Origin of the sequence: Methanoculleus frigidifontis, from assembly GCF_030464345.1 — an archaeon.
In the GTDB taxonomy this organism is placed as follows: domain Archaea; phylum Halobacteriota; class Methanomicrobia; order Methanomicrobiales; family Methanoculleaceae; genus Methanoculleus_A; species Methanoculleus_A frigidifontis.
This window is the reverse complement of record NZ_VCYH01000005.1, coordinates 169,449-221,877: the sequence shown is the minus strand read 5'-3', so window position 1 is coordinate 221,877 and position 52,429 is coordinate 169,449. Positions and strand designations below refer to the sequence as shown.

General features: G+C 60.5%; 74 protein-coding genes and 2 tRNA genes (2 of these 76 only partly in view). 13 read left to right on the top strand and 63 right to left on the bottom strand.

What is annotated here, in order from left to right:
* From FGU65_RS09540 to FGU65_RS09410, 27 genes are all read right to left on the bottom strand, one after another.
* Window positions 1-85, bottom strand: the start of a protein-coding gene (locus FGU65_RS09540) for a hypothetical protein (protein WP_301664224.1). 473 nt of this gene lie to the left of the window's left edge; the window shows 85 of its 558 coding nt (coding positions 1-85); it begins with the start codon at window positions 83-85; the stop codon falls past the left edge of the window.
* 13 nt (window positions 86-98) lie between these two features.
* Window positions 99-698, bottom strand: a complete 600-nt coding sequence (locus FGU65_RS09535; protein WP_301664223.1) for a hypothetical protein — start codon at window positions 696-698, stop codon at window positions 99-101.
* Between the two features lie 10 nt (window positions 699-708).
* Window positions 709-1,080, bottom strand: coding sequence for a hypothetical protein (locus FGU65_RS09530; RefSeq protein WP_301664222.1), 372 nt, complete (start codon window positions 1,078-1,080; stop codon window positions 709-711).
* Window positions 1,081-1,539 (bottom strand): hypothetical protein, encoded by a 459-nt coding sequence (locus FGU65_RS09525; protein ID WP_301664221.1) that lies wholly within the window; start codon window positions 1,537-1,539, stop codon window positions 1,081-1,083.
* Between the two features lie 3 nt (window positions 1,540-1,542).
* Window positions 1,543-1,692 (bottom strand): hypothetical protein, encoded by a 150-nt coding sequence (locus FGU65_RS09520; RefSeq protein ID WP_301664220.1) that lies wholly within the window; start codon window positions 1,690-1,692, stop codon window positions 1,543-1,545.
* 3 nt (window positions 1,693-1,695) lie between these two features.
* Complete coding sequence (locus tag FGU65_RS09515) at window positions 1,696-1,845, bottom strand: hypothetical protein (RefSeq protein WP_301664219.1); 150 nt, start codon at window positions 1,843-1,845, stop codon at window positions 1,696-1,698.
* Between the two features lie 4 nt (window positions 1,846-1,849).
* A complete protein-coding gene (locus FGU65_RS09510; protein ID WP_301664218.1) occupies window positions 1,850-2,224 on the bottom strand; it encodes a hypothetical protein in 375 nt (124 codons plus the stop codon).
* The gene (locus FGU65_RS09505) at window positions 2,221-4,056 is read right to left on the bottom strand and encodes a hypothetical protein (protein ID WP_301664217.1); all 1,836 of its coding nucleotides are present in this window, start codon (window positions 4,054-4,056) and stop codon (window positions 2,221-2,223) included. Before FGU65_RS09505 ends, FGU65_RS09510 begins: the two co-directional genes overlap by 4 nt.
* 156 nt (window positions 4,057-4,212) lie before the next feature.
* The gene (locus FGU65_RS09500) at window positions 4,213-5,202 is read right to left on the bottom strand and encodes a hypothetical protein (RefSeq protein ID WP_301664216.1); all 990 of its coding nucleotides are present in this window, start codon (window positions 5,200-5,202) and stop codon (window positions 4,213-4,215) included.
* A gap of 147 nt (window positions 5,203-5,349) precedes the next feature.
* Entirely contained in the window at window positions 5,350-5,475 is a 126-nt protein-coding gene (locus FGU65_RS09495; protein ID WP_301664214.1) for a hypothetical protein, read from the bottom strand.
* Window positions 5,476-6,020: 545 nt separating this feature from the next.
* Complete coding sequence (locus FGU65_RS09490) at window positions 6,021-6,377, bottom strand: hypothetical protein (RefSeq protein ID WP_301664213.1); 357 nt, start codon at window positions 6,375-6,377, stop codon at window positions 6,021-6,023.
* Window positions 6,378-6,380: 3 nt separating this feature from the next.
* Window positions 6,381-7,070, bottom strand: a complete 690-nt coding sequence (locus tag FGU65_RS09485) for a helicase HerA domain-containing protein (protein ID WP_301664212.1) — start codon at window positions 7,068-7,070, stop codon at window positions 6,381-6,383.
* Window positions 7,067-7,669 carry a hypothetical protein gene (locus FGU65_RS09480; RefSeq protein WP_301664211.1) on the bottom strand — a complete coding sequence of 201 codons (603 nt, stop codon included), beginning with the start codon at window positions 7,667-7,669 and terminating at the stop codon, window positions 7,067-7,069. The genes FGU65_RS09485 and FGU65_RS09480 overlap by 4 nt, the downstream gene beginning before the upstream one ends.
* Window positions 7,662-7,829 (bottom strand): hypothetical protein, encoded by a 168-nt coding sequence (locus FGU65_RS09475; protein WP_301664210.1) that lies wholly within the window; start codon window positions 7,827-7,829, stop codon window positions 7,662-7,664. The genes FGU65_RS09480 and FGU65_RS09475 overlap by 8 nt, the downstream gene beginning before the upstream one ends.
* 1 nt (window position 7,830) lies before the next feature.
* Window positions 7,831-8,241 carry a hypothetical protein gene (locus FGU65_RS09470; RefSeq protein WP_301664209.1) on the bottom strand — a complete coding sequence of 137 codons (411 nt, stop codon included), beginning with the start codon at window positions 8,239-8,241 and terminating at the stop codon, window positions 7,831-7,833.
* A 225-nt stretch (window positions 8,242-8,466) separates the two neighbouring features.
* Window positions 8,467-10,107: an SIR2 family protein gene (locus tag FGU65_RS09465; protein WP_301664207.1), complete on the bottom strand. Its 1,641-nt coding sequence runs from the start codon at window positions 10,105-10,107 to the stop codon at window positions 8,467-8,469.
* 435 nt (window positions 10,108-10,542) lie between these two features.
* A complete protein-coding gene (locus FGU65_RS09460; RefSeq protein WP_301664206.1) occupies window positions 10,543-11,259 on the bottom strand; it encodes a recombinase RecT in 717 nt (238 codons plus the stop codon).
* Entirely contained in the window at window positions 11,256-11,414 is a 159-nt protein-coding gene (locus FGU65_RS09455) for a hypothetical protein (protein WP_301664205.1), read from the bottom strand. Before FGU65_RS09455 ends, FGU65_RS09460 begins: the two co-directional genes overlap by 4 nt.
* The gene (locus FGU65_RS09450; protein WP_301664204.1) at window positions 11,411-11,605 is read right to left on the bottom strand and encodes a hypothetical protein; all 195 of its coding nucleotides are present in this window, start codon (window positions 11,603-11,605) and stop codon (window positions 11,411-11,413) included. Before FGU65_RS09450 ends, FGU65_RS09455 begins: the two co-directional genes overlap by 4 nt.
* Window positions 11,602-12,099: a hypothetical protein gene (locus FGU65_RS09445; protein WP_301664203.1), complete on the bottom strand. Its 498-nt coding sequence runs from the start codon at window positions 12,097-12,099 to the stop codon at window positions 11,602-11,604. Before FGU65_RS09445 ends, FGU65_RS09450 begins: the two co-directional genes overlap by 4 nt.
* Window positions 12,100-12,266: 167 nt before the next feature.
* Window positions 12,267-12,431 (bottom strand): hypothetical protein, encoded by a 165-nt coding sequence (locus FGU65_RS09440; RefSeq protein ID WP_301664202.1) that lies wholly within the window; start codon window positions 12,429-12,431, stop codon window positions 12,267-12,269.
* 176 nt (window positions 12,432-12,607) lie between these two features.
* Window positions 12,608-12,796 (bottom strand): hypothetical protein, encoded by a 189-nt coding sequence (locus tag FGU65_RS09435; RefSeq protein ID WP_301664201.1) that lies wholly within the window; start codon window positions 12,794-12,796, stop codon window positions 12,608-12,610.
* Window positions 12,797-13,048 (bottom strand): hypothetical protein, encoded by a 252-nt coding sequence (locus FGU65_RS09430; RefSeq protein ID WP_301664200.1) that lies wholly within the window; start codon window positions 13,046-13,048, stop codon window positions 12,797-12,799.
* Window positions 13,045-13,236, bottom strand: a complete 192-nt coding sequence (locus FGU65_RS09425; protein ID WP_301664199.1) for a hypothetical protein — start codon at window positions 13,234-13,236, stop codon at window positions 13,045-13,047. Before FGU65_RS09425 ends, FGU65_RS09430 begins: the two co-directional genes overlap by 4 nt.
* Entirely contained in the window at window positions 13,236-13,808 is a 573-nt protein-coding gene (locus FGU65_RS09420) for an HNH endonuclease (RefSeq protein ID WP_301664198.1), read from the bottom strand. The genes FGU65_RS09425 and FGU65_RS09420 overlap by 1 nt, the downstream gene beginning before the upstream one ends.
* A 5-nt stretch (window positions 13,809-13,813) precedes the next feature.
* Window positions 13,814-14,296: a hypothetical protein gene (locus FGU65_RS09415; protein WP_301664197.1), complete on the bottom strand. Its 483-nt coding sequence runs from the start codon at window positions 14,294-14,296 to the stop codon at window positions 13,814-13,816.
* Entirely contained in the window at window positions 14,293-14,433 is a 141-nt protein-coding gene (locus FGU65_RS09410; RefSeq protein WP_301664196.1) for a hypothetical protein, read from the bottom strand. Before FGU65_RS09410 ends, FGU65_RS09415 begins: the two co-directional genes overlap by 4 nt.
* A gap of 158 nt (window positions 14,434-14,591) precedes the next feature.
* On the opposite strand from FGU65_RS09410, the gene FGU65_RS09405 reads away from it, so the two are divergent.
* Together FGU65_RS09405 and FGU65_RS09400 are read left to right on the top strand one after the other, a co-directional pair.
* Window positions 14,592-14,786, top strand: coding sequence for a CopG family ribbon-helix-helix protein (locus FGU65_RS09405; RefSeq protein WP_301664195.1), 195 nt, complete (start codon window positions 14,592-14,594; stop codon window positions 14,784-14,786).
* On the top strand, window positions 14,787-15,098 hold the full coding sequence (locus tag FGU65_RS09400) for a hypothetical protein (protein ID WP_301664194.1): 312 nt from the start codon (window positions 14,787-14,789) through the stop codon (window positions 15,096-15,098).
* A 93-nt stretch (window positions 15,099-15,191) separates the two neighbouring features.
* On the opposite strand, the gene FGU65_RS09395 is transcribed toward FGU65_RS09400, so the two are convergent.
* From FGU65_RS09395 to htpX, 4 genes are all read right to left on the bottom strand, one after another.
* Window positions 15,192-15,398 carry a hypothetical protein gene (locus tag FGU65_RS09395; protein WP_301664193.1) on the bottom strand — a complete coding sequence of 69 codons (207 nt, stop codon included), beginning with the start codon at window positions 15,396-15,398 and terminating at the stop codon, window positions 15,192-15,194.
* Between the two features lie 443 nt (window positions 15,399-15,841).
* A tRNA-Val gene (locus tag FGU65_RS09390) sits at window positions 15,842-15,915 on the bottom strand.
* Window positions 15,916-15,918: 3 nt separating this feature from the next.
* A tRNA-Gly gene (locus FGU65_RS09385) sits at window positions 15,919-15,989 on the bottom strand.
* 73 nt (window positions 15,990-16,062) lie between these two features.
* Window positions 16,063-16,944 (bottom strand): zinc metalloprotease HtpX, encoded by an 882-nt coding sequence (gene htpX / locus FGU65_RS09380; RefSeq protein ID WP_301664192.1) that lies wholly within the window; start codon window positions 16,942-16,944, stop codon window positions 16,063-16,065.
* A 151-nt stretch (window positions 16,945-17,095) separates the two neighbouring features.
* Between htpX and FGU65_RS09375 the strand changes: the two genes are divergently transcribed.
* Window positions 17,096-17,860, top strand: a complete 765-nt coding sequence (locus FGU65_RS09375; RefSeq protein ID WP_301664191.1) for a sulfide-dependent adenosine diphosphate thiazole synthase — start codon at window positions 17,096-17,098, stop codon at window positions 17,858-17,860.
* A gap of 31 nt (window positions 17,861-17,891) precedes the next feature.
* The gene (locus FGU65_RS09370; protein ID WP_301664190.1) at window positions 17,892-18,548 is read left to right on the top strand and encodes a putative phosphothreonine lyase domain-containing protein; all 657 of its coding nucleotides are present in this window, start codon (window positions 17,892-17,894) and stop codon (window positions 18,546-18,548) included.
* Window positions 18,549-18,620: 72 nt separating this feature from the next.
* Here FGU65_RS09370 and FGU65_RS09365 read toward each other — a convergent pair whose 3' ends face one another.
* The 10 genes from FGU65_RS09365 to FGU65_RS09320 all read right to left on the bottom strand — a co-directional run bounded on the left by FGU65_RS09365 (window position 18,621) and on the right by FGU65_RS09320 (window position 24,454).
* Window positions 18,621-18,767 (bottom strand): 50S ribosomal protein L40e, encoded by a 147-nt coding sequence (locus FGU65_RS09365; RefSeq protein ID WP_301664189.1) that lies wholly within the window; start codon window positions 18,765-18,767, stop codon window positions 18,621-18,623.
* Between the two features lie 47 nt (window positions 18,768-18,814).
* Window positions 18,815-19,366, bottom strand: a complete 552-nt coding sequence (gene rdgB, locus FGU65_RS09360; protein WP_301664188.1) for an RdgB/HAM1 family non-canonical purine NTP pyrophosphatase — start codon at window positions 19,364-19,366, stop codon at window positions 18,815-18,817.
* Window positions 19,363-20,946, bottom strand: coding sequence for a bifunctional N(6)-L-threonylcarbamoyladenine synthase/serine/threonine protein kinase (locus tag FGU65_RS09355; RefSeq protein WP_301664187.1), 1,584 nt, complete (start codon window positions 20,944-20,946; stop codon window positions 19,363-19,365). Before FGU65_RS09355 ends, rdgB begins: the two co-directional genes overlap by 4 nt.
* A gap of 128 nt (window positions 20,947-21,074) precedes the next feature.
* Window positions 21,075-21,230, bottom strand: a complete 156-nt coding sequence (locus tag FGU65_RS09350; protein ID WP_301664186.1) for a 30S ribosomal protein S27ae — start codon at window positions 21,228-21,230, stop codon at window positions 21,075-21,077.
* A gap of 2 nt (window positions 21,231-21,232) precedes the next feature.
* Window positions 21,233-21,526: a 30S ribosomal protein S24e gene (locus tag FGU65_RS09345; RefSeq protein WP_301664185.1), complete on the bottom strand. Its 294-nt coding sequence runs from the start codon at window positions 21,524-21,526 to the stop codon at window positions 21,233-21,235.
* A gap of 55 nt (window positions 21,527-21,581) precedes the next feature.
* Window positions 21,582-22,067 carry a GTP-dependent dephospho-CoA kinase family protein gene (locus FGU65_RS09340; RefSeq protein WP_301664184.1) on the bottom strand — a complete coding sequence of 162 codons (486 nt, stop codon included), beginning with the start codon at window positions 22,065-22,067 and terminating at the stop codon, window positions 21,582-21,584.
* Window positions 22,067-22,267 carry a transcription elongation factor subunit Spt4 gene (gene spt4 / locus FGU65_RS09335; protein ID WP_301664183.1) on the bottom strand — a complete coding sequence of 67 codons (201 nt, stop codon included), beginning with the start codon at window positions 22,265-22,267 and terminating at the stop codon, window positions 22,067-22,069. The genes FGU65_RS09340 and spt4 overlap by 1 nt, the downstream gene beginning before the upstream one ends.
* Complete coding sequence (locus tag FGU65_RS09330; protein ID WP_301664182.1) at window positions 22,254-22,835, bottom strand: DNA-directed RNA polymerase; 582 nt, start codon at window positions 22,833-22,835, stop codon at window positions 22,254-22,256. The genes spt4 and FGU65_RS09330 overlap by 14 nt, the downstream gene beginning before the upstream one ends.
* Window positions 22,836-22,841: 6 nt before the next feature.
* Complete coding sequence (locus FGU65_RS09325; protein WP_301664181.1) at window positions 22,842-23,255, bottom strand: type II toxin-antitoxin system VapC family toxin; 414 nt, start codon at window positions 23,253-23,255, stop codon at window positions 22,842-22,844.
* Window positions 23,219-24,454 carry a translation initiation factor IF-2 subunit gamma gene (locus FGU65_RS09320; protein ID WP_301664180.1) on the bottom strand — a complete coding sequence of 412 codons (1,236 nt, stop codon included), beginning with the start codon at window positions 24,452-24,454 and terminating at the stop codon, window positions 23,219-23,221. Before FGU65_RS09320 ends, FGU65_RS09325 begins: the two co-directional genes overlap by 37 nt.
* A 404-nt stretch (window positions 24,455-24,858) precedes the next feature.
* On the opposite strand from FGU65_RS09320, the gene nikR reads away from it, so the two are divergent.
* A complete protein-coding gene (gene nikR, locus FGU65_RS09315) occupies window positions 24,859-25,281 on the top strand; it encodes a nickel-responsive transcriptional regulator NikR (RefSeq protein ID WP_301664179.1) in 423 nt (140 codons plus the stop codon).
* On the opposite strand, the gene FGU65_RS09310 is transcribed toward nikR, so the two are convergent.
* Entirely contained in the window at window positions 25,278-25,571 is a 294-nt protein-coding gene (locus FGU65_RS09310; protein WP_301664178.1) for a DUF2098 domain-containing protein, read from the bottom strand. The two genes, nikR and FGU65_RS09310, sit on opposite strands and share 4 nt — an antisense overlap.
* 56 nt (window positions 25,572-25,627) lie before the next feature.
* On the opposite strand from FGU65_RS09310, the gene FGU65_RS09305 reads away from it, so the two are divergent.
* Window positions 25,628-26,806, top strand: coding sequence for a YcaO-related McrA-glycine thioamidation protein (locus FGU65_RS09305; RefSeq protein ID WP_301664177.1), 1,179 nt, complete (start codon window positions 25,628-25,630; stop codon window positions 26,804-26,806).
* Here the strand turns inward: FGU65_RS09305 and FGU65_RS09300 are convergent.
* From FGU65_RS09300 to FGU65_RS09235, 14 genes are all read right to left on the bottom strand, one after another.
* A complete protein-coding gene (locus tag FGU65_RS09300) occupies window positions 26,803-27,780 on the bottom strand; it encodes a histone deacetylase family protein (protein WP_301664176.1) in 978 nt (325 codons plus the stop codon). The two genes, FGU65_RS09305 and FGU65_RS09300, sit on opposite strands and share 4 nt — an antisense overlap.
* Before the next feature lie 6 nt (window positions 27,781-27,786).
* Window positions 27,787-30,405 carry an oligosaccharyl transferase, archaeosortase A system-associated gene (locus FGU65_RS09295; RefSeq protein WP_301664175.1) on the bottom strand — a complete coding sequence of 873 codons (2,619 nt, stop codon included), beginning with the start codon at window positions 30,403-30,405 and terminating at the stop codon, window positions 27,787-27,789.
* 92 nt (window positions 30,406-30,497) lie between these two features.
* On the bottom strand, window positions 30,498-31,640 hold the full coding sequence (locus FGU65_RS09290) for a glycosyltransferase (protein ID WP_301664174.1): 1,143 nt from the start codon (window positions 31,638-31,640) through the stop codon (window positions 30,498-30,500).
* 7 nt (window positions 31,641-31,647) lie between these two features.
* Window positions 31,648-32,736, bottom strand: a complete 1,089-nt coding sequence (locus tag FGU65_RS09285) for a DegT/DnrJ/EryC1/StrS family aminotransferase (protein WP_301664173.1) — start codon at window positions 32,734-32,736, stop codon at window positions 31,648-31,650.
* Complete coding sequence (locus tag FGU65_RS09280; RefSeq protein WP_301664172.1) at window positions 32,736-33,332, bottom strand: N-acetyltransferase; 597 nt, start codon at window positions 33,330-33,332, stop codon at window positions 32,736-32,738. Before FGU65_RS09280 ends, FGU65_RS09285 begins: the two co-directional genes overlap by 1 nt.
* Window positions 33,329-35,068 (bottom strand): glutamine--fructose-6-phosphate transaminase (isomerizing), encoded by a 1,740-nt coding sequence (glmS, locus tag FGU65_RS09275; RefSeq protein WP_301664171.1) that lies wholly within the window; start codon window positions 35,066-35,068, stop codon window positions 33,329-33,331. The genes FGU65_RS09280 and glmS overlap by 4 nt, the downstream gene beginning before the upstream one ends.
* Before the next feature lies 1 nt (window position 35,069).
* The gene (gene glmU / locus FGU65_RS09270; RefSeq protein ID WP_367652373.1) at window positions 35,070-36,230 is read right to left on the bottom strand and encodes a bifunctional sugar-1-phosphate nucleotidylyltransferase/acetyltransferase; all 1,161 of its coding nucleotides are present in this window, start codon (window positions 36,228-36,230) and stop codon (window positions 35,070-35,072) included.
* Window positions 36,227-37,426, bottom strand: coding sequence for a bifunctional sugar-1-phosphate nucleotidylyltransferase/acetyltransferase (glmU, locus tag FGU65_RS09265; RefSeq protein WP_301664170.1), 1,200 nt, complete (start codon window positions 37,424-37,426; stop codon window positions 36,227-36,229). The genes glmU (FGU65_RS09270) and glmU (FGU65_RS09265) overlap by 4 nt, the downstream gene beginning before the upstream one ends.
* A gap of 15 nt (window positions 37,427-37,441) precedes the next feature.
* Window positions 37,442-38,692, bottom strand: coding sequence for a phosphopentomutase/phosphoglucosamine mutase (locus FGU65_RS09260; protein ID WP_301664169.1), 1,251 nt, complete (start codon window positions 38,690-38,692; stop codon window positions 37,442-37,444).
* A 36-nt stretch (window positions 38,693-38,728) separates the two neighbouring features.
* Window positions 38,729-39,334 carry a hypothetical protein gene (locus tag FGU65_RS09255; RefSeq protein WP_301664168.1) on the bottom strand — a complete coding sequence of 202 codons (606 nt, stop codon included), beginning with the start codon at window positions 39,332-39,334 and terminating at the stop codon, window positions 38,729-38,731.
* Entirely contained in the window at window positions 39,331-39,954 is a 624-nt protein-coding gene (locus tag FGU65_RS09250; RefSeq protein ID WP_301664167.1) for a cyclase family protein, read from the bottom strand. Before FGU65_RS09250 ends, FGU65_RS09255 begins: the two co-directional genes overlap by 4 nt.
* Before the next feature lie 2 nt (window positions 39,955-39,956).
* Window positions 39,957-40,616 carry a protein-L-isoaspartate(D-aspartate) O-methyltransferase gene (locus FGU65_RS09245; protein WP_301664166.1) on the bottom strand — a complete coding sequence of 220 codons (660 nt, stop codon included), beginning with the start codon at window positions 40,614-40,616 and terminating at the stop codon, window positions 39,957-39,959.
* 17 nt (window positions 40,617-40,633) lie between these two features.
* Window positions 40,634-41,734, bottom strand: a complete 1,101-nt coding sequence (locus FGU65_RS09240; RefSeq protein WP_301664165.1) for a SufB/SufD family protein — start codon at window positions 41,732-41,734, stop codon at window positions 40,634-40,636.
* Window positions 41,731-42,462 carry an ABC transporter ATP-binding protein gene (locus FGU65_RS09235; protein WP_301664164.1) on the bottom strand — a complete coding sequence of 244 codons (732 nt, stop codon included), beginning with the start codon at window positions 42,460-42,462 and terminating at the stop codon, window positions 41,731-41,733. Before FGU65_RS09235 ends, FGU65_RS09240 begins: the two co-directional genes overlap by 4 nt.
* A 158-nt stretch (window positions 42,463-42,620) precedes the next feature.
* Here FGU65_RS09235 and FGU65_RS09230 point away from each other — a divergent pair, with 158 nt between their 5' ends.
* On the top strand, window positions 42,621-42,767 hold the full coding sequence (locus tag FGU65_RS09230; RefSeq protein WP_301664163.1) for a hypothetical protein: 147 nt from the start codon (window positions 42,621-42,623) through the stop codon (window positions 42,765-42,767).
* A gap of 69 nt (window positions 42,768-42,836) precedes the next feature.
* Entirely contained in the window at window positions 42,837-43,706 is an 870-nt protein-coding gene (locus FGU65_RS09225) for a DNA-methyltransferase (protein ID WP_301664162.1), read from the top strand.
* Between the two features lie 109 nt (window positions 43,707-43,815).
* Here FGU65_RS09225 and FGU65_RS09220 read toward each other — a convergent pair whose 3' ends face one another.
* Genes FGU65_RS09220 through FGU65_RS09210 form a run of 3 tightly spaced genes read right to left on the bottom strand, consistent with a single transcriptional unit; the run spans window position 43,816 to window position 46,388 of the window.
* On the bottom strand, window positions 43,816-44,952 hold the full coding sequence (locus FGU65_RS09220) for a hypothetical protein (RefSeq protein ID WP_301664161.1): 1,137 nt from the start codon (window positions 44,950-44,952) through the stop codon (window positions 43,816-43,818).
* Entirely contained in the window at window positions 44,949-45,731 is a 783-nt protein-coding gene (locus tag FGU65_RS09215) for a TIGR01458 family HAD-type hydrolase (RefSeq protein WP_301664160.1), read from the bottom strand. Before FGU65_RS09215 ends, FGU65_RS09220 begins: the two co-directional genes overlap by 4 nt.
* Before the next feature lie 3 nt (window positions 45,732-45,734).
* Window positions 45,735-46,388: a type 1 glutamine amidotransferase gene (locus FGU65_RS09210; RefSeq protein ID WP_301664159.1), complete on the bottom strand. Its 654-nt coding sequence runs from the start codon at window positions 46,386-46,388 to the stop codon at window positions 45,735-45,737.
* Window positions 46,389-46,529: 141 nt separating this feature from the next.
* On the opposite strand from FGU65_RS09210, the gene FGU65_RS09205 reads away from it, so the two are divergent.
* From FGU65_RS09205 to FGU65_RS09190, 4 genes are read left to right on the top strand one after another with little or no spacing between them, the layout of a single operon-like run.
* Entirely contained in the window at window positions 46,530-47,609 is a 1,080-nt protein-coding gene (locus tag FGU65_RS09205) for a ribonuclease H-like domain-containing protein (RefSeq protein WP_301664158.1), read from the top strand.
* Window positions 47,596-48,393, top strand: a complete 798-nt coding sequence (locus FGU65_RS09200) for a helicase-related protein (RefSeq protein WP_301664157.1) — start codon at window positions 47,596-47,598, stop codon at window positions 48,391-48,393. Before FGU65_RS09205 ends, FGU65_RS09200 begins: the two co-directional genes overlap by 14 nt.
* Before the next feature lie 4 nt (window positions 48,394-48,397).
* Complete coding sequence (locus tag FGU65_RS09195) at window positions 48,398-48,931, top strand: archaemetzincin family Zn-dependent metalloprotease (RefSeq protein WP_301664156.1); 534 nt, start codon at window positions 48,398-48,400, stop codon at window positions 48,929-48,931.
* Entirely contained in the window at window positions 48,928-49,467 is a 540-nt protein-coding gene (locus FGU65_RS09190) for a nucleoside-triphosphatase (protein ID WP_301664155.1), read from the top strand. Before FGU65_RS09195 ends, FGU65_RS09190 begins: the two co-directional genes overlap by 4 nt.
* A gap of 327 nt (window positions 49,468-49,794) precedes the next feature.
* On the opposite strand, the gene FGU65_RS09185 is transcribed toward FGU65_RS09190, so the two are convergent.
* The 4 genes from FGU65_RS09185 to FGU65_RS09170 all read right to left on the bottom strand — a co-directional run bounded on the left by FGU65_RS09185 (window position 49,795) and on the right by FGU65_RS09170 (window position 52,194).
* Window positions 49,795-50,001 (bottom strand): helix-turn-helix transcriptional regulator, encoded by a 207-nt coding sequence (locus tag FGU65_RS09185; protein ID WP_301664154.1) that lies wholly within the window; start codon window positions 49,999-50,001, stop codon window positions 49,795-49,797.
* A gap of 31 nt (window positions 50,002-50,032) precedes the next feature.
* Entirely contained in the window at window positions 50,033-50,419 is a 387-nt protein-coding gene (locus FGU65_RS09180; RefSeq protein ID WP_301664153.1) for a hypothetical protein, read from the bottom strand.
* A 144-nt stretch (window positions 50,420-50,563) separates the two neighbouring features.
* Window positions 50,564-51,268: an ABC-2 transporter permease gene (locus FGU65_RS09175; protein ID WP_301664152.1), complete on the bottom strand. Its 705-nt coding sequence runs from the start codon at window positions 51,266-51,268 to the stop codon at window positions 50,564-50,566.
* Window positions 51,265-52,194, bottom strand: coding sequence for an ABC transporter ATP-binding protein (locus tag FGU65_RS09170; RefSeq protein ID WP_301664151.1), 930 nt, complete (start codon window positions 52,192-52,194; stop codon window positions 51,265-51,267). Before FGU65_RS09170 ends, FGU65_RS09175 begins: the two co-directional genes overlap by 4 nt.
* Window positions 52,195-52,365: 171 nt before the next feature.
* Between FGU65_RS09170 and FGU65_RS09165 the strand changes: the two genes are divergently transcribed.
* On the top strand, window positions 52,366-52,429 hold the start of the coding sequence (locus tag FGU65_RS09165; RefSeq protein WP_301664150.1) for a bifunctional alpha,alpha-trehalose-phosphate synthase (UDP-forming)/trehalose-phosphatase. The gene runs 2,201 nt beyond the window's last position; 64 of the gene's 2,265 nt are visible here — the first part of the coding sequence; the start codon lies at window positions 52,366-52,368; its stop codon lies off the right edge, out of view.

Sequence of the window (52,429 nt, the reverse complement as noted above, 5' to 3'; positions counted from 1 at the left end):
AAAGGTCATTCTCTTTACATTCCTCGTGGATGAGGTTTCCATCGGCATCGTGAGCCTTGATTTTAAGCAATATGGTGCTGTGCATGGTTCTCGCCTCCTTACGTCGGTACTCCGTTGAACCACATCTCAAACTGCACCGTGATCGTGCCGCCTGCCGAAACGGTCACAGCCTCAAAGGTATCCCGGGTGAGGAATATTGCTGTTCCGCCGATAACGCAAGGGTTGTTCATCTTTATGCCTACCTCCGAAACGATGGTTTCCACTTCAAAAGAGGCCGTTCCGGTGAAGATTATCTTGATGATGTTGCCGTCAGTCACCAGGGCGGGAAGGTTAGGCACCACCTCTTTCAGTTGGTTGCCAAGTTTGTAGTCAAGCACACTGGGAGCTTGGGAAGAACCACCAAGAACAATACGCCCGGTGTTCAGCCAATAGGATTGGCCAGCGCACCAATACAGGGTGTCAGGTACCTTATACACCGTGCCGTCAGGCAAGTTGTAGAAGTAGTCCTTAACCCCGGTATAGTTGAAGCCGTATTTCAGCAATCCGGCAATAACATAGCCCCAATTCCGAAGGAATAGGTCTCCGTTTTTGCACTTCTCATCGATGATATTGCCCTCAGCATCCCGGACGGTAACAGTAAGGGCAATACCCGATCCTGCGCCCGGAGGCGCGTTCTCTGTAATTTCAGACTGATTCATCGTAATCTCCTTAAATGGATTGAACATCAACGCCCGTGACCCCGGTGCCCGACCCACTCTGTATCGTAGTTGGCGTAACTACGGTGATGCGGGTTGCAGCGCCGGCATCAACGGTATGGGGCGTGATGATTGCGATCCGAAGTCCCGCCCCGTTTCCTTCGACAAAAGAAGGGTTTTCCTGAACTTGTGGTTTCACGTACGGCGAGAAGGTTCCCTCCATGATCATGACCCGCATCCCTGCACCGCTTTTGTATGCAGGTGGCGGGGAAGCCGTGACTTTCGTGCCAGCCCCACCGGTTCCGATCCCCATCGGGAACCCGTAGATCCGCCGCCGCTCAGTAACCGCGATCAGGCCCTGAGGAGGGGTGAGGCTTTCCGGCACTCACCGCACCTCCTGCAGCCGCACGAACTTTACCGTGATCTCCGTATACTCCGAGTCATCGAACGAGAGCGCATAATTCAGCGTATCGCCCGGGTTCATCGGAACATCGAAGACATACCCGCACTCCGCGCTGAGGTCCTGAGCCGAGTTGAGGTACGCGGCCTGCCCGTTGATGAAGTAGACGAGCTTCGCAGCAGTTCCCAGGCAGATGTGGATACGGGCCGTCGTCGCCCCGTCGAGCGAGAGGTTGTTCTTCAGGATCGGCTTGAGCTTCCCGATCATGAAGTTGTCCCACTGCTGCAGGTACTGATCGGCCTTGATCTCCTGCGTAAACTGCGACTTGTAGATCAGCCCGAGGATCTTCACGCCGTCGCTTGCCGACTCGATCAGCCGCAGCAGCCCTTTCTTCACCTCGAGCATCTCCCCGCAGAGCATCTTAGCGAGGCAGGATAGTTCCATACCTCACCGCCTCCGGAGGAACAGGTACAGGCCAGCAAGGACCACGACGGCAACCACGGCGTACGGGAGGTACTGCCGAAGGCCTCCGAGGGCATCCCCGCTCTTCGTCTCGTCGCCGGCACCCAGGAGATCCGCACAGGTAGGACAGCTCACCGCTCATTCCTCCTGCAGGGTCTTTCCGATCTTCTGGTGCATCGGACACATCCGGGTCTCGAAGAGCACGGTTGTGATCTTCTGGTACAGGGAGAAGAGGATCAGGTACTGGCCGCCGATGGCCACTAAGAGCGCTACTGTCTCATACGTCACATCCTCACCCCTTTTTCATCGCAAGCAGCTTCCCGAGCACGAAGACCCCGGCGATCAGCAGCACCAGGAAGAGCACAACACCGGAGCTCTTCTTCACCGCATCCGTGGCATCCGAGAACCCGAGACCTTCCTTAATCCCGGTCCCGGCCGCATACGCTCCGAGACCGACACCCGCACCGACGCCGGCCGGGATACCGAAGTACTTCCCGAACCGGCCGATAGCCGTCTGCACCCCGGGAGCGTCACCGACACGCCGGACCGCATCGACGCCGGCAGCACCGGCTTTCTGGAACGTCTCGGAAGTTGCCTTCAGCGTCCCGCTTACCTCTCCGGTCTTCGCCATCTGTGCAACCCGGAGAAGAGGGTTGTAGAGGCTCATGCACCCACAACCCCCTTGACCGTCCGGACTGCCGACTTCCCCGCCTGCGTCCGGGTGGCGACATAGTAGCCACCGCCACCGACGACAAGACAGCACCCGAGCAGGAGCGGCAGCGCAAGCCCCCGCTCGTTTGCCGCTGCGAAGAGATCACCGACGACCGGCAGCCCTTCCAGGAAGCCGCCGACATCCTGCGCGAAGTACTCAGCCGGAGCGAAGTACTCCCCGCCCGGATACTCCGGAGGGACATAGCCATCTGGCAGATACTCCGAGGGGAGACCGGACGGATCGGTGTACGGATAGTCCCCGCCGTCATACCACGGACCGCCCGGGTACTCCGATGAGCCGCCGGAGTACGGCAGAGTGCCTCCGAGTCCCGCGAAGGGGTCATATGCACTGTACGGATCGGTATAGGGGACTTCTCCCCCGCCGCCTACGGCCGGAGACTCGAGCGCACCGAGCGCCTGCAGGCCCATGTAACCGACGCCGGCACCGGCCACCGCATAGAGCGCACTCTTTCCCAGGCTCCCGGACTTCGGGACATTCGGCATCTTGACCTCAAGGGTCTGCGCTCCTTTCATTTCCGAGCCGATCTTTGCTTCAGATGCGAGCTTCGCATCTTTTGCATACCTCGCCGCGTCAAGGGCTTTTGCTTCGGCCGCAGCCTGAGCAGCCTTTGCTTCCGAAGCCGCTTTTGCAGCCGCCCTCATCTCCGCGGCCGTCTTCGCCTGAGCAGAGGCCTTCGCCGCTGCAGCAGCTTTGGCAGATGCCGCAGCCCTTGCCGCGGCCGCTACCTGAGAGGCCTTGATAGCGGCGGCCTGCCGTGCTGCAGCCGCGGCTCTCGCTGCAGCTGCTGCCTTTGCGGATGCAGCGGTCTTCGCCGCACTCGCAATCGAACTTAATTTAAACAATTCTGTACCTCCTTTTGTCGCTTTCAGCCCTAGTTTTCCTCCTTTAATCGCCGCTCTCCCGACACCATACCCGATACCGCCGGTAACGACGCCGAGCGCAATTGTGCCGGCATCCACCGCCGCCCACAGGTAATCATCCCCGGTCAGCTCTCCTCCCCGGCCCGTCGCCATCTTGTTGGTGACGTTCACGAGATCCAGAGGAAGGAGCACATCGACCGCCGCCGTGCTGCCGAACTGAGCAGCACCGAAGACCTTCTCCGCGTTGTTCTCTCCCGCAATGACCCGGGTGATCCCGTCCTCGTAGTTCTTGTCCCGGGCATCGATCACCGTGTCAGCAAGACCCGAAACGCTCTGTGCCGTCCCGTTGCTCTGCCGGAGATCGATCTTCGGGAGCGGAGGAAGTTTCACCCCGCTGAGATCCGGGAGCTTCGGGACTGTTCCCTGCTGCACCGCACCGACCGAAGACGCACCCAGGCCGGCGATTGCAGACAGCCCGGGAACCTGCGAGAGGTCCGGGAACTCCGGAGCGTTTCCGCTCGTCACCCAGCCGAGAGTGGACGCACCCGCGCCGGCAACTGCAGCAGGAAGAGCAAACGCAGCCTTCGGCAAATCCGGAAGCTTCGGCAGCTCGACCTTTGGCAAAGCTACGGTGGGAATAGTCACCTTCGGAATGCTGACAGTCGGGAGAGAGACCTTCGGCAGCTCCACTTTCGGGATGCTCACCACCGGGAGCGATACCTTCGGGATGCTCGAGACCGTCCGGCCGGCACCGGCCGCCGCCTCCGCTGCAGCTTCGGCCGCCCATCGCGCCCGCTGCGCCTGCTCCTCCATGAACTTCTGCGCCGCCTTCGTCCCGGCCTGCATCCCTGCAGGGAGGGAGATCGCCGGCAGCGACGGAAGAGAGACCTTCGGGAGCGATACCACAGGAAGGGAGATCTTCGGAAGCGTGACCTTCGGAAGTGAAGGGAGCGTTATCTTCGGAAGAGAGGGAAGGGAGATGCTCGGGAGGGCTATTTTCGGTAGAGATATGGAGGGTAGGTTAATGCCGAAGAGTCCCATCCCATATCAACCCCTCAAGCCTCAGAAGCCGGGCGTTCCCTCGATCAGCGCCCGCTCTGCCGCCTCGAACGCCCGGGCGTTCACGACATGCTCACAGGAGATGTACCGGAGCGTTCCGGCGTTGGCCGTCTTCACGGCAAGCTGGTAGTCGCCCTTCGTCCACCGCCAGCCGCGGAGCCCGTAGCCGTCGCTCGCAACCTCCATCGCATAGTTGAAGATCGCACAGCCGACCGGAGGAGCACCCTCGACAACGTGCTTGTATCCGAGGATGCCGCGGAGCGTCGGGTAATCGACGTTCAGCAGCTCCCGCCGATCCGGAGAGGTGACGATGAGTCCGACGTTGCCAGGATCGGCATTGCCGTACACCCCGGAAGCGTCCGTGAAGGTCATCACCCCGCGCCGGTGCAGGGTGCCGGTCGGGAGGTCGATGATACCGGTCAGCTCGGTATTGGCCGTGATCCCGGTAGAGAGAGCGTAGACCTTCGGCTCTGCAGCAGCCTCGAGGCCGGCACCGTACTTCACCACGAACTCTTCCGGCGTGTAGACGTTCTCCGAGACGCTCACGGTGATGGTGGCCGCGGAAACGGTGACGCCGGTTGCCAGGGTCGTGTTGAAGACCGCTTTGAGCTCGAGAGAGTCCTTCGTGACGGCCAGGATATCGCCCTCGTTCAGGACCAGGATGTACGTCTTCGTCGCGGATGCACTGTCATCGATGCTCACGGTATCCTTGGCGACCGGAGCACTGCCGAAGAGCCCGTCGAAGGCGTTGAGGATAGCGATATCCTTCCCGTTCAGCGCATAGTGAACGGTCGAACCGTCCGAGATCACCCGGACCTCCTGCAGGGCGGCGAGAACGTCCAGCCCGGTAGCGGAGTACGCTCCCCCGCTCGCGTTGGCGATGGTGAGCGAGACCTTCATGATGATAGCGTCCAGGACGGCATCTTTCGGAAGGTTGATGCTCGTTTTGTTCAGCGAAAGAGTATCGCTGAGCGTCCGAATCTTACTGTACACGGTGTATTCCTCCTCACTTCTTCAGGAACGACATGACGATGGTCACAACGAACACACCGATGATGAGCGGCAGACCGTACTCCATGAACTTGTCGCCGGCCGCCTTTACTCCCGTTTCAATGTCAATCATGCTTTTTGCACCTCGTTTTACTTCTTCTCCTCACCGAAGACGGCGGTCGAAGCACGGACATGGACGACGTACGCCCACGCAACCCAGGGAGTAGCGAAGGCGATAAGCCCGGCAACCACTCCAACAGCGATTGTAGTGTCCATGCCGGTTATTCCGGTGCGAGCGGTCAAAAAGAGGTAGTAACAACCCCGGAATGGGGTATGCTCTGCTCTATATCGCAGATTATAACGGGATACTTATGTCAACTTGCAGTAGTGTAATACGGATGATCCAAACTACTTTACAGGAAAGCATCTAGCAGTCTCATTTCCGCATTCTTCACATTTAAGCAATAATTCTACACTGCCGTCAACATGCAAATTTTTTTGGAGTACAGCAAACTTCCTAAACTCTCCCAGTGATGAGCATTTATTACACACATCAAACAGGACGTCCATAGAAACCCCTTCTATTCCACCATATTTATACTTACGTATTTTTACAACTCGGGAGATAAAAGAGATCGAAGAGTTAGCTTAATCTTTACTTTTGGAACGATACTTCTGTATAAGAATCTCGATGGTAGCGCTGTATGAGAGCTGTTTTCCTTCGCTCTCATTGAGTTCTTCTCGAAGGTTATCCAACCGCTGCAGCACCCGGTTTGATACCGCAACCCGCCACCAGCCTTTCGGGTTTCTCCCGGCCACAGTCACCGCCCCCCGGACCGGAAGACATACCGCCGGCCGTCAGCGTCGAACACCCAGACCTCACCGCCCGGAGGTATTCGCCGGATGTTGTAGGGTCTCCCCCGGATTCTCCGGAGTGCCGCTGCAGCCGTGAGGAACCGCCGGGAAGTAATATTCTTCACCTGTATCCGGCGGGTCTCCCGCCCCTTCGTCGCAGTGATATCCGCCCAGCCGTGCGGGTGCTCCGGAGCGGTCGAGACGGTATACCCCTCGACCCGTAACATCCGCATCACCGCCGTTTCTCCGGCATCGCCCCGGCCCTTGTTCCGGCCGTAGTTCTTCCGTCCCTTTGGTGTCTTCTGTGCCTTTGTCGCCGCCATCGTTCACCCGTAATGCTTGGTCTTCCGCTGTACCGTCTCTTTCGGCAGAATCCGGTACTCCGCGGTCGAATGGTCGAACTCGAGGACATCATACCGGTTCAGCTCCCGGTTAATCCGGGTGAAGTCCGGTATCAGTTGCTCGACGTACCGGATATCCTGCGGGATGAGGAACTTCATGAGGTAGGTGTAGTAGCACTGCGACCACAGGAGCTTCGGGAAGTCCTGAATACGCTGTGTCACGAACCATAGGGAGATCCCCCGGCCGCGGCCTTCCCGGGCGACGAGCTCGAGAATGGGTGAGGGTGCATACGAGTTTTTGTTGTAGTTGTGCGCCTCCTCGACCAGGAGCACCGTGCTCTTCCCAGCCGTATACACCGCATCGATGAGCTGCGAGTACTGCTCGATCAGGTCTTCCGTACGGGTGCGGATCGTCGGGACGCAGAGAAGGTGATCAAACTCCACCAGCCGCTTAAAGTCGTACTCCACTCCCGGCCGGATCTGCAGCCGCTTGACACCCTTGAGACCGATCAGCCCGATATGGTTCTGTGTCTTCGTATCCAGGATGATAAACGGGCGCTTCTGCTCGTAGAGCTTCTCGCAGAGGTAGCCGACGAAGTGAGATTTGCCGGCACCGGTGGGAGCGGCGATCAGCCGGTGGACGTTTGCCGATATGTCCGGCCCTTCGTCGGTCATAGCCCCGGAATCCTCCCGGCCTGCAGCCTCCCCGCCCATACGGGAGCCTCTGCCCCTTGCTTCGGGGTGTCGATATCCTGAGCGGGGATGTACTCCCCCCGCTTCTCCCTCCTCTGTACCGGCCATTCCTTCACCTGATATTCCGAGCCGGTGACCGGGTTCTTAATTCTCTTCTCCGGTTTCTCCTCGCTCTCCTCCCGCTCTTCTCCCTCGTTCTCCTCACTTCTCCGCCGCTGCAGCTCCATGAGAGTAGGAGCAAATGCCAGGACAAGCCCGCCGACACCGACAGCCAGGGCGATCCGGGGATCGTCCGGGATGTTCCCGTCCGGGAGGTAATGCCACATGGCCTGATTCATGAACGGCCGGGAGAAGTTCTGATAAACCGCCGTGTTCGGTGCCGGCAGCCCTTCCGACCGGCAGTAGTCGGACCCGGTGTTCACGGCCATATCCAGGATGGTGACCACCGGATGATCGCCCCGGTCGGCCGCTGCAGGCTCTCCGGCCGGCCGGTCTTCCCCGCCGATATCGGCATCCGAGAGGATGATATCGGCCGTGATGTCTTTCCGGTTCAGTTCCTCCGAAGGGGCATCTTCAGACATGCTCGCGCCTCCGGACCTCGAAGAGGATATCGTACTCTTCGATCTGCAGCCGGCCGCCGATCTTCCCCTCCCGGTTGAACTTCTCCCGGAGGCCTGCATCGTTGATGATCTTATCGGCCATGTCTGCGAGTTTCATAGCCGCGTTGATGCCGCCGAACACCTTACCAGCCTCCTACCGGTCTCTGGTAGCGTCTCTGAGGAGTGCGAGCGTTATGCTGTTCCGGACGAAGAGCAGACCAGAGAAACGAGCAGGCCATGACTGCCAGGACGATGAGCGCAGCCAGGACAAGCCAGCCGCCGCCCTTCTCTTCTCCGGCTTTCTCCTCTTTTTCTCCGGTCTTCTCCGGAGTATTCTCCCCTTCTCCCGGGGGAGATCGGGTATTCTCGCCGGGAGCGGCCTCCGCTCCGGGATGTTCGGGCGGGGTTTCGATATCGTCTGCAATATCGGATTTGAGTTTTACACGGTATTTGCCGCAGATCGGGCACTTCCGTTTCTTCTTTACACCGGGGTCTCTGACCTCCCATTCGTTCCCGCAGGCGAGGCAGACCGCGTACTTCTCCGGATTCTCCATGAGGAGAAGTGAGGAGAAAAAGGAGAAAAGAGGGTAGTAATTAGGGGTTAGACCTTTCAATGATTCCGATAGTGCCGACGGCGATCTTCTCCGGGTCAGTCATGAGGAGAAAAAGAGAGGGTGTCAAAGGATAAGTGAGGAGAATTCCCATCGCTAGATTCACATATTATGGGGATCTCCCCGGAAAGCCATAATACAGGGAGGGAAGGGAAAATGGGTATATTTCTATTCGGCAACGGTTATTTTTTCAAAATTCCCGTATTCTAACCAATCATACAGACATGCTAGCTTCCTAAAAAATGAGCGACGTGGACCCACTTCTTCTAATTCATAATACTCGTAGTAGTTATGCAGGTAGTCGTATAAGTCATGAGTCCTTATATCTTCCGGGTTCATTAGGAAAATATAGTACAATATGACGCCTGTATCATATAGTTCAAAGAGTTCTGGGAGACTTAAATGGGCTTCTCGTATATCTTTCCTTTTTTGATCATATCCCCGAATGTCGAAGTATTTTTCATCTGAGGCAATCTTGAGAGCAGTACTTATCACTTTGGGAGGTAGATCCCCGTCAAGTATTCCATCATCAGTAATGAAACCGCCCTCTCGTAGGTATTTAAACAGAGGTATGTATTTGCCTGAACTTTTCGCCAGATTCGGCCAAGTAGATTGAATTATTTCCTTTGGGTCACATTTGAGATCATCAAAAATTAGGTCTCGAATAAGATGTTTTACCTTAATTGAAAGATACCCAACCTTACTTACATTGGTACCTTCTCCACTTACATTAGTACCTTCTCCACTTACATTAGTGCATTCTCCAAAACCCACAACAAAGCGGATATCCCTTAAGTCCTCTTCATTATTGATATCAATACATACGTTTATTTTATCCGTTGGATCATTGGTTTTAACAATTTCATACAACTGTTCTTTAAATACTCTCAATATTTTCGTTGGTATCTTTCGTTCTATTGAACATAATGCTCTAAAGATAGCAGAAAAATCATCGGTCCTAAACACTGTTATTGGTATTGTGTTTCCACCATAAGTAGAATAATCGTTGTAAATCGCATCCCCTTTATTTTCCTCATCCCATTCCACGAAAATTAACTGTTTCTCCATTCGTTTTATATTCTCTTCGCTTAAACATGCGATAACATCATTCAAAATATTTCGAATATTATCATCCTGAAGCGAATAGCCCATAAAGATGACAGGGTGCTCGATGAAAATGGTCAACAGTTTGGCAATTAAGTAGGGATTTTTCTTGGAAAACTTATCATAATCATCTGAAGTTAAAACAATACTATTTGGAGATCTGCACGATCCGTGAATGTTGTAAATCTCCCCAATCATTTGTGGCGTTGAATTGAGTAACTCATCCTGCCCAATAAATGTCACATAATCTTGAAACAGCTCTTCAAGTAAAATATCCCAGTTTGTTGTGATGATTCCATCGACATTTGCTCTTTTCAACAGGTCTAATTCTTTCAATAAAGTCTCATCTTGTTTAATTTCATTAGACCTCTCCAATAGGTATTCAGATATGTCTATTTTCAAGGGTGAACTTTCCTCTGTTAACTCTGGCTCATAAGACTTAATCTTGTGTTCATCAGAATTGTGAAACCAGTACTCGTGATAGTCTTTTGCTAACAGCTTCCCTGCAACAGCTAGATCGCCTTTGGCAGAGGAACGATAGTAACTGAATTGCTTCTGTAACCTATCAGAAAATTTTGTGAGTAAAAGTTCCCAAGATTCTGATCCTATATATCTCTTCGAAAGACCCGAGCCAACGAAAAGGAAAGGAAGTGTCTCAAATTGACTCAAGTGGTCTGATAATCTCTCTTCTATTCCAAGCGCCATCACTCTCTCCCCAAAAAGAAGTACACAATTCTATAACACAAAAGACAGAGAGCCTCCCCCATATTAACCTTATCTTTTTATACCCCTCCCATCCTCCTCTATTCTCAGATTCGGTCTTCACTATAGCTCCATCTCACAATTTCAGCAGTTAGGGATTACGCACTTTCCTCAATACGTATCGAATAGGTACCACTATGCCCACTTTGTTGAACGATTGACCGAATCAGACTATCGAGAGTTTTTCCCTCGTTATTGCTATCGTAATAATAGATCATACCGGTCTGATGGTTATAGTAGATGACAATAGAATTTTTTTCGCCTTTCACAAAGGACCCCCCCGTTCTCATGAAGTTGCATAGCGTACTACAAATAAAATGGTATCTCGACCAAGCGAGAACATCAGAAACCTCATAAATACTCTCAGAAAGCGGCCGCTCATCCCCCTCTCCTCTGCTGCTTCCATACCTCCGTGGCGCACTCCTCGCAGATACCAGCCGGGAGTGTCAGCCCGTCCCGGTCGAAAGCCCCCCGGTACTTGTCGAGGAGCGGAGGAAGGAGCGGGTCGTGCTTCCCGCACCTTGAGCACTTCCCCTCTGCCGGCATCCTCTCCACCGTGGCCGGCTCACCGTCAACGGTGGCCGTCGTCGCGAACTCTGCCGAGGAGTATTCCGCCGGCATCTCCGCTTCGTCGTACAGCCCGGAGATGCAGAACGCCCGTCTGAGCGCGTGAGACTCGGCGCACTTCTGCAGCATGACGTACGGCATTTTATCCCAGGCTCCCGGCTGTTTCCCGGGCGGCGTCGGTTTGTAGAACTCATCGAACCGGACGGTGACCCGGATCGGGTGACTCATCTTCTTATGGTAAACCGTGCATGTCGCGGAGAACAGTTTTCCGTCTCGCTCCTCGAATGCGGTTTCCATCCCGTCGAAATTCCCGGAGTTGTGCGCCAGGGTGAGAAACCCATCCCGCCCGACGATGATACCCATCGGGGTAGCCCATATCTGCCGGGCGAACGGGTCCAACTTGTACTTCTTCGCCAGCTCAAGCATCAGCATGAACTGCTCCGGTTTGCAGCCCTTCGCCACCGTCTCAAGCATGATCTCCCGCTGCTTCGCGGAATACTCACCGACAACGGCGATCTCAGCGGTCATGCGTCTTCCCTCCTCTTCGCCTGCTTCCGGGGATTGTAGACCGTCTTCCACCTCTCCCGGTTCTCCCGGTAGTACTGCCGGTCTTTCTCAATCTGCGCCTTCGCCCGCTCCGCGTCCTTTGCCAGCCGCTCCGCAAGCTCAGTGAGAGACATCATACCTCGATCTCCCCGAAATACGCTAGGACGGTGAGCAGGCACCCTTCCTGCACCTCATCGCCACAGTGCCGGCACTGCTCCTCTCCGATCCGGGGAGTCAGCTCCGACCGGTCTTCATGGAAGCAGCACGAATAGCCGACCGTCCGTACAAATGTGTGCCCCCGAGGACACTCCCAGGTATCACTAGTCATAGATACTCCTCCAATTCAGGAAGTTCATTGATAATCGCCGTTTTTGCAACCTGTTCAGAAACGCCGGCCTTCGTCGCTACCAGGGTGCACCGGTTCCGCATCCCCCGTGAGAAAGCATCCCGCCCCCCGAGCTCTCGTATCCAGTACCGGATGTTCTCATACTCGCCCCTGTCATCGAACATCTCCCGGATGAGCGTTTCCAGGCCTGCAAGTTTCTTCTTCTCTTCATGCGCCGCCTGCGCCTTGAGAGCGTTAAGGGAATCAATCTTGGACTGTAACTGCTGCATCCCCTGCTGCAGGGTAGAGAGCTGGTTCTGTACATCTGATACAACAACATCGACCGCTACCGGATCACGACCCTTCGAGAAGTACACCTTCAGGAGACTGTTCACCAGCCCGGAGAAGTTCCCCCCGCCTTTCACGAAGGCATCAACGGCCGGTTTTAATTCCGGCAACAGGCTAACGGAGGTTGAAACTCGGGCTATGCTCTCCACCCCCTTCTCTGCCTCTGGATGCCCGGAAAGGGGGATAGGAGGGAAGAAAACCGCTGTGTGTAGTACTGTGCTATTATTATTAGTACAGTACTTAGTACAGTGGTAGTAGTAGTAGTAGTAGCGGGAAAATTAGTTCCAGCGGAAATGAAAGGAGGTATGAGACGCATTTAAGCCCTCCTCCGCTTCCTCTCGTTCGCTACTAACTCAGCAATCCTCTCGATAATCGCCTCTCGGACGGCACCCCGGCAGATCTTCTGAACGTCCAGCTTCAGGATGCGGCTCATCTCCCTCTCCTTCTCATCCAGGACAAACGACTCTTCGACGAAACGCATTCACCTATCCTCCTTGGAATATTGTCTCCGTCGCTCCTCACTCTCTGTAAGGGCAGCCGGATCGAACTCCGGCCGGAAGCTCATACTGCCGCATAGCCTGCAGGACTTCACACCCTCCGGTATCACCGTCATCTTGCCCTTCCGGAAGCACCCCGAGCACAACCACCGGCCGGTTGTCAGGGTGCGAGTGTCGGACATCCTCCGCACCTCCCGGACTCGAGCGCAGCCATCCGGATCTTCAGCTCTGCGATCTCCCGGTCGCGCTGCTGAAGCTGCCGCTGCAGGTGCAGCTCCATCGTGTTAAACCGCTTCTCGAGCTCGAACTTCCGTACCTCCGTGTTTTTATCTGCAAAGGTTTGCGCCACTCATGCCGCCCCCTTCCATCGCTGCAGGTACTTCTCCGACAACTTCCAGGTGCATACATGCCGATTGTCCTTTGAAACCCGCTCGATAGCGTCCGAGTTATGGAAATACTGCAGACCCCTTCCGGCCGGAAGGGATATCCCGTGCCGGCGAAGGTCTGCAGCAGTCCATGGCCGGTCTCCGAAGGCCTCCGCAACCCCCGCGAGGAAATCACCATGAAAGCGTACAACCCGCCCGAGGAGCGTCCGGCTCATCTCGCCACCTCGTTAATCAGCTCGTTTGCGAACTTCCGGAGCTCATGAGCGGCCTGAATCCTCCTCCGGAAGTCCTCCGGGTTCCGGCAGTCTCCGTATACCTTGATGCACCCGCCCTTCCCCGGCGTCCCGATCTCGATGGAATCCGGATCGAGGTGATAGTGATAGTGCGTCTGCTGCTGCTCCATCACGCCTCACCCCTCGCAGCCGGGTATGCCTTCCCCCGGAGAATCAGGCTGATCTGCTGCTGTGGTACTCCGTACTCATGCGCTAACCGGCGTTGCGTCAGCCGGCCGCGCCCCTTCGGAAGTTCCCGGGTCTCAGCCCACCGCCGCCGGATCTCCTCCGCCTGCTCATTCGTGAGCTTCGCCCGCGGATGATCCTCCCCCGGCCGGAAGAACCCGCTCGGTGCATTCGGGTTCCGGCAGTTCTCACGCGGGGAGACGAGCCGGAGATTCTCGATCCGGTTGTCCGTCTTATCTCCGTTGATGTGGTCGATCTGCTGCCCCTGCTCCTCCGGGATCTTCCCGCCGTGAGTGCCGATCCACACGGCACGATGGGCCATGATCGCCACGGCCATCCCATTCCACTTGGTCCCGATCATCAGGTAGCCGGAGCCGGTCAGGGTGCCCTTCACCTCCGCATGAAATCTATTGTAGATCCGGCCTTCGTGCGGGATCACGTACCAGTCGCCCCGGAGGAACCTCTGCGAGGCTACGAGGTCCGAGAGATAAGGGATGGTCTCAGATGAGTTTGCCATCTCCATCAGCTCCCGGTGATGATCGGTGAGATCGTCTTCTCGAGCGTCCGGATCTCCGCACACTGACAAGCCGCGCACCGCTCGACCTTCGCCACCCGCTCTTCGATAGCTTCAAGCCTCTGAGCGAGCATAGAAGAGAGATGTGCATTCAGGGGTGACGGTTTCAGATCACCCGCTACGGCCTTGCAGCCATGCGCAGCTGCGAACCGTGCGGCTTCTGCCTCGAAGTCCTTGATCTCCTTCCGCACCGCTATCTGGATGCCGTCATAGAGGTTCGGCGCGTCGCCTGCGTTGTCTACGGTTACCATTGTCACACGGTTGTAGACAACCAGGGACACACCGTCCCGGCCGACACCATACAGCTTCTGATCGACTGCTATCTTCGGGAGATGCCTCCCTTCGTTCCTCGTCTCCCAGGTGAAGAAGACATCCTTTGAAAACTCAACGCGGTCCTCAAACTCATTCAGATCGTGGACTGTTACAATCATGCTTCAGCCTCTTTTACTTCGGTCTTCTCAAGGTCGATACCAAGCGTCTCAAGCCCTTTCACCAGGACAAGACGCGCCGCTTCAGTGCGGGTAACCATATGGTTCCGGTTTTGCACCTCGCGTATGGCTTTCAGCATCCAGCGAGGGACGCGGAAACCCAGGTTTATTAACTCGTTCTGTTCTTTGTTATGCATTGTAATGCACACAATAACAGTTAATTACAATAGATTTATGCCTTCCGGTATACCTTTGTCATACAACAGTTGACAGATCGAAAAATGAGAGGAGGGGAGTCATGGCACAGGAGACAAAGCAAGTATGCGTGAGAATGCCGGTGGACTTGCTCGAGAAGATCGACAAGCTCGCGGAGGTCCAGCATAGAGACCGGTCCAACATGGTTGTTCATGTACTGGCGCTCTATGTCGAGGCTCTCGAAAAGCAGGAAAACAAGCCGGAATGGGTCAAAGTCGAAGAAGGGTGGATTGATTAAATGTTGCTGCCTGTCAAGGTGTCTCCCAGCCGTCGCGTATGGGCTGATGTTTCATTCTGCTATGAAAAGCAGATCTACGCCAACTCCTCAGAAGAGCTCTCTCGGTACCTCCTGAAGTACGGCCGGGTTAACGGCGTCTACGAAGATGAGCAGATCGCATATGAGATCCGCCGGACGGTCTCATCGATGCTCCGGCGCGGCGTCCCTCACCGGCAGGTCGTGGAAGAAGCCTCCACGCTGTACGGCATCCCGGAAGAGTGCGTCGAAGAAGTAGTGGCCGCGGTGCCGGCAGAGAACTCCACTCCCGGGTAGGCAGGGAATGCCGCTACAGCTCGAGACAGATAATCGGTTGTGGCATCCAACAGAGATGGATGGGTCAAGGAGTCTCTGAACTCGAAGGGTTGTTCAAAATTTTGCATCGGCAGTTATAACCGCATATATACTTTTGATAGCTTTTATATATCCAACAGCAACAGTGGTAACTATGGATAAAGTACCATGGATATTGCTAATTGTTGGAATCTTATTGTTTTTCGGTGGAGTATCGTTCGGTGCAGCAACTCCTGAATCCTTTATGTCAGGAATACTCATTGGCACGGTTGGTGGGTGCATGGCTATGGTCGGTTTCGTAAAATTGCGAAATAAGTTGAATCGATGGATTGACCAATAAACGTTTAAAATCGGATAAATCCAACGCCGGATTCTTTTACAGTTAGTATAAGCTACCCTAGGTGATAGTTCAGCAGACCCCCGCCCGACGTTGTTACCCTCTCTTTAAGGTGGTCTAAGCAGAGTCTTAGATGTTCATGTGTGTCCGGATGTGTCCGGACATGTCCGGACAGGAGAAAAGAGAAATGAATAAAGGAGAAAAACCGAAAAAGGCGAGAATCCGGAGATTTAGAAAACGGTTACACACAACCGTGTCGCCGGAGACTTACGAATTTTTGACGAATAAAGCCCTAAATGCGGGTAAATTGCTAGATAACGCAGTCTCCGAACTCCAAACAAAAACGACGGTAGAAATGGTCTTAATTTGCCAAAATAAGCCCGAAAGATGGGCTCGGGGCGATTCGAACGCCCGATCTTCGCCGTGTGAAGGCGACGTCATGACCAGCTAGACCACGAGCCCTGATGCATCGACCGGGAATTGAACCCGGGCTATTGGCTTGGAAGGCCAAAGTCATACCACTAGACCATCGATGCGTGTGCACGAAGTGCCTATGTATTTTGTCGGTACCGGATAATAAAGGTTGAGACCGGAGGGGTTTTCGGGGGGTTAGTATCCCCTGGCCTCCGCCTCCAGCGCCTCGAGCGCCGCGACGCGCTTCTCGAGCGGCGGGTGGGTGGAGAAGAGCTCCATCAGGGTGTTCCCGGAGAGAGCGGGGATGATGAAGAACGCATTCGCACCCTCCACCTCCTGCTTCTTCTCGGCCGGAATGTAGTCCATCCGGCCGCTGATCTTCTGCAGCGCCGATATCAGCGCCCGCGGGTTCTTCGTCATGTAGGCGCTGCCCCGGTCCGCGGCGAACTCCCGGTAGCGGGAGAGGGCACGGATCAGCAGGGTGCTCACCACCCAGACCAGGATCGAGGCGATGAAGACCAGGATCAACGCTCCGCCGTTGTTGTCCCGCCGGCCGAAGAGGCCGATGAAGAGCCAGTTGCGCATGATCAGGAAGGCGAGCATCGAGAGGAAACTCGCCACCGTCAGCGTCAGCATGTCGCGGTTCTTCACGTGCGAGAGCTCGTGGGCGAGGACCGCCTCGAGCTCGTCCTTGTTCAGTATCCGCACGATCGAATCGGTCACCGCCACGACGGCGTTGCTCGGGCTCCTGCCGGTCGCAAACGCGTTCGGAACCGGCGAAGACATCACGCCGAGTCTCGGCATGGGAAGATCCGCCTCAGCCGCGAGACGTTGCACCATCCGGTGCAGCTCGGGGTACTCGTCCTCCTCGACGATCCGGGTGCCCGTACTCCAGAGCACCAGCTTGTCCGAGAAGAAGTACTGGAAGAATGCCATTCCCGCTGCAATCAGCAGGAGGAATTCGAAACCGAACCCGAGCGCCGAGAGGATACCCAGGAATATCAGGTAGACGATGAGCAGCAGAAACGACGTCAACGCCATCCGCGCCGTCAACCCAAAGTCTCGCGTCCATTTCATTATGGACTACTGTTTCACGGGAGGCATATTAATACATCCGTCGCCGGATTTGGATGCAAATTACAGACGCCCCCGTTCAGGGGCTCCGGGACTGTCCGCGCCACTGCCATTATTAGGAGACAGCAACTAACCTGTAGGTGAGTGAACCCAGATGGAACTCAATGAAGTGACGATCAGCAGAGCCATCGTCGAGGAGCAGACCAGGATACTCCTCGACTACCTGGAGATGGACGCCGCAATCGTCGGCGGCGGGCCTTCCGGGCTTGCCTGCGCCGCGCTGCTCGGTGAACGGGGCGTCAAATGTGCTCTCATCGAGAAGAAGCTCAGCATCGGCGGCGGCATGTGGGGCGGCGGGATGATGTTCCCCCGGATCGTCGTCCAGGAGGAGGCACGGCGGCTCCTCGACCGGTTCGGTATCACCCACCGCGAGTATGCCCCCGGCTACTTCGTCGCCTCCTCCGTTGAGGCCGTCGCGAAACTGACGGCCGCGGCCTGCGACGCCGGCGTCGAGTTCTTCAACCTCACCACCGTCGAGGACGTCATGATCAAGAGCGACGCCCGGGTGAGCGGCCTCGTCGTCAACTGGACGCCGGTCGAGATGGCCGGGCTGCACGTTGACCCCCTCACCCTCGCCTGCGCATGCACGATCGACGCCACCGGGCACGACGCGGTGGTCGCCCGGATGGTCGAAGCGAAGGGTGCGGAGATCGCGGTGAAGGGGGAGAGTTTCATGTGGGCGGAGCGGGCCGAGACGAACATCGTCGGGCACACCCGCGAGATCTACCCGGGTCTCGTCGTGACCGGCATGGCGGCCAACGCCGTCGCGGGCGAGAGCCGCATGGGGCCGATCTTCGGCGGAATGCTCCTCTCGGGCGAACGGGCTGCAGCCCTCGTCGCCGAAAAACTCGGAAAATAACGGATACGATCCACCACGCAGGGCGAAGACCATGACCACGGATACAGTTGATGCAGAGGCGCTTGCCGAGATCGCATACGGAATATTCGAGATCGTCGTAAACCGGGAACTCTGCCGGCGCGGGTCGTACCTCTTCGAACTCGTCGAGTCGGACCGGGACTTTTGGGAAAATTTCCAGGAGATCTTCACCGGGTTCCGGGATGAGTACCCGCAGCTTGCCGAGGCGCTGGAGGCACGGTTCGGCTCGACCGAAGCGATCTACGGCCAGCTGCTGGCCGGCGAGGGGGTCGCCCCCTCACGGACAACCCAGATGTACTGGATCGTCCAGGACGCGCCGGACTTCAACAGTGCGGAGTTCGACGACGAACTCGGCGGCAAATGGCTTATCTTCGTCGACCCGGCCGATGCCGACGCAGTCTGGCGGCGCGTCCGGGACGAGACCTCCGCCGGACGGCTCGGCATCTCGGCACGGGTCAGCACGGCAAAGGAGAACCCCGACGCGCGCGACGGCCGGACGGTCATCTACGTCTTCACACGCGACTGGAGCGACGAGGCGGACGTCATGCGGGTGCGCGAACGGCTCCGCGAACTCGGCGTTACCGACCGGATCGGCTACAAGCGCAACATCGAGACCTACCTGGGCGAGTACAGCGAGAAGGGCAAGAAGGTCACCTACTACAGCGCCTGAAAACCCTTTGAAAAAAGTTTTTCCCGGATATACCGGTATTTACTGTATCGATGCACAAAAAGAGCAGGGGCTCTAGGCCTTCCGCTCCTTGGACTTCGGCCGGAGATTCTCGTAGCCGCACTTGCGGCAGCGGGTTGCGCGGATTGCGTTCCGTGCGTTGCATTTCATGCATATCTTTACGTTGAGTAATCGTGCTTCTGCTTCAGCGAATCGTGCCATGAGTAAAACCCCACTTGTCAGTTCACTACTATTTGCGCTCTCTGCTCTTAATCGTTCTGGCAGATCAGCCACTCCCGCAGCGCCGCAAGCGCCCGGCCACGGTGGGAGATTCTGCTCTTCTCTGCGAGCGGGATCTCCGCGAGCGTCCGGCCATCGTGCTCAAAGATCGGGTCGTAGCCGAACCCCTCCACACCCCGCGGCGATGAGGCGATCGTCCCGGGAAGGATGCCGCGGAAGATCCGGATGCCGGCATCGTCCGCGTAGGCGATCGCCGTCTCGAAGTGGGCGCTCCGGTCACGCGCCCCCTCCATCAGTTTGAGGATGCCCACGTTGCCGATGGTATCCTGGACATAGGCCGCGTATGGCCCCGGAAACCCGGCGAGGGCATCGACAAAAAACCCGGTGTCGTCGACGATCAGCGGCGCATTCAGCATCTCGTAGGCGCACCGGGCCTTCTCGCGGGCGATCGTCCCGATGTCGTTGTCACGCAGCTCCGGCAGATCGCAGGCGACGTGCCCCACCTCGAGGATGCCCGCAAAGTAGGAGGCAACCTCACGCGCCTTGCCCGGGTTTCCGGTGACGACGGTCAGGCTCCTCATAGGTACCTCCCCCGCATCTCCACCTCGCGCTCCCGGGCGAGCGCCTCCTCTGCACCCGGAAAGGCCTCGGCATACCCCTCGACGAAGGCCTCCCGGAGCGCCGCGAAGGAGTCGGAGGTGCTCTCCAGCGTCTGGAAGAGGACGTGAAGATCGACCCCGCGGCTCTCGAGCTCGGACGAAACGTGTGCCAGCCCGAAGTCGATCAGCACGCACTGGCCATCCCGCACGATCATGTTGCTCGTGGTGAGATCGCCGTGCACGATCCCGGCGGCGTGCAGCCTCCCGACGGCGACGCCTGCACGCGCGAGGTTCTCCTCCGTCATCGCGTACTTCAGCACGTCACCCTTGATTCGCTCCATCAGGATGGTATCAGCGGTGATCTCCCGGATAACCGGGGTCGCCACCCCGGCCCGCCGGGCGGCCGCAAGGAGCCGGCTCTCCGCCCGCGTCCGCTCGATGATCAGCCGGCGATCGAGGGCTTCGTTCCGGTAGCGTTTGCCGACCCGGCGCTTGACGATGAACTCGCCCGCCTCCTCGACGACCGCTTCTGCCCCCTGCGCCCGGCCGCCTTCGAGCGGCTCTCCCCGGACGGCCTCGCCCAGATCGGAGCGCCAAGCGACCTCCACCTCGTCAACCCGGTACCCGGGACGGACCTGCGACTCGGCTAGCGGGAGGGTCACCCCCGCTTCCAGCATGATCCTGCCGGTGTAGGCGATCATCGCCCCGTTGTCACCAAGATAGGTTCGCTCCGGCACCGCGAAGGCCGCCCCGCGGTCCTCGCACATCTCCCGGAGCATCTCCTGGAGGCGTGCGTTCGCGCCGACACCGCCGACCAGCAGCACCTCGTCCTTCCCGGCATGGGCGAGCGCGCGCTCCGTCACCTCGACGCACATCGCAAACGCCGTCTCCTGCAGGCCGTGACAGACATCCTCGAGCGGGGAACTGCTCTCCTGCGCGGCGCTGATCAGCCCCGAGAAGGCGAGGTCCATCCCCTTGACCGTGTAGGGCAGTTCGAGGTAGCTCCCTTCGCGGGCGAGCCGCTCGACGACGGGCCCGCCCGGGTGCGGAAGATCGTGGCTCCGGGCGAACTTGTCAAGGCCGTTGCCGATCCCGATATCCAGCGTCTCCCCGAAGATCCGGTACCTGCCGTTCAGGTAGCCGATGACCTGGGTGTTCGCCCCGCTCGCGTAGAGCACGATCGGGTCGGCAAAGCCGGTCGCCCACCTGCCGATCTCCACATGCGCGACGCAGTGATTCACCCCGACGAGCGGGACGTCGAGCGCGAGGGCGAGCGCCCGGGCGGCCGTCGCCACGGTGCGCAGGCACGGCCCGAGTCCAGGCCCCTGCGAAAACGCAACGGCGCGGACCTGTTCTGCTTCCGGCAGAACCCGGGCGATGACGTCCTTCATCACCGACGCATGGTGCTGCGCCGCCTCGCGCGGGTGAATCCCTCCGGTCGGGGGGGAGTAGGGTGCAGAATGGAGCGCCACAAGGTCGTCGTCGAAAAGAGCGGCGCTGACGTTCCACGCGGTGCCCTCGAGCCCCAGCACCTGCCCGGACGGCGGTATCGATTCAGGCATAGAACAGTAACTTCTCCTCGTATAGCGGGAAAACGTATCGGAATCCGGGTGCTCTGGTCAGATGACCCGTCGAAAAATATTCGGGCACACCCGGGTCCCGGTAGGGCGCCTGCGCGCCCCGGGCATGCTCACTTCTTGAACTCGGTGTAACCGCACTTGCCGCATGCACTGCGATCGCCGTGCTCAGCCATCAGGACACCGGGCCCGCACCGGGGGCAATGCCGCTTCTGCAGGACCGCGCGGTCACCCTCGACGCTGTAGCATCCGCTGCGCTTGACCGCCATGTTCAGGCCTCACTCTCTTCCGCGGCCTTCCCGCGCTTGACCAGGTACTCGCGCTCGGTGCGCTGTTTGCTCTCTTCGTCGTCGTAGATACGGGCGACGCCGGTCACTTCCATCTTTCCGAAACTGGTCTTCAGAGAATCCAGCACCACAAGATCCTCCTTCTGGTTCAGGAGTGCAGCGATCTTGCTCTGGATGTTCTGCCGGGACGGGGTCGCCCCCTCAAAGGTGAGGGTGAACGCGACCTCCCTCCGGTTTAACAGTTTGTTCCTCTCATCACGGGTAAATGCAAAGTCCATCAATATCCCTCAATTATTGTTGACAGATTCATATAAAACATAGTGCCCCGGAGGGCTACTCTTCGACGAAGAGGGAGAAAAGAAATTCTGCTCTCTCTTTCGCCTCCGCATCGACGATCCGCAGGATAACCCCCTCGCAGGGCTGGCCGTAGAGGACGACCGCTCCCGGCTGAGCCGCAATGACCAGCGGGATCACCGCGAGGTCCTCCTCGCCGTCGACGATGATCAGGCGGGGGGGATCGGCCACCGCCTCTTCGATCGCCGCTATCAGCTCGGGCGTGATCGTCCCGGCCGGGTTCCATGCCGTCGCCCGACGGCTCCGGAGGAGCGGAGAGCGGTTCACCGGCGAGCGCATCGTGTAGCCGTCGATGATCGCGATCTGGGGCGTTATCCCTGCCTTCAGGATGTTCTCGGTGACCACGTCCCCGACGACATAGACCGGGCGGCCTTCGAGAACGGGGAGAAGCGCAGGGATGTCCGGGTACAGCGTCCCGAACGGCCGCTTGAAACAGTCCCTGTGCTCGGCGGGGAGCCGGAGCATCAGCGGACCTTCAGGGCGTACCGGCCGGCCATAGTGATGTTCATCTTCCTGGCGATCTCGGAACGCTCGGGATCGATGATCACCAGATACCCGGCCCAGTCTTCGCTCAGGTTGGACGTGCCGCAGATCACGCAGGCCTCGCCGTCGACGACCCGGTGACACTCACGGCAGACATGCACCTGCTTTTTACGCACCACCATGGGCCGCACCTCGTTCCTTCTCCCGCTCGAGCTCCTCTTCCAGCCAGCGCCCGGTGCCGAGGCCGGACTGGCGCATCGTCAGGCCGATTTTACTCTCCCGCGGCTCCCGCTCGTTTAAGGAGAGCGCGACGACCCGCGCCCGGATGCCGTCGCCGACCGCGATGTAGCGCTTCGACTCCTGACAGATCAGCCGGGCGTTCTTCTCGTCGTAGCTGATATAATCGTCGGAGATCTGGCTGACGTGCAGCATCGCGTCGATAGGCCCGAGGCTGACGAACGCGCCGAACCCGGTCGTCTCCACGACCTGCCCCTCGATGACCTCCTGCAGGGCGAGGCGGAGCACCAGCGCCTCGAACCGGACGTCGTAGTAGATCGCCCCGTCGCCCGGGATCAGTTCTCCCTGGCCGATATTCAGCACCTTCGTTACGGCGATGTAGATGCCGATCTCCTTGGTGATGCTCCCTTCGAGCTGCTCCTGCAGCACGTCAAGGATAACCTTCTCAAGATCCTCACCGAGGCGGTTTGGGGGGACCCGCACCTTGTCCTCGAGCGTCATTTTGTAATACATTGTATCTTATCCCCGGATCAATTCCAGCTTCTTCTGTTTTCTCATCGATACGACATCAATGCCCCGGTCAAGCAGGGCATTGCGCAGGTGCCGGTCGTTGGTGACGACGACGCAGCCCTCGCGCTCTGCAAACTCAGCGACCCGTTCGTCGACGGAGCGGCGCAGACTCCCGCTCGGGAGGACGCGGGAGCGCTCTGCCATCGCAAGACCGACACGCGCAGCCGCCGCATCCCTGCCGCGGCCGCGGGTGAGCCCCGCGAGCTCGCCAACCACATCTTCGAGGGTTATTGCCTCATAGTCACCGAAGAGGAGGCTGAGTTCTTCGTAGATATCGACGCCGAACTGGGCGGGCATCATCAGCGCGTTGGCGTCGAGCAGCACCTTCACTCGGTCAGGACTCCCATCCCGATCAGCCGCCATCGTCCGCCCACCTGCCGGCTGATAGCGATCCGTGCACCGATCTCGGCGCAGACCGGACGCTTGAGCAGCACCTCGACCACATTCTTCTTGGCGTTCACCACGACACCGACGGTCACGGCGGTGCCGACCGAGAGCATCAGGGGCTCTTTGTGCTTCAGCGGCTCGATGAGCTGCTCGCTGTCCGAACCGACGACGCGGTCCATCAGGGTCACCTCAAACTTCATCCGGTCCCAGACCGGCGGAAGCTTGCCGACGTGCCCGGCCACCTGACCGGCAAGCGCATCGCTCTTTGTCAGCGCCGGATCGAGTTTCGTCGCGATCCCGAGCAGCCCGCCGGGGGTGGCCTCGATCACCTTGTTCGATCCCGCGTTGATGGAGGTGATCTTCGTGGTGATCGGTTCCCACTTCGTCCGGTTCTCGACCTGCACCGAACGGCCGGGGCGGATCTCCATGTCGTCGCCTTCCTTGAAGAGCCCTCGCGTCAGGGAACCGCCGACGACGCCGCCCTTCACCTCGCGCCAGTTGCAGCCCGGCTTATTGATATCGAAGGATCGGGCGACGAGCATGATCGGCTCGTCCTCGGGATTCCGCTCCGGCTCCGGGATCGTCTCGTCGAGCGCCATGATCAGTGCACCGATATTGATCCCCTTCTGCGCCGAGACCGGTATGATGGGGGCATTCTCCGCAATGGTGCCCCTGACGAAATCTTTTATCTGCTGGTAGTGCTTCAGGGCTTCCGCCTGCGTGACCACGTCGATCTTGTTCTGCACGATGACAATATTCTGTATCCCGATCAGCTCGAGCGCCATCAGGTGCTCTTTGGTCTGCGGCTGCGGACAGGCCTCGTTGGCGGCGATGACCAGCATCGCGCCGTCCATCAGCGCCGACCCGGAGAGCATCGTCGCCATCAGTGTCTCGTGGCCGGGGGCGTCGACGAACGAGACCGTCCGGAACGCCTCGGCCTTCGCACCGCACTCCGGACACTCAGGACCGCTCGTGTACGCATCGGAGCCTTCGCACCCCGCGCACCGGTAGAACGTGGTATCGGCGTACCCGAGTCGGATGGAGATACCCCGTTTGATCTCTTCACTATGCCTGTCCGTCCATACCCCTGTCAGCGAACTGACAAGCGTGGTCTTGCCATGATCGACATGACCGACAAGCCCGATATTGACACCAGGAACGTATACATCACGCAAAACTACCCGAACCTCCTTACTCTATATATGGTGACACTACTTATACATAATCAGTGGGGGTGCAGGAGCACCCGCGAAACGTTCGTTTCTGCCCTTTGTATGACATCACCAGCAGTGAGCCGTCCCGACGAATCGGCTCTGCAGCAAGCCGTTCATACTCCCACGGTTCCTGCCGCTTCTTCACCCGGGTGCCCGGGCTTTTATATATCACCGCCTCCGGGCACCGGAGAATGCCAACGGCTGCGGTTCCGGAAGATGGCGGAACGGACAGCGCCAAAGAAGGGTTCCGCCAGGTCCGGGCAGGGATGGTGCCGGTCAACAAAGCATACTTCGTATGAAAAAAGTACCCGGTAACGAGAGAAATATTAAACATCATGTACTTATAATGAAACATTGACGAGAGTATGACAAGTGAGACAGAACTTTCACGCATCGGGATCTCGCTCCCGAAGAACCTGCTCGATAAATTCGATGATATTCTGAAACTTCGAGGATATTCATCCCGTTCTGAGGGGATACGGGACTCGATCCGGAGTTATATCACACACTACCAATGGATCTCCGACGTCAAGGGCGAGCGGCAGGGGGTCGTCACCATGGTCTACGACCACGATCATCGCGGACTTCTGCAGACACTTACCGAGATCCAGCACGACTATGCGAATATAATCCAGGCATCGCTCCACTCACACGTAACGCATAACAAATGTCTCGAGGTTATCCTGATACGGGGCGACGGGACGGAACTTAAGAACATCGCAGAAAAACTGATGGCGCAGAAAGGAGTGGAATCGGTCAAACTGACGACGATCCCGATCGAGGATTAACCGCCGCCCTCACAGCTCTGGTCGGTGGCAAACCAGGCATCTTTGAGGTTCTCTGCAAACTTCTTCTCCTTCTCGAGGTAACTCTCGACATCCCGTTCCTTCTCTTCCTTCTGGCCGGTGCCCGCCGCCTGCCCGAGACCGACGAGCTGGTCGAGCCGGTAGAGGAGGTGCGTACTGTCGAGTTCGGCATAGACCTCACCGTCGACCTCCTCGATCGCGACGACCGTCCCCGACGTTCCTGTCCTGGGGTAGCGCACCGGCATACCGACCGCAATCTCATCAGCGTTCATGAATGTAGGGTAGCATCTGCCAAAGTATAAATCATCGCCTGCACTGATCTTGTATGATGAAGTGCACGATCCGGCAGGTTAAGAAGCAGTATTTCGACGGTACGCACCGGTATAAGTCTCCGGAAGAGACACACGCCGACATCGCTCCCCTGATGGATCGGATCGGTGTCACCGAGGTCGTCGATATCACGCACCTCGACCGCCTCGGCATCCCGGTCTTCTCCGCCGTCCGCCCGAAAGCGGCCCCGGGAGCCGCCCGGGTGCACGCAGGGAAAGGAAAAGAGCCGATCCACGCCGAGGTCTCCGCCATGATGGAGGCGCTCGAACGCTACTCGAGTGAGTATCACGGCGATCCGATGGAGTATTCGACGTACGAAGAGCTGGGAATCCACCGGGCCGTCGACCCCGAAGACCTCCTCCTTCCCCGCCGGATCGGGCAGGATGAGAAGATCCACTGGACACCCTCCTGGGACATCCTCAGCGACGAAGAGGTCTTTGTCCCGAGCAACGCCGTCTTCCATCCCTACGACAGCCTTGGGATGGCGATGCCGCTCTTCCGGAGCGACACGAACGGACTTGCCTCCGGGAACGTCATGGAAGAGGCGATCCTGCACGGCATCCTCGAGGTGATCGAACGGGCGGACTTAAGCCTCGCCGAAGAGAAACGCTCCCTCGGCCGGCGCCTTACCATTGAGCACGACTGCCCGGCCCGCGAGGTGATCGACCGGTTCGAGGAGAACGGTGTTTCGATCCACCTCTGGCTGCTCGAGGGGAAGACCGGTATCCCGACCGTCGCAGCAGCGGCGGACGATACCGTCACCCGCGACCCGGGGATGCTCGTGATCGGGTCCGGGACGCACACCTGCCCCGAGATCGCCGCGCTCCGGGCGATCACCGAGGTCGCGCAGAGCAGGGGGAGCTACCTGCAGGGAGGCCGCTCCGACCCGCAGCGGGAGGAGTTCCTGCGAAGAGCAGGCTACGATCGACTCAAGCGGATCAACCGGATGTGGTTCGCCGACGCCGACGCGATCGAGATCACGGACGTCCCCGATATCAGCACGCAGTACTTCGACGAGGATATCCGCCGGACACTCGCAGAGGTCGGTGCGCATACCGATCGCGTCTGCGTCTGCGACCTCTCGAGGACGGCGGTACCGGTCGTGCGGATCGTCATCCCCGGTTTCGAGGTCTCCTATATGGACAAAGACCGGCGCCGCACCGACCGCCCTGCCTAATAAAATCGCACTTTTTTCAGGATTCTGACGATCTCCCCGGTCGAGCGCTGCGCCTCAGCGGTGCAGCAGTCGGCAGGATCGATCCGGTGCCCCTGCAGGGCACGAATGATATCGGCGACCGCCTCTCCCTGCGAAGGGCCGTAGCCCCCCTCCAGAACGAGCGCGAGGGCGGTGTCGACAGAGTCGGCGAGAAGCCCGGCCAGCACCTGATAGTCGATGGGAGCGAGCAGCATCCGACCGTGCCCGTCGTCGATGAGGGCGTCCTGCCCGGCCGAGACGATCAGCAGGTCGGGCTTGAACCGGGTGATCGCCGGGATGAAGACCTCCCGGAAGACGAGAAGGTAGTCGGCGAGATGTGACCCGGGCCGGAGCGGGGCGTTGAGGGTATACCCACGGCCGGCGCCGGTGCCGATCTCGTCGATCCAGCCGGTCTTCGGGAAACTGTCCGCCTCGTGAACCGAGCAGTAGAGGACGCGGTCGCTGTTGTAAAAGATCGACTGCGTGCCATTGCCGTGGTGCAGGTCCCAGTCGAGGATCGCGACGCGGTCGACGGACGCGAGCAGCTTTGCGGCCGCGACCGCGGCGTTGTTGAAGATGCAGAACCCCATCGCCCGGTCGGGTTCGGCGTGGTGACCGGGCGGGCGAACCAGGGCAAAAGAGTGCTCGGCGTCGAGCGCCCGCTCCGCCGCCAGGCAGGAAGAGCCTGCGGCGTATGAAGCGACCTCGAACGAATTGCCGGTGATATACGTGTTGGCGTCCAGGTACCAGGTTCCGCTGGCGAATTCGCGGATCCACCGGACGTGCTGCGGCCGGTGGACGCGTTCAAGGTCCTCGACGGATGCACGGGCAGGATCGCGCCACCGCAGACCACCGGGAAGAGAGGAGGTGATCGTCCGGAGACGGGTACTCGACTCCGCATGGCGCTCCATATCGTGTCGGGCAAACACATCCCCGGAGACTACCGAGCACCTCATCGCACTTCAGTTGATATACCTGCCCTGCGCAATATCGTCTTCGGTGACGTCGAAGATCAGCGCCGTACCCGCGATCTGGTAGGGTCCGGTCGCCGTAACCTCGCCCGAACCATCGGTCGTGGCGTACGGAACGACGAACTCGCCGCTGGCACTCTCCTGGCGGTACGTAAACGTCCGGCCGGTGTTGGTGACGATCGGCACCTCAATGACGCCCTCGCCACGGATCTTCGCACCCGGAACGTACTCGAAGATCTTCACGTACTTGATATCCGGCACGCTGGCGCCGCCGGAGAAGACGTTCTGCGGCGACTCGTGGACGAGCCGGTAGTGCTGCAGGGCCGGGACGCGCTCGACCGGCGCATAGATCGCATTGTAGTCGTTGAAGACACCGGCGCGGGTGCCGGCGGCAGCGTTCCGGTTATACTGCTCCGCCGCCGCCAGGGCGTCGGACGCCGCCATCCGCTCGGCACGGGTGACCACCGGAAGCGACGAGCCGGAGACTCCGCCTTCGCGGTACTCGACGTAGATGGCGGACGAGGGATCGGTCATGGAGCCGTCGAAGTTGTGGAGGCGGGAGACCGTCGTCTCGTAGTAGTCCTGAGTGCGCAGGGGGACCTGGTTGTAGGAGGTCGAACCGGCCTCCGCCGGGACAAGGAAGTACGGCTCGAAGGGCGTGTTGCCGACCGTCGCGTTCGCCCAGGTGGCCATGGCGTGGAACTTGCCGGTATCCATCTGGATATCGGTGATGACGTAGCGGGTGCCCAGGGTATCCAGAATGACGTTCGCCGTCTCTTCGGAGGTGGTGGTGAAGTAGACGCCCGCCCCGTTGGGTCCGATGACACCGCGCTGGAACGGATTTGCGTTCGGGATCCGCTTGGAGATGAACGTTATCCAGTGGCCGTAGTCCCACCAGGACATCACGCCGTAGGCTTCGTCCGGGTAGGTGTAGGCGGTCTGGTCGTAGATGGCGTAGTAGTCAACGCCGGTCTCGGGCGTATTCGCCCCGAACCACTCCAAGGACTCCTGCCACTGCGAGTCCATACCGGTCAGGTACACGCTCGACGAGAGCGCCATGTCGGTCGTCAGCGACTGTCCGGCAAAGACGAGGCCGACGACGACGACCACGGCAACCATACCGACCTTCAGGAAGTCGGGCTGATGCTTTGCTGCGGCCTTCGGCTTCTGCTGCTTTGCCGCCCCTTTCTTTTTCTTCTTGCCCGGTTCGGGGGAATTTTCATCCGCGGCATCGGGCTTCTCGGCGACCTGCTCGCCCAAATTGCCGAAGAGGCGGCGGATATCACCCCACCCGGCATCCAGGACGAACCCGATGAATATGGCCGCGAGCAGGGCGATGTTGGCGGCGAGGTAGTACTCGTACCTGACGTGCGCAATCGTCGAGTAGAGGATCACCGCCGACCAGATGAGGACGAATATCTGTGCAGGGTGCTCTTCACGCCAGTTCCGATAGATGAGGGTGACAAACCCGCCGGCCAGCAGCAGAAGCCCCCAGTGGAAGGTCGTCACGGCATCGGTGAAGCTCCAGGCTCGTGCCTCCTGCACGGTCGTCGTGATCGCTTCAGAGCCGAAGAACCCGGCGATACTTCCCATGATGATGGCGAAGAAATCGGGCAGGGCAACGGCGACGACGGCAAACGCAAGGACGGCGATGCCGACGAGGGATGCCGGGTAGAGGTACTTCGGCTTGCCCTGCAGGTAGGCTGCAAGACCGTAGAGGAGGAACGTCCCTAGGATCACGGCGAGATAGGCGATGACGTGCATGATCGAGTACTGGGAGAGGCTCAGCCCCGCGTGCTGGATCCCGACGACGAACATCCCGAGGATCGCCACGCCGAAGACGACCAGGTTCAGAAAGACCAGGTACTCGCTCGTCCTGCCGCGGTAGTAGTCCCAGACGAACTGCACCAGGGTGAAGATGGCGACGATCAGGGCGAAGAGGACCATCGTCGGCATCGTGTAGAGCCCGAGCAGGTAGGCGATACCGGCGAGGACTGCGGCAACGGCGGGAGCCTTGAGGGTTTCAAAATGCCGGATATCGAAGTCTTTGCTCCGCACCGCCCCGATAGCGACGATATAGGCCAGGACGAAGAGGGTGGAGAAGAGCACCTCAGCGATATGGTGGTCGACGAAGCCGAAGAGCGACCGGTAGAGGTATGCCCCTGAGACGACGGCGATGAACCCGGCCGAGAGCAGGCCGGTCTTCCAGTCCGCCATCTTCGCACCGATCCCGTACATGACCGGCACCATCGCGGCGGCCATCAGCGGCGGCACCCAGGACGCCACGACCATGATCTCGGGCCGCGTCGCCGCACCGGCCAGGAGAGAGAGCGTCGAGATGATGGAGATGAAGAGCGGCCCCCAGTAGATCGTCTCCCCGTACGGGAAGTAGGTCATTGCATCGAACCAGGCGTACTCCGGGAAGTTTGCAACCATCTGCTCGACCTGGCGGAGGTTGTACCAGGGATCGTTGCCCAGGAGATCGACGCCGGCCGCGGTGATCATCTGGTCCGCGGAGAGCGCCCGTATCCAGAGGGCAAACGCCGAAAGGATGATGAGCAATCCGATAATGACATATGTCCGGTATTTATTCAGTTCTGCTAGAGCCATCAGACCCTCCTTCTGTCACGTTTCTGTTTCTCTGTAAACCATTAATAAGGTTGGCTTATACAATACCAGGGAAGGCTAAAAGAGGGCGGGATTCAGGCAGATCTCGTAATTCTCTCGAATATTTCCTCAAACTCCCGTGCTTTATTCCGCCAGCTGTGTTCGGCGATCCTGATATCGTAGCGGCCGGGCCCCTCCAGCACCTCGCGGACTTTCGGGACGAATTCCTCACGGTTTTTGTAGATGAAGAGGTGGTCTCCCCCCATCCGGATCATATCCGGGATGGGGGTCGAGAGGATCGGTTTTCCGCAGGCCGAATACTCGAAGTACTTGTTCGGCAGAGCGATGTCGATCCACTGCGGGGGGGAGAGGGGGATCGTGCAGAGATCCATCGGCGCGATATACTGCGGCATTTCGCGGTATTCGACCGCCCCGGTGAAGACGACGCGATCGGCGATGCCGAGCTCCGCCGCGAGCCGTTTGAGTTCTTCCGAGTAGTCCGTGAAGAGCGAGCCGCCGACGATCAGCAGCACCGCATCGGAGCGGATCGCGAGGATATCCGGGAACGCCCGGATCACCTCGTCGAGGGCATACCAGCGCTCGACCGCACCGGCAAACCCGAGGACGAAGGCATCGTCGTCGATGCCGAGCTCCGGGCGCATCGTGCACCGATCCATCGGCCGGAAGAGGTCGGTGTTGACCCCGTTCGTGATCAACGTCGGCTCGTACCCGTACCGGGCGAGCTTCGCGACGAGCCCGGGGGAGACCGTCGTGACGAGGTCGCTCCGGTCGAGGTTGTAGCGGGTGATCGCGAGGACGCCACTCTTGAGAGCCCACTGCAGCGCCGGATTTCTGTAGTAGGCGGCCGCGGAGTCGGGGAACCAGTCCTTCAGGTCGAAGACGACCGGGACGTCGTACTTCTTCGCGGCACGGATCATGGCTGTCCCGGCGAGGACGTGGGCGCCGACGACCACATCGATCTCGTTGTCGCGGATGATATCCCGGATGACGCGGTAGTGGCAGGGGGCGTTCAGCGTATAGTGGAGAAGCGGGCTTTCGACCGGGTACTTCGTCGCTTCGTGCACGACGAGCCGGGTCGCCCGCTCCTTCCCCCGGCTGACGTGGAAGTGCGGGACGTGCACCTCGTGGCGGGTGGCGAGCTCCTCGAAGATGTTGTGATGCCGCGAGGGGATGGGGTGGTGGATGTAGTCCTGGGTCGAGACGAGTAGGATCTTCATGTCTTATCTAGAGGGATCTGAGGGCGGAGCAGATATGATCGAGGTCGTCGTCCGTCACCTGCGGGTGAACCGGCAGGCTCAGCACCGAGGCGGCGAGCCGTTCGGAGACGGGGCACCGGCAGCCTTTTGCCTCCGCCGTGTACACGGGCTGGCAGTGGATCGGAACCGGGTAATGCACGGCGGTTCCGACGCCAGCATCGTGCAGGTGCTGCATCACCGCGTCACGGTCGAGGGTCAGATCGTCCGGGACGCGGACGACGTACTGGTGGTAGACGTGCCGGACGTCGCCGCGGCAGTAGGGCGGGATAAGCCCGCTCTCCTCGGCGCAGCGGTAGAGGCGCGCCGCGTTCAGGATCCGCCGCTCGTTGAACCCCTCGAGCCGGTCGAGCTGGACGAGGCCGACGGCGGCGCCGATGTTGGTCAGCCGGTAGTTGTAGCCGATGGCGGTGTGCAGGTACTTCCGGCTCTGCCCGTGGTTGATGAAGAGCCGCACCTTTTCTGCGAGGTCTGCGTCGTTGGTCGTGACCATGCCTCCCTCCCCGGTGGTCATGTTCTTCGTGGGGTAGAACGAAAAACAGGCGAGGTCGCCGAGGCTGCCGACCCGCCGGCCCCGGTACGCGGCGCCGTGCGCCTGTGCCGCATCCTCGACAAGGAGGAGATCGGCCTCGTCGCAGATCCGGGCAAGAGCGGCGACGTCGAAGGGCTGGCCGTAGAGGTGGACGCCGACGACCGCCTTTGTGTCCGGGCGTATCGCCTCGCGGACGGCGGCCGGGTCGATGGTGAAGGCCTGCTCGTCGACGTCCACGAAGATCGGCGTCGCCCCGCACATCGAGACGCAGGTCGCCGTGGCGATGAACGAAAACGACGGGACGATGACCGAGTCGCCGGGGCCGACACCTGCCGCCAGCAGAGCGGCGTGGAGCGCTGCCGTCCCGGAGTTTACGGCAACACCATGGGCGGCGCCGCAGTAGCCGGCGAACCGCGACTCGAACTCTGCAACCACATCCCCCTGTGCCAGCATCCCGGAGCGCATCACCTCGGCGACGGCCGCAATCTCCTCCTCCCCGACGAAGGGCTTTGCAACGGGGACGTACATCAGCGCCGCTCCACTTCGGGGGGAAGAGGTCGGAAGCGCGCCGGCGTCCCGACCGCGAGCGTCCGCGGCGGGACGTCCTTCGTCACGACGGCACCGGCAGCCACGAACGCACCTTCGCCGATGGTGACCCCCGGAACGATGGTAACATTCGCCCCGATGACCGCTCCGTCCTCCAGCACCGGCCCTTCCAGCGGGATCTTACCGCTCGGGGGGTACCGGTCGTTCGTGAGCACGGTGTTCGGGCCGATGAAGACACCGTTCCCTATCCGGGTGTCGGTCGGGATGTAGACCATGCTCTGGAGCCGGACGTCGTCGCCGATGATCGCGCTCCCCTCGATGATAGCCGCCGTGCCGATGGCGACCCTATCACCGATCGTTGTCTTCTCCCGGACGAGGACGTTATGCCCGGTCTGGAAATCATCGCCGATCGTCACATCGCAGTAGATGATGGTTCCTGAGCGGAGGGTCGCGTTCCTGCCGATGACCGCGCCGGAATAGTCATCCGTCCCCACCCGCTCCCGGGACGGGAACCCGATCGTCACCGGGTCGAATATCCGGTGCCCCGGGCCGAGAGTATTTCTGCCGTATTCAATCATTCAACAGTCACGCTCTTTGCAAGGTTTCGTGGTTTGTCGACGTCCCGGGCGAGGGCGCAGGCGGTATGGTAGGAGAGGAGCTGCAGGGCGACCGAGGTGGTGAGCACCTGCACCATCGGATCGGAGTCCGGGATCGGGATGAAGATGTCCACGATCTCCGCGAGTTCCGTATCGCCCTTCTTCCCGAGCGCGATGATCGGCGCCCGCCGCGCCTTCATCTCTTTGATGTTGGAGATCATCACCCCGTAGGTCGACCCGGGCGGGCAGATCGCCACCACCGGCGTCTCGGGTGTCAGCAGGGCGAAGGGACCGTGCTTCAGCTCGCCGGCAGCGTAGCCCTCCGCGTGGACATAACTGATCTCCTTCATCTTCAGCGCCCCCTCCATTGAAACCGGGTAGAACGGGCCGCGTCCGACGAAGAAGACGTGCTCCGCCTCCCGGCAGAGGGCGACCGCACCCTGCATCTCCTGCAGGAGCACCTCACCGATAGCCAGGTGAGCGTGCTGGAGCAAATCGTCGTACTTTCCGTCGCAACGGACGTTCACGATCTCCATCAGCGCTGCCAGCTGCGCAATGTACGACTTGGTCGCGGCGACACTGATCTCGGGGCCGGCGCGCATCATCAGGGTCGTATCGGCGATGCGGGTGACGGTGCTCCCCTGCACGTTGGTGATGGCGAGTGTCGGGCAGTTGTGGGCTTTGGCCATCTTCAGGGCGGCGATGGTATCGGCGGTCTCGCCCGACTGGGTGACCGCGATGACGAGGCCGCGGAGGGGCGGCGGGTAGTACTTGAACTCGGACCCGAGCTCGACCCTGACCGGGATCCGGCAGAGAGGCTCTGCCAGATACTTGAAGATCAGCGCCGTGTGGTAGGAGGTGCCGCAGGCGACCAGGGTGATCTCCTCGGCGTCCCGGATCATCTCCTGCACTGCATCGCTGATACCGGCGCGGATCGTCTCGTAGAAGGCCTGCGGCTGCTCGAAGATCTCCTTGAGCATGTAGTGGGCGAACCCGCCCTTCTTGGCGTCCTCGATGCCCCAGTTGACGAGCTCGACCGACCGCTCCACCTTCGCGCCGTCGTGATAGATTTCCACACGCTCTGGAGATATCTCGGCGATGTCCCCATCTTCCAGGAAGATGATCCGTTCGGTGTGCTCGAGGAGGGGCGTCATGTCCGATGCCGCAAAGAGCTCGCCGTCGCCGATACCGAGCACCAGGGGGCTGCAGTCACGGGCGGCGACGATCCGGTCGTCGTGAGCGGATACCGCAAGGATCGCGTAGGAGCCCTCCAGGAGCGGGACGGTCTTTTTGACCGCCTCCAGCAGATCGCCGGTGAAGTTCTCTTCGAGGAGGTGGACGATCACCTCGGTATCGGTCTCGGAGCGGAAGATGTGCCCGCGCTCCAGGAGCTGCTTTTTGAGCTCGATGTAGTTCTCGATCACACCGTTGTGGACGAGAGCAAGCCGCCCGGTGCAGTCGGTATGCGGGTGGGCGTTGCTGTCGTTCGGTTCGCCGTGCGTCGCCCAGCGGGTGTGGCCGATGCCGACCGAACCGCCCAGCACAACGGTGCCCGCCTCGCTCTCCGAGATCCGACCCTGCTTTTTGAAGACGTCGATCTCGCTGCCGACCGTGGCGATGCCGAACGAGTCGTAGCCACGGTATTCCAGCCTTTTAAGCCCCTGGATCAGGAGCGGGGTGGCTTCTCGCCGCCCGATATACCCCACAATTCCGCACATCTCAGATCACCCTGGTGTTGTCCTCGATGAGACCGACAACGACGCGCCCCTCTTCAATAGAGACGTTGTTACCGGCGACGCAGTTCTTAAATGTTGTGAAGGGAGCCGCCCGGACACCGTCACCGAGCACCGCACCGAACTCCGACTTTGTCACCCCGCCGCCGACCTCAAAGAAGGCCTCTTTGGGGTAGGTCGTTGTGTGGTCGCCAAGGATGCACCCCTGGCCGAAGACAGCACTGACGATCCGGGAGTGCGATCCGACGGTGACGTCGTCCATGATCAGCGAGTCCTTCAGGTAGGTGAACGGCTCGATCTTCACCCTTGAGGCGATGCTGGTCTGCGGCATGATGACGGCGTTCGGCCCGATCTCGCAGTCCTCACCGATGACCACCGGACCCTGGATGACGGTGTTCTCCCCGATCGTCGTGCCCTTCCCGATCCTGACCCGGCCGCGGAGGGACGCGGTCGTGCTGACGGTGCCGCTGGTCGCGGGTGCAAGGTCCCGCAGCATCCGGGCGTTCATCTTCAGGAGATCCCAGGAGTAGATCGCGTCCTGCCAGTCTTCGGCAGGTATCGCCCGGATCTTCTCGCCGTCTGCCAGCATGCCTGCGATGGCGTCGGGGATCTCGTTGCTCCGGAGGTAGCCGAAGATATCAGGGGTGAAGGAAAAGACTCCGGTGCTGACGGTGAACGTCGGGGCGTCCTCAGGCTTTTCGAGTATCTTCTCAACAAAACCGTTCTTGATCACCACGACGCCGAAGTTCGAGGGACTCGGGTGCTCGGTATAGAGCATCGCGTTCCTCTCGGTCTTTATCCGCGCAATGGATGTCGGGCTGATGTAATTGTCGCCGGGAAGGAGGAGGAAGTCTCCGGCGATCTCGGATTCGGCGCTCCGTAGGGCGTCGGCGGTGCCGAGCTGCCGCTCCTGCACCACGACCTGGATCGGTACATCGAGCTGGTTTAAGTAGCGGATGACGTACTCTTTCCGGTATCCCACCACAACGACGATGTCGCGGATACCGTTCTCAAGGAGGCTGTGTATGACGTACTCGATGATCGGCCGGTTGGCGACCGGTATCATCGCTTTTGGTCTACTCCGCGTAAGAGGACGGAGGCGGTTTCCCTCTCCTGCTGCAAGAATGACTGCCTGCATGGGACTCATCGGATCACCGTCTCGTCCTCGATGCAGCCTTCCACCCATGCGTGCGGGGCGATCCTCGCATTGCTGCCGATCAGACTTCCCACGTTGACTGAGCAGTTGATCCCGAACTGGACACCGTCGCCGATGATGGCACCGAACTTCCGGCGCCCCGTGCTCTTTCCGCAGACTTTGACGGTGCCGTGGTCGTGGCGCAGGTTGGCGACCTTGGTGCCCGCACCGAAGTTGCACCCGCTGCCGATCACCGAGTCTCCGATGTAGTTGAAATGCGGGATCTTCGTCCCGGCCATCACAATGGTGTTCTTGAGTTCCGTCGCGTGGCCGATATGGCAGTTATCGCCGATCGAGGTTGCGCCCCGGATGTAGGCGTGCGGCCCGATCGTGCAGTTCTCGCCGATGACGCAGGACCCCTCGATGTAGGTGCCCGCCCGGATCACCGTTCCCTCCCCGACGGTGACGGTTTCGGGAATGGTGACGCCCGCCTCGACGGTGCCGCGCTGCTCGTGCTGCATACCCTCGAGGAGAGCCGCATTGGCGTCGAGGAGATCCCATGGCTGCCCGACGTCGAGCCAGTAGCCGAGGGTGTATGCCCGGAGGGAACCGGTGCGGATATAGGCTTCGAGGGCGTCGGTCAGCTCGAGTTCGCCGCGCCCCGAGATCTTGACGCCCTTTAAGAGATCGAAGATCTCCGGGTCGAAGAGGTATGCCCCGGCGTTGATGAGGTTGCTCTTCGGCCGCTCGGACTTCTCCTCAAGGGCGGTGATCCGCCCGTCCTCCACCGTCACCACACCGTAGTCCTGCGGGTGGTCGGTCCCCGAGACGCCCACGCAGGGAGCGGGCATCCGGCAGATAGCCGCGATATCGTCCCGGCGGAGGATCATATCCCCGTTTAAGAGGAGGAACCGGTCTGTGATCAACCCCGCGGCCGTCCGCAGCGCGTCGGCGGTGCCGAGCTGGTAGCGCTGGGTGACGTAGGTTATCGTCACGCCGAACTGCTCGCCCTCCCCAAAGTGCTTCCGGATCTCCCGCTCGCAGTAGCCGACGACGAAGACGAACTCGGTGATCCCGGCATCTCGGGCCGCCGTGACCAGATGCTCCATCATCGGGCGGTTGGCGATCGGCAGCATTACCTTCGGCCGCCGGGCAGTCAGGGGGCGCATCCGTTTGCCTTCTCCCGCTGCGAGTACTACACACTGCATCCTTGACAACTCCCGTTACGAATGTTTTCCTCCCTGTAGGAGTGCTCGTCCTTTTTCAATCATTTCTTTTGATTTTTCGGGGGTTTTCCCCTCTGCCGTAATCCGGACTTTCGGTTCGGTTCCGCTCGCACGGACGAGGCACCAGCCGTCTTCGTCAGCGACTCGAATCCCATGGGTAGGCTCCTTTGCGCCGAGCGCCGTGAGGATGTCGCGGGGGGCGTCGACGGAGAACGATTCACGAAGGATGGTGTACCGCGGCATCCGGTCGATCTCTTCGGCAACGTTCCACTCCGACGCGATCTCGCAGAAGAGCGCTCCCGCATAGATCCCGTCAGGACAGCAGGAATGGCCCGGGAATATCCAGCTGCCGGAGGGTTCGCCGCCGAAATCACCCCAGGCGAGGAGCTCTTCGGAGACGAAACTGTCGCCGACAGGCGTCCGGTGCACCTCGGCGACCTCCTCGATCGCCATTGAGGCGTCGACCGTCGTCACCACCTTATCGCTGCCGAGATACCGGGCGAAGAGCATCAGGAGACGGTCACCGTCGATGTAGCGGCCTTTCTCGTCGAAGGCCATCATCCGGTCGGCATCGCCGTCGTGGACGACGGCACAGTCCGCACCTTTCCTGCGCACCATCTCCCCGAGGTAGGGGAGGTTCGCCTCGAGCGGTTCGGAGGGGCGGGCGAACCTTCCGGAGACGTTGCAGTTCAGGCAGGTCACGGCGGCGCCGGCATCGGCGAGGAGCCCGGGGGAGATGACGGAGCCTGCCCCGTTGCCGCAGTCGAGCACCACGGAGATCTCGCCCGAAAGGCTCACGGCGTCAAGAATGGCCTTCCGGTGAGGGCCGACAGCATCCGTCGGAAAGACGCTGCCCTGTGCCGTCCAGTTGTTCCAGGCAATATCCGTCACCAGCCGCTCTATCTCGGCCTGCTGCTTCAGCGTGAACGAGGAGCCGTCGGGGTTGAAGAGTTTTACTCCGTTATACTGCTCGGGATTGTGCGAGGCAGTGATCATGCACCCGGCATCGACGTCCCGTGTCCCGAACGCGACCGTCGGTGTCGGGGCGATCCCACAGAAGGAGACCCGCGCTCCTGCCGAGAGCATCCCCGCGGCGACGCTGCGTGACAGCAGCCCGCTCGTCGTGCGGGTATCGGTACCGATCAGAATCCCGGGTGCACCTGCGGCAACCGCAGCGCCGACCCTGAGCGCCAGATCGACCAGAGCGCGATCGAACTGCCGCCGTATCCCCGAAGAGCCAAAAAGCATAGAGCTGTATCACCCCGTATTCCTAGAAAAAAGTATTCATCGCCCGTACGGGCACCAGTGTTCCAGATCCAGGAGAGCGGAGACTCCGGCGGTCGAAGGGCCGAGGAAGAACATCCGCTTCTTCCCCTGCCAAGCATCGATGACGGAGAGGCCTTCGTCCGAGACCAGCCCCTGGCCGGTGACCAGGAAGATATCGGCCGCAGCAGGGTCGTCGGTCAGGTACTCTTTCATCGTCTCCTCAACCACATAGTTCGGGCCGACGCAGTAGATCGTCTTCCCGGCAATTACCCTGGCAAGATCAGCGCGACACTCCCGGTAATTATCGGGCGTGCACGCATGGAGCTTGCGGGCCATGCAGAGAAACGCCGAGACGGCATTCGTAATGGCGCAGGCCGCTCCCCGCTGTTTCGGGTCGGTCAGGGGAGCGTCGAACATGAACGAGACCCGGGTCTTCGCCCGGAGGGGATCGGTCGTGATGAACTCCCCGCTGCTTCCGCCGAATTCAGCCTCCATGCAGACGCCCTTTGGGTACTGGCACTTCTCAGCCTCGTAGTTTACTCCGAGGGTGACGATTCCGCTCTCGCAGCCGCTGTCCTGCAGCCGCTGCTCGAGTTCTTTGACTGCATCCTGTATGACACTCATGATATACCTCCGGATTTCGGTTTCTCGCAGAGCACCACCCGTGCCGGTGACCCGTCGAGCCCCCGGAGCCGCAGGGGCAGTGCAATCATCGTATACTCCCCCTCCGGCACACCGGTGAGATCAAGCAGCTCCAGAACGACAACGTCGCGCTCGAGGAGGTGCCGGTGCACGGAGCCGTCGCCGTCGTACGCCTCGATCGACGGGGCATCCATCCCGACGCAGATGATGCCGTTCTCTGTCAGGTACCGGGCAGCCTCGACCGAGAGGGCGGGATACCCGGGATCGAACGCGTCCTCCCCCGAAAACCAGGTCTTTATAAGGAGGCGCTCCGCCCCCTCGCACCGCCCGGAGAGATCGGCGGGTGTGATCGCGCCCCGGACACGGCAGAGGTCAATGACGCGTGCGGGGCCGATGAGCAGGGGGAGGGGGATCGTATCGACGGTCGCACCGTTCTTCAGGTAGTGGGCGGGGGCATCGATATGCGTCCCGGTGTGGGTGCCGAGGTGCACCTCCGTCAGGAGAGAGTCTCCGGCATCCTCCCGGATCATCCGGGGAATCGGGTCGCCCGGGTAGACGAGGGTATCCTCCCCAAGCTGCCGGGTGACATCGAAGAACTGCATGTTTATTCAGCCCCATGCCATCCGTACTGACCGATGAGCGGCACGAAGCAGACCCCGCCGAAACTGGTGCGCTCCACGGCGCCATCGCGCCTGACGAGCCGGACGAGCTCCTGAAACTCGCGGGCACCGGTCGGGGCAACCAGGCGTCCGCCCTCCGCCAGCTGATCGATGAGCGGCTCGGGGATCGAGGGGGTTGCGGCGGTGATGATGATGCCGTCGTAGGGAGCCTCTGCCGGATAACCTTTCGTCCCGTCGCCGACGGTCACCTCGACGTTGGTGACCCCCACCCGCTCGAGATTCTCGCGGGCGTTCTCTGCAACGGAAGGGAGGCGCTCGATGGAGATGACCCGGGCCGCGAGTTCGGCGAGGATCGCCGCCTGGTAGCCGCTGCCGGTGCCGACCTCGAGCACCGTATCCTCGGGGTTGAGTTCGAGGAGTTCGGTCATCACGGCGACGATGTACGGCTGGGATATCGTCTGCCCCTCGCCTATGGGGAGCGGACTATCCTGGTAGGCGGAGCGCTCGTAGGCGGGGGGGACAAAAAGGTGGCGCGGAACCTTCCGCATGGCGGCGAGGACTCGCGGGTCGCTGATCCCCCGGGCCCGGATCTGCCGCTCGACCATCTCGTTGCGGAGCTCGGCGTAGGGATCAGCGTCGGTCATGGGGCATCACGTCGGGGTCAGAAACCTGATTCTGCCTTGTCGATGGCGTCGTCGATCTGCTTCTGCAGGACCTCGGGGAGGCCGCTGATCTTAACATCAAGGAACCCGCGTATAATGGTTGCGGTCGCCTCCTCCTCGTTGAGCCCGCGAGACATGAGGTACTCGATCTCGTGCCGGGCGATCTTGCCGACCGCCGCCTCGTGCGAGAGCTCGGTCCCGGTCAGGTGACCCTCGATCTCCGGGATGGCGTGAATGATGCCGTCTTTGAGGATCAGACCCTTGCACTCGATATGCCCCCGGGTCTTATCGGTCTCGCCGAGGACGTGGCCGCGGGAGATGATGGTGCCGCCGGTGGTGATGGCACGGGTGATCAGTTCCGCGCTGGTCCCCTCTGCCCCGAGTATTGCACGCGACCCGAGGTCGAGGTGGGAGCCGGGCGTCCCGACGACGATGCTGCTGAATCTGCCGACGGCGCCTTTCCCGGCGAGCCGGGCGGTCGGATACATCTGGATCTTCTTGACCGGCTGCATGCAGACGTAATTCGAGAGGAAGATGCCGCCCTCCTCGACGATCGCCATGCTCCGCGGAAAGACGCTGATCCCCGGGCTCCAGTTGTGGATCATCGTGGAGGTCACTTTGGCGTTCTTCCCGACGTAGATCTCGGTGACGCCGAGGTGTGCCCCATGCTCCTTCTGCGCAGAACTCGCGCACCCGGAGATGAGGTGGATCTCGGATCCTTCCCGGGCGATGACGATGTTGTGAACGTGCTGGACCTTTTCCTGGCGCAGAAAGAGGCAGGCCTGCAACGGCGTCTCGGACCGGGCGCCCTCGTGGGCGATGACGACGACGCCCTGCGGCATCTCCTGCTTCGCGACATACTCGGTATACTTGTCCTTATCCTTCGGGACGGCCTTCCAGCAGTAGTCGCTCACCCAGTCGTACTTCTCGAGGGCGACGGCGATCGGCAGGATCTCGATCCCCTCTGCCGCACACGAGGTATGTACGACATCCTGGTCGATCTGGAAGAAACTGCCGCAGCGGTTCGTCATCTCGAGGTCGAGGCCGGTCAGGGCGAGCCGTTCCTTATCCTTCTGGCTGAGCTGTTCGAGCTCGTTCACATCTGTTTGCACCTGAGACACTCCTTGTAGCCTTTTTCCTGAACGACTTTCAGGATTTCACGGGGGTTGCCATGGCAGCGGATCTGCCCGTCGATCATCACGTGCCCCTGGTCGGCGTCCACGTAGTCCAGGATGTACCCGGTATGCGTGATGATGAGCCCGCTCCGGTGGCGGTCGATGATGTGGACGTCTTTCTCGAGAAGGTGTGCAACCTCGCGGCCCATCAGCGCCATGTTCTCGAGGTCGACGCCGCTCTCCGGCTCGTCGAGCATGATGAACTCGGGCTGCTGCACTTTCAGCTGGAGCACCTCGCTCCGCTTGATCTCACCGCCGGAGAAGCCGACGTTGATATCCCGGGTTAAAAAGTCCTCCATATTGACCGACTGCGCCAGTGCCTCAACGGCCTCTCCGCCGAGCTGCGACGTGGCGGTGAGCAGTTTTCCGAGCTTCAGTCCGGCGATCGCCGGAGGCCGCTGGAAGAGCATTCCGATGCCGAGCTCCGCCCGTTCGTGAATCGGCATCTGCGTGATGTCGGTTCCCTTAAAAAGTATTGAACCGCTGGTTACGGAATAGTTCCCGAATCCCATGATCGTCATGAGGAGCGAGCTCTTCCCGGAGCCGTTCGGCCCCATGAGGACGTGCGTCTCTCCCCCCCCTATCTGAAGGTTGATGCCGTGGAGCACCTCCCGATCTTCCACGCGCACCGACAAATCCCTGATATCCAGCATATGGCACCTGGTTCATGTATTTGTCGAACGATACAATAAACGCTTGCACAGGGGGGCAGCGTCCCGATCGGCAGGGAAAGCCGCCGGACGCTCCCGGCCGTTCACTTTCGCACCGCGCCCGCCCGGGTATCTTATAGCCGCCCGTCCCTGTTTCCTGTATGAGTGGAAAGACATTCGGGTACCTTGCCGACCGGGCGGCACAGCATCCCGTCATCGTCAGGAAGAGCCAGATGCGCAAGATCAGCTACATGAGCAGCAGCGAGCACCGGCCCGCATCTCTGATCATTCCGAAGACCTCATTCTGAATCGGCCTGACCCGTCCCACAGGTTAAAGACCCCTGCAGCGAATAGTGCCCCGGAGGAAGCCGGGAGGCATGCGGCAGGAGAAACTTCGCCGAGAAGAGGCGGATGGGCAGGCGCCCGGTATCGGGCGCTACCTCAATACGGTCATCTGCGGGGATGCCGCCGGAGTGCTCCCGGTCCTGCCCACAGAGAGCATCGACCTCGTCGTCACCTCCCCGCCCTACAACTTCGGCCACCGTTACGCCGGCGACCCTTCCGGCGACACCCGTGACTGGAACGAGTACTTCGCGGCGCTCGATGCCGTCTGGCGTGAGTGTGCCCGGGTCTTGAAACCCGGCGGCCGGATTGCCGTGAACATCCAGCCCCTCTTCTCGGAGTACGTTCCGACGCACCACCTGATATCGCGGCAGCTGCTGGATCTCGGGCTCCTCTGGAAGGCGGAGATACTCTGGGAGAAGCACAACTACAACGCCAAGTACACCGCCTGGGGAAGCTGGAAGTCTCCCTCGATGCCGTACCTGAAATACACCTGGGAGTTCATCGAGGTCTTTGCAAAGGAGACCCGCAAAAAAGCGGGGAACCGGAGAGACATCGATATCACCGGTGCCGAGTTCAAGGAATGGGTCATCGCCCGCTGGTCGTTCCCATCGGAGACCCGGATGAAGGACTACGGGCACCCGGCGATGTTCCCGGAGGAGCTGCCGCGGCGGCTCCTGAAACTCTTCTCGTACCGGGGGGATCTGGTGCTTGACCCCTTCAACGGCGCAGGCACGACGACGCTCGCTGCCTGCAGGAACGGGCGACGGTTTATCGGCATCGACATCTCGGCCGAATACTGCAGGGTGGCGATGGCACGGCTGCAGGCAGCTGGAAAAGGAAAGAAACCCTGTGGATCGCCGCCGCCCCGGTGCATCAGGTGGACGGACGGACGGCAGGGATGAGGGGATCCTTTCGCAGGCCGATTGCCGGGCTCGGGCACTCCATGACTGCCCTGTCATGGAACCATAGGGGCAATCGCAAGCGGGGGATGGGGTTCCCCTATCTGCCCCTTCAAACGCCCTCAAGAACCGACCGGTGCTCCTGCACGAACCGATACGTCCCCGGCCGGTCGTGCGTGTGGGTGACGATGTAATTGTGGATGTCTGCATACACCTGTGAGTCCTCGACCATCCGGGTATATTCACCGCAGAGAGCGTTGTACTCGTTCACGAGTCCGTTGTACGCAGAAACCCGGGCATTGTGGGTGCTGATATCCCCGGCAGCACGCAGCCGATCGATCTCGGTACGGAGGGAGGCCAGCTGCCGTTCCATCTCCTGCAGTGCGGTTGCATGGGTCGCGATAGTACCTCCCAGCGCCGTAAAACGGGCGTGCGAGGCCAGAAGGGCATCCTGGATCGCACCGATCTCACCGCACCTGCCGTATTCGCGGCCTGCGGCCCCCACCGGGATGACGAGCGGTTCGGAGACTATCTCCGTCCCGTCGGCGAGCTCCTGCGGCGGCAGCCCGATGTAACTTCCGTTGGTAACCTCGAGGTAGGCATATCCGGTTCCCGAAAAATTGCACCCGGAGGCCTTCACCCCGACCGCCATGTGCTGCTCCTCCGCAAAGTAGAGGAGGGCCGTCCCGTAGCCCTCGCGAGCAAGGATGCCGGCCAGGAGGAGGCTTTTGTCGTCGCAGTCCCCGTATCCGTCGGCGAACGTCTCGATCGGAAACTTCGGTTCGATCAAACGGTCGTCGGTCCGGTAGGGGATCGTCTGGACAAAGGCCGTGAGCAGCTCGAGGTAACGGTCGTCGTCGAGCCCCTCCCGGTCGCGGACGGCACGCAGCTCTCCGAGAAGATCGGCATAGAATGATCGCTGGTGGGTGTCATTCACGAACGCCCGGTAATAGAGCGGCAGCCACTCGTCCTTCGTGAAGTCTTCGTAGAGGTAGATCGCCTTATCGGCCTGTTTCGCACCGGCGTAGACGGCCGGGTCGACTGCGACCCGGATAGAGATGTTTTGCTGCTCAAACGGGAAGGAGTAGGCGGTCTCGCCGTCGAACGTCGCTCCATCCACCGGGACGATCACCGGGGGAACGGCGGCGGGCTGGACGAGACCGAGGCAGCCGGCGGAGCCTGCACCTACGAGAAGAAGGAGGATGCAGACCACAGGCAGCGGCAGGTTCGACCGCAGAATTGCGCTCACCTCCTTCCGTCGGCGAGGTGCTCCGGCAGGGCGGCCATTGACCCGATGACGAGGTCCGGACGGATCCCCGAGCGCCGGACCGCCTCCTCGCGGTACTTCCCGGTCTTCACCAGAACCCCCCGGAGACCAGCAGCCCGGGCTCCTCCGATATCGGTGAAGATGTCGTCGCCGATCATCGCAGCCTCACCTGGCTCCGCCCCCATCTGCCGGAGGGCAAGCGTGAAGAACTCCCGCGAGGGCTTGCCCATCACCTCTGCCCGGACACCGGCGGCGTACTCGAGCGCCGCAACGAACGGCCCGGCGGAGAGCTGGAGGCCGTCACTCCCCATCCAGTAGCGGTCTTTCTCAAGGGCGATCAGGTCAGCACCCTCCAGCAACAGGCGGAATGCCGCGTTCATCTTCTCGTAGGTAAAGTTCTCGCCGGCATCGCCGACGATGACCGCATCCACGTCCTTCTCCGCCACTTCGATCCCCCCCTGCTCGAAGTCGCGGCAAAGATCCCCGGTGGCGAGCAGGAAGCACCGGCTCTGCCCGCGCTCCTGCATCCGGGCGACAGCGGCGACCGGCGAGGTCACGATCAGGTCTTCGGGAACGGCGTAGCCGAGACCGGCGAGTTTCGCTGCGACCGAGCGGCGCGACCGGCGGGTGGTGTTCGAAACGAAGCGATAGGCTATCCCCTGTTCCTCGAGGAACGCGAGAGTGCGGTCCGCTCCCGCAACGGGAGAGTCCCCGACATAGAGCACCCCGTCGATATCGATGAGGAGCGCCGTTACGTCCACGCGTCACGCACCCCCTGAGAGGACGTGATCGAGAAGCCTCCTGCAGAGTTCTTCGCTTCCCCGCAGGTGCCGGGAGGTTTCGGCACGGATGCGGTCGCGCTCATCCTGCGGCAGCTCCTCGGTCCAGTCGGCGATGATCCCGGGCGTCGCCTCCATATGGAACTGGACAGCGAGCGCACTTTTGTAGGAGAAGATCTGGTTGGGAACCTGCGTTCCCCAGGCAAACAGATCGGCGCCGACGGGGAGGTCGAAGGTCTCGTTGTGCCAGTGAAAGACGACCGCACGGTCGGGGCATCCGGGCAGGAGGTCGCTCCGGATCAGATCGATGCCGCACCACCCTTTCTCCGGCGTTCCGGGGTACACCGCTTTTCCAAGAGCGCTTGCAATCAGCTGCGCCCCGAGGCAGATGCCGAGCACCGGCGCGCCTGACCGGATGCTCCGGCGTATCAGCTCCTTCTCGCCCTTCAGGAACGGGTAATCCGCCTCATCGTTGACGCTCATCCGCCCCCCGAGGAAGATCAGCGGGGAACGGTCGACGGGAGGGAGCACCTCGCCCTCGTAGAGGCGGACGATCTGATACTCGAGGTTCTGCTCCCGGAGGATCTGCTCCAGGAAACCAGGCGGTTCCGCCTCCCCATGCTGAAAGAGTGTGATCATGTATCGCTCCCCGGCAATTATCAGCATACTATGCACCGATGATATTTATGCGCGACCCGGAGGCGAAGAGACTCAGCGTTCACTTTCGCGCCCCGGAGACCGGATTCATATATCTCTCCTGACCAACGCAATCACCATACAATGGCCGGCCTCTTCGACCAGATCGGCAGGGAGTGGCACCGGCGCGTCGAGAACCTCCGTGAGTACGAGGTTTTGACCGATGGAGAGAATGGTGATGCGGGGTTTTATGATGCACATCTCTTCCGCTCGGACTACGACCGCGCCCGGCAGCTCCAGCACCGGCTCCTCGCGGCGTACCGGGACACCCCGCTCGACGCTCTCTTCGACGGCAGGGAGGAGAGGACCGATGCCGGCACCTGCTACGGTATCGAGTCCTCGGAGCCGCTCGCGATGCAGCCTGCCGACCGGGAACGGGTCAGAGCGGCGATCCTCGGCGATCTGACCCTTGTCCGTGGGGTCGGCGACCGGACAGAGGCACGGCTCCGGCAGGTGGGCTACCAGACGATCACCGACCTGACCCGGCACCCGCGGTATGGGAGCAACGCCGATCACATCCTCCGCACGCTCGCCTTCGGGACGACCGCCGATCTCATGCAGCATATCGCAAGAAGGCACCAGGCGTCCCACCCGCTGGTGCTGGCGGCGAGCCGATTCCATGACCCCGAGGACTTCGTCTTCCTGGACATCGAGACGCTGGGACTCTTCTCCCGGCCGATCATTCTCATCGGTGTCGCAGAGATGAGTGGGGCGGCGATCGTCGTCCGCCAGTACCTGCTCCGCGGGATCGACGAAGAGGAGGCGGCGCTCTCTGCAGCGGTCGAACGCCTGGCACGGGAAAGTGCATGCCTGGTCACCTTCAACGGCAGGGCCTTCGATATCCCGTACATCCAGGACCGGCTCGCCTACTACGGCATCGGCGCGGACCTTTGCATGCCGCACTTCGATGCCCTTCACTTCTCGCGGCGGTGCTGGAGAAAGAAGGTCGCGAGCTGCCGGCTGACTGCGCTCGAGCGGGCGATCTTCGGCATCGAACGGCGCGACGATGTCCCGAGCGCGATGGTACCCAAGTTCTACGAAGCCTACCTCCGGACCGGGAACCCGGGCCCTCTCGTGCCGGTGGTGGAGCACAACCACCAGGACCTGATAACGCTTGCCCGCCTCTTCACTCACCTCCGGGAGGAGTGGGATGGGAGTACCTGACCTCGTCCGCCTGCTCGCAGAGGATCCGCGATACCGGAGCCGGATCGCCCACATCGAAGAGATCCCACCGCGCTTGCCGCAGTACGGCACCCTCTCGCGCCCCCTTCCCGACGCCCTTGCGGCCTTCCTTGCGCAGAAGGGTATCCGGCTGTATACGCACCAGTGCGAAGCGATCGAGCGGGTCAGGAACGGCGAGCACCTCGTCATCAGCAACCCCTCTGCGAAGGGAGCCCGCGACAGGTCCGCCCACCTCGAGACGCGGGATCTCTTCGTTGAGGCGCTCCGGCAGGACTGCCGGATCATCTGTTTTGCAGTCTCCCGGCGGACGGCGGAGCCCGTCACCCGGTGGTCGCAGGAGGCACTCGGCGCTAAAAGGGCAGGAAGCATCGCCTCCTACCGTGCCGGGTATCTCCCGGAAGAGCGCCGCGCAATCGAGGGTGCGCTGAAACGCGGAGACCTCGCCGGGGTGGTCTCAACAAACGCCCTCGAGCTCGGGATCGACATCGGATCGCTCGACGGCGCGATCCTCTCCGGGTATCCCGGGACGATGAACTCGGTCTGGCAGCAGGCGGGGCGGGCAGGCAGGCGCAGGGGCGATGCGGTCGCCGTCATGGTCGCCTTCAGAGACCCCCTCGACCAGTACTGTGCCCCGCCTGCATCTACTCCCCGAAATGCGGCAACGGCAACCAGCCGCTCGACAAACAGGCGGCACGCCTGCTGCTCGAGAGACTGGCCGGCGAAGCTGCCGACCGATACTCTCAACACCACCCCCGCCCATCCGTGAATCGATGAGCATCATCCTGATACCAGTGGAAAACCTTGAGCCCGGACTTCTCCCGGATCTCCGCGAGGCGCTCCGCCGGATATTCCGGGAGGAGGTGGCGACGGGGGAGATGGTGCGCCTGCCCGAGCGGGCGCGAAACGACCTGCGGGATCAGTACGAAGCGGAGACCGTGCTCGACGCAGTCGCCCGTCTGGGACAGGGAACCGGCGGCGACCGAAGACTCGGCATCACCGATGCCGACCTGTACGTTCCCGGCCTCAACTTCATCTTCGGGCTTGCAAAACAGAGAGATGCCGTGATCTCGCTGCACCGGCTCCGCCAGTCCTTTTACGGCCTTTTCGATGACCGGAAGATCTTCTGCCACCGGGTGCTTGTCGAGGCGGTGCATGAACTCGGGCACACCTACGGCCTCCCCCACTGCCGCAACCCGGCGTGCGTCATGCACTTCTCGAGCACCATCGCAGAGACCGACCGAAAAGGACCGGGCTTCTGCCCGTCCTGCCACCGGAATATCGCGGCAGTTCCGATCCGTCGATGACGCAGAACCTCCTGATCACCGGCAGGCCGGGGGCCGGCAAGACCACCCTGATTCGCCGCATTGCGGAGAGTTTTGGGGACAGACGTCTGGTCGGGTTCTATACGCAGGAGATTCTGAGCGAAGGCACACGGGTCGGGTTCGAGCTGGTGAGCCTCGATGGCAGGAGACGGGTGCTTGCCCGCACCGGCATGCAGAGCACCTGCACCGTCGGCCGCTATGGGGTCGACGTGGAAGGATTTGAAGCGTTTCTCGCATCAGTACCGTTCAGCGACCCGGAGGTGGATCTGATCGTCATCGATGAGATCGGGAAGATGGAGTGGTGCTCGGAGAGGTTCCGGAGGGTCGTCCGGGAGGCGCTGGACTCCCCGACCCCGTGCATCGCAACAATCGCAATGAAAGCCGGCGGCGGTATCGCTGCGATACGGGACCGAAACGACGTCGCGCTTGTGGAGATCACCCGGCAGAACCGGAACACCATGCTGCCGCGGCTTCTGGCGGAAGTCCGGGAGATGATGTCACGGGCAACGGGCGCGTGAAAAAACATGCGGCCGAACAGGGCGGAGAAGAATGAACGTTTCTTCGCGTGCGCGATCCGTGCATGAAACCGCCTATCGTAGATAAAAATATATTAAAACCCATAAAAAGCCCAATTTCCATTTTATTACTTAATAAAGCAGATAAAAATCAAATAGTCGATTTAATTCCGGGGAATAATACCGTAACGTTTATTTCCTAAACTCTACTACATTAGTAGTGCCCCCAGATACTTTTTCTGAAAATATCTTCTGAGACGTTATTTTGCCATTCTGGTAGCAGATAGAGATTTTTATCCAGCTATGCATTCACGTCGGGCCACGGCCGTGTCACTGCAGGTCATCGTCATCGAAGATGAAGAGGTCGTCGATCGTCGTGCCGAGCGTCTGTGCGACCTTGTAGGCAAGTTTGAGGGAGGGATTGTACTTCCCCTTCTCGAGGAAGACGATCGTCTCCCGCCGGACACCAACGGATTTCGCAAGGTCCTCCTGGGTGAGTCCGAGCCTCGCCCGGAGTTCCTTGATTCTGGTCTGCATCGGGTCACCGCCGCAGGAAGGCTGCAGTCATTCACACATCACCCTTCCGGAAGAGAAACCACTGGAAGACCCGCGCGGAGAGAACCATCGTGAAGAGCAGGACGCCGAGGACGGCCTGCAGCCCGAGCACTGCAAGGTCAAGGTAGTCGATCCAGAAGAAGATCAGTATCAGGACCAGGGTGAGCAGCCAGGAGTAGGTGATGCCGTAGGCACCGATCTTCTTGGTCCGCTCGTCGCTCGGAACCTCGTCACGGCTCCGCATGGCCGTAACGGCCGTTACGATCAGCATGGCGATGCCTGCGGAGATGAGCGAGGCCGAGGCCGGACTTTCGGTGGCGATACCGGTGTACGGAAGGGCGATGCCTGCAAGGATAAACAGGATGCCGAGGATCAGGAGGTAGGACTGTCTGCGCTGCATTGTCATCACTGCGTGTTGGTTATTTCAAACACTGAGTTAGAAATGTATAACACAATGTTATATAATTCTAACGCCTCCGTAGAGGGTGTCGAGACATGCAGCAATGCCGGGAGAGGAACCTGAAAAAGGAAGCGCAGGAAAACGTCAGGGTATCGTCCTGACGATCTTCTCTTTCGAGAGGAAGCCTGCCGCGAGATTCGTCACGCCGAGCAGTACGGCACCGGCGAGAACCGTCGCGCCGACCTGCACCCAGGTGACCGCGATGCCGGTCTCGAAGACCGCCTGCATCGAGAAGAGCAGGAAGAAGAGGCCGGCGAAGATGACGATGTTGAGGATCTGGTTCTCCCGCAGCCCGAAGAGAAACTGGATAAACCCGAGCAATCCTACCGCCGAGGCTATGAAGAGCGGCACGGCGACAACGAGGTGGACGATCACCGGCGGCGACGGGAGGAGGAGTGCTTCTGCCGGGATGTTCGCCACACCGACGAGCACACCGACGCCCGCAAGGGCGATCGCGTAGGCGGGCACGGCCACGCCGATCACCTTGCCGAGCCAGATCTCACGGAGCGAGAGGGGCGTTACGAGGAGCGTGGCGATGATCCCCTCCTGCTTCTCCCGCAGGAAGACCTGCCCGGAGAGGAGATACGCGACGAAGATGCCGATGACGAGCCCCATATAGAAGACGCCGGTGTCGAGGGTGCTCTCTGCCGCCTCGCTGCCGATCACGGCAACTGCCGGCCCCCCGAGTCCGCCGAACCAGACGGCGAAGAAGAGGGCGACGAGGACCGCGCTCTTCGTGCCGACCACCTGCCGCATCTCCTTCCGTGCGACGGTCACTGTACCCTTCATACCTCACCTCCCGACCGGTGCACGACATCGAGATACACATCCTCAAGGGAGCGGGTCACCCGCCGCGCCTCAATGAGGTCGACACCCGCGCGGACAAGTTCCCGCAGCATCCGGGGGGCGGCCGCCCCATCCAGCGAAACGGTCACGACATCGCCGTCCACCGAGCACGACCCCACACCCTCGACGCCCCGCACCAGGGTGCATGCACGCTCTGCCGCCGCCGGGTCTGCAAGCGTGAGTAGGTAGACCGGCGTCTGCTCCGAGGCCCGCAGATGTTCGACCGAGTCGTATGCCCGGATGCGGCCCTGCTGGAGGATGGCAACGTTCGTGCAGATCCGCTGCACCTCATCGAGGTTGTGCGAGTTCAAAAAGACCGTGCGGTTCTTCTCGCGAGAAAGATCGAGGATAAGGTCGCGGACCAGCCGTTGCGCCTCCGGGTCGAGGCCGCTCGTCGGTTCGTCCAGGAAAAGAATAGCGGGGTCGTGAATGATCGCCCGCGCAAGCCCCATCTTCCGCTGCATCCCGACCGAGAAGTTCCCGATAGGACTCTCTGCAAACTCCGTGAGATCGACGAGGTCGAGGAGGTCGCGGATCCGCGTGTCGGGGTCCGCTACCCGGTAGATATCTGCGTAGTAGCGCAGGTTGTCATAGGCGGAGAGGCGTCCGTAAAGTCCGTTGTTCTCAAGGAGAACCCCGACGGAACGCCGCAGGGCGTCATTCCTCCCGAGATCCGATCCCATGACCCTCGCCGTCCCTGCCGTCGGTTGCAAAAGGCCGAGAACTATCCGGATAGTTGTGGTCTTCCCGGCACCGTTCGGGCCAAGGAACCCGAATACCTCCCCCCCGGAAACCTGAAACGAGATATCCTCGATCACAGGACTTCCGTTGAACGATTTGGCCAGATTTTCAACAGCGATTACCGCCATAGATTGCAAAACTCCCGCACTCCGATCCGTTCCCCGAAGGAACGGTCATTGTCGTGGTATCATCGGAACGGATTGCCCATAAAACGATCCCCAAAAAGCCCATAAACTTAATTTTCTTTGAGACTATTCAGACACCAGGGACATTTCCGGAGGAGAGGTGATCGGGAGAATATGAATAGATTACTCATTGTGTCGAACAGACTGCCAATCAGCATCACAAAGCAGAAGGGCGAAT

Coding starts and splice junctions, on each gene's coding strand:
- FGU65_RS09255 (WP_301664168.1), bottom strand. CDS start 39,334: ATGAGTGTCATACAGGATGCAGTCAAAGAACTCGAGCAGCGGCTGCAG.
- glmU (WP_301664170.1), bottom strand. CDS start 37,426: ATGCAGTGTGTAGTACTCGCAGCGGGAGAAGGCAAACGGATGCGCCCC.
- FGU65_RS09430 (WP_301664200.1), bottom strand. CDS start 13,048: ATGAGCCGGACGCTCCTCGGGCGGGTTGTACGCTTTCATGGTGATTTC.
- FGU65_RS09450 (WP_301664204.1), bottom strand. CDS start 11,605: ATGACTAGTGATACCTGGGAGTGTCCTCGGGGGCACACATTTGTACGG.
- FGU65_RS09325 (WP_301664181.1), bottom strand. CDS start 23,255: ATGGCGGCTGATCGGGATGGGAGTCCTGACCGAGTGAAGGTGCTGCTC.
- FGU65_RS09370 (WP_301664190.1), top strand. CDS start 17,892: ATGACCACGGATACAGTTGATGCAGAGGCGCTTGCCGAGATCGCATAC.
- FGU65_RS09245 (WP_301664166.1), bottom strand. CDS start 40,616: ATGACCGACGCTGATCCCTACGCCGAGCTCCGCAACGAGATGGTCGAG.
- FGU65_RS09485 (WP_301664212.1), bottom strand. CDS start 7,070: ATGACCGACGAAGGGCCGGACATATCGGCAAACGTCCACCGGCTGATC.
- spt4 (WP_301664183.1), bottom strand. CDS start 22,267: ATGGTGGTGCGTAAAAAGCAGGTGCATGTCTGCCGTGAGTGTCACCGG.
- FGU65_RS09365 (WP_301664189.1), bottom strand. CDS start 18,767: ATGGCACGATTCGCTGAAGCAGAAGCACGATTACTCAACGTAAAGATA.
- FGU65_RS09340 (WP_301664184.1), bottom strand. CDS start 22,067: ATGCTCCGGCTCCCCGCCGAGCACAGGGACTGTTTCAAGCGGCCGTTC.
- FGU65_RS09285 (WP_301664173.1), bottom strand. CDS start 32,736: ATGTACGTCCCCGTTGCAAAGCCCTTCGTCGGGGAGGAGGAGATTGCG.
- FGU65_RS09440 (WP_301664202.1), bottom strand. CDS start 12,431: ATGCGTTTCGTCGAAGAGTCGTTTGTCCTGGATGAGAAGGAGAGGGAG.
- FGU65_RS09210 (WP_301664159.1), bottom strand. CDS start 46,388: ATGATCACACTCTTTCAGCATGGGGAGGCGGAACCGCCTGGTTTCCTG.
- FGU65_RS09295 (WP_301664175.1), bottom strand. CDS start 30,405: ATGGCTCTAGCAGAACTGAATAAATACCGGACATATGTCATTATCGGA.
- FGU65_RS09460 (WP_301664206.1), bottom strand. CDS start 11,259: ATGACCGCTGAGATCGCCGTTGTCGGTGAGTATTCCGCGAAGCAGCGG.
- rdgB (WP_301664188.1), bottom strand. CDS start 19,366: ATGAGGAGCCTGACCGTCGTCACCGGAAACCCGGGCAAGGCGCGTGAG.
- FGU65_RS09310 (WP_301664178.1), bottom strand. CDS start 25,571: ATGAACGCTGATGAGATTGCGGTCGGTATGCCGGTGCGCTACCCCAGG.
- FGU65_RS09170 (WP_301664151.1), bottom strand. CDS start 52,194: ATGGCGGTAATCGCTGTTGAAAATCTGGCCAAATCGTTCAACGGAAGT.
- FGU65_RS09175 (WP_301664152.1), bottom strand. CDS start 51,268: ATGAAGGGTACAGTGACCGTCGCACGGAAGGAGATGCGGCAGGTGGTC.
- FGU65_RS09525 (WP_301664221.1), bottom strand. CDS start 1,539: ATGGAACTATCCTGCCTCGCTAAGATGCTCTGCGGGGAGATGCTCGAG.
- FGU65_RS09230 (WP_301664163.1), top strand. CDS start 42,621: ATGAGTGGAAAGACATTCGGGTACCTTGCCGACCGGGCGGCACAGCAT.
- FGU65_RS09465 (WP_301664207.1), bottom strand. CDS start 10,107: ATGGCGCTTGGAATAGAAGAGAGATTATCAGACCACTTGAGTCAATTT.
- FGU65_RS09535 (WP_301664223.1), bottom strand. CDS start 698: ATGAATCAGTCTGAAATTACAGAGAACGCGCCTCCGGGCGCAGGATCG.
- FGU65_RS09415 (WP_301664197.1), bottom strand. CDS start 14,296: ATGATTGTAACAGTCCACGATCTGAATGAGTTTGAGGACCGCGTTGAG.
- FGU65_RS09490 (WP_301664213.1), bottom strand. CDS start 6,377: ATGGCGGCGACAAAGGCACAGAAGACACCAAAGGGACGGAAGAACTAC.
- FGU65_RS09330 (WP_301664182.1), bottom strand. CDS start 22,835: ATGTATTACAAAATGACGCTCGAGGACAAGGTGCGGGTCCCCCCAAAC.
- FGU65_RS09180 (WP_301664153.1), bottom strand. CDS start 50,419: ATGCAGCGCAGACAGTCCTACCTCCTGATCCTCGGCATCCTGTTTATC.
- FGU65_RS09355 (WP_301664187.1), bottom strand. CDS start 20,946: ATGCCTGAATCGATACCGCCGTCCGGGCAGGTGCTGGGGCTCGAGGGC.
- FGU65_RS09350 (WP_301664186.1), bottom strand. CDS start 21,230: ATGGCGGTCAAGCGCAGCGGATGCTACAGCGTCGAGGGTGACCGCGCG.
- glmS (WP_301664171.1), bottom strand. CDS start 35,068: ATGTGCGGAATTGTGGGGTATATCGGGCGGCGAGAAGCCACCCCGCTC.
- FGU65_RS09185 (WP_301664154.1), bottom strand. CDS start 50,001: ATGCAGACCAGAATCAAGGAACTCCGGGCGAGGCTCGGACTCACCCAG.
- FGU65_RS09470 (WP_301664209.1), bottom strand. CDS start 8,241: ATGGAGAATCCGGAGAAGTACGCGGTCTGCCTCGCCTGCGGGAACGAA.
- htpX (WP_301664192.1), bottom strand. CDS start 16,944: ATGAAATGGACGCGAGACTTTGGGTTGACGGCGCGGATGGCGTTGACG.
- FGU65_RS09250 (WP_301664167.1), bottom strand. CDS start 39,954: ATGCAGTTCTTCGATGTCACCCGGCAGCTTGGGGAGGATACCCTCGTC.
- glmU (WP_367652373.1), bottom strand. CDS start 36,230: ATGAGTCCCATGCAGGCAGTCATTCTTGCAGCAGGAGAGGGAAACCGC.
- FGU65_RS09425 (WP_301664199.1), bottom strand. CDS start 13,236: ATGGAGCAGCAGCAGACGCACTATCACTATCACCTCGATCCGGATTCC.
- FGU65_RS09300 (WP_301664176.1), bottom strand. CDS start 27,780: ATGAGGTGCTCGGTAGTCTCCGGGGATGTGTTTGCCCGACACGATATG.
- FGU65_RS09345 (WP_301664185.1), bottom strand. CDS start 21,526: ATGGACTTTGCATTTACCCGTGATGAGAGGAACAAACTGTTAAACCGG.
- FGU65_RS09375 (WP_301664191.1), top strand. CDS start 17,096: ATGGAACTCAATGAAGTGACGATCAGCAGAGCCATCGTCGAGGAGCAG.
- FGU65_RS09290 (WP_301664174.1), bottom strand. CDS start 31,640: ATGAAGATCCTACTCGTCTCGACCCAGGACTACATCCACCACCCCATC.
- FGU65_RS09405 (WP_301664195.1), top strand. CDS start 14,592: ATGGCACAGGAGACAAAGCAAGTATGCGTGAGAATGCCGGTGGACTTG.
- FGU65_RS09225 (WP_301664162.1), top strand. CDS start 42,837: ATGCGGCAGGAGAAACTTCGCCGAGAAGAGGCGGATGGGCAGGCGCCC.
- FGU65_RS09400 (WP_301664194.1), top strand. CDS start 14,787: ATGTTGCTGCCTGTCAAGGTGTCTCCCAGCCGTCGCGTATGGGCTGAT.
- FGU65_RS09395 (WP_301664193.1), bottom strand. CDS start 15,398: ATGCACCCACCAACCGTGCCAATGAGTATTCCTGACATAAAGGATTCA.
- FGU65_RS09195 (WP_301664156.1), top strand. CDS start 48,398: ATGAGCATCATCCTGATACCAGTGGAAAACCTTGAGCCCGGACTTCTC.
- FGU65_RS09235 (WP_301664164.1), bottom strand. CDS start 42,462: ATGCTGGATATCAGGGATTTGTCGGTGCGCGTGGAAGATCGGGAGGTG.
- FGU65_RS09305 (WP_301664177.1), top strand. CDS start 25,628: ATGAAGTGCACGATCCGGCAGGTTAAGAAGCAGTATTTCGACGGTACG.
- FGU65_RS09455 (WP_301664205.1), bottom strand. CDS start 11,414: ATGATGTCTCTCACTGAGCTTGCGGAGCGGCTGGCAAAGGACGCGGAG.
- FGU65_RS09200 (WP_301664157.1), top strand. CDS start 47,596: ATGGGAGTACCTGACCTCGTCCGCCTGCTCGCAGAGGATCCGCGATAC.
- FGU65_RS09495 (WP_301664214.1), bottom strand. CDS start 5,475: ATGGACACTACAATCGCTGTTGGAGTGGTTGCCGGGCTTATCGCCTTC.
- FGU65_RS09205 (WP_301664158.1), top strand. CDS start 46,530: ATGGCCGGCCTCTTCGACCAGATCGGCAGGGAGTGGCACCGGCGCGTC.
- FGU65_RS09480 (WP_301664211.1), bottom strand. CDS start 7,669: ATGTCTGAAGATGCCCCTTCGGAGGAACTGAACCGGAAAGACATCACG.
- FGU65_RS09410 (WP_301664196.1), bottom strand. CDS start 14,433: ATGCTGAAAGCCATACGCGAGGTGCAAAACCGGAACCATATGGTTACC.
- FGU65_RS09190 (WP_301664155.1), top strand. CDS start 48,928: ATGACGCAGAACCTCCTGATCACCGGCAGGCCGGGGGCCGGCAAGACC.
- FGU65_RS09280 (WP_301664172.1), bottom strand. CDS start 33,332: ATGATTGAATACGGCAGAAATACTCTCGGCCCGGGGCACCGGATATTC.
- FGU65_RS09510 (WP_301664218.1), bottom strand. CDS start 2,224: ATGAGCCTCTACAACCCTCTTCTCCGGGTTGCACAGATGGCGAAGACC.
- FGU65_RS09420 (WP_301664198.1), bottom strand. CDS start 13,808: ATGGCAAACTCATCTGAGACCATCCCTTATCTCTCGGACCTCGTAGCC.
- FGU65_RS09260 (WP_301664169.1), bottom strand. CDS start 38,692: ATGCTTTTTGGCTCTTCGGGGATACGGCGGCAGTTCGATCGCGCTCTG.
- nikR (WP_301664179.1), top strand. CDS start 24,859: ATGACAAGTGAGACAGAACTTTCACGCATCGGGATCTCGCTCCCGAAG.